This window comes from Cupriavidus sp. 96C5-1 (assembly GCF_057798855.1).
This window is the reverse complement of the sequence record NZ_JBYOJU010000050.1, coordinates 1-57,017: the sequence shown is the minus strand read 5'-3', so window position 1 is coordinate 57,017 and position 57,017 is coordinate 1. Positions and strand designations below refer to the sequence as shown.

General features: G+C 66.7%; 51 protein-coding genes and 1 pseudogene (1 of these 52 running past the window's edge). 22 read left to right on the top strand and 30 right to left on the bottom strand.

The features are described from left to right. The 4 genes from AC3FOF_RS37065 to tssH all read right to left on the bottom strand — a co-directional run. On the bottom strand, positions 1–104 hold the 5' end (the start) of the coding sequence (locus AC3FOF_RS37065; protein WP_488729422.1) for an STY0301 family protein. The gene continues 319 nt to the left of window position 1, outside the view; only the first 104 of its 423 coding nucleotides appear in the window; its start codon is at positions 102–104; its stop codon lies off the left edge, out of view. Between the two features lie 124 nt (positions 105–228). After that, positions 229–1,734: a type VI secretion system contractile sheath large subunit gene (gene tssC, locus AC3FOF_RS37060; RefSeq protein ID WP_488729421.1), complete on the bottom strand. Its 1,506-nt coding sequence runs from the start codon at positions 1,732–1,734 to the stop codon at positions 229–231. A 50-nt stretch (positions 1,735–1,784) separates the two neighbouring features. Then, entirely contained in the window at positions 1,785–2,318 is a 534-nt protein-coding gene (gene tssB, locus AC3FOF_RS37055) for a type VI secretion system contractile sheath small subunit (protein ID WP_017227310.1), read from the bottom strand. A gap of 16 nt (positions 2,319–2,334) precedes the next feature. Continuing rightward, a complete protein-coding gene (gene tssH / locus AC3FOF_RS37050) occupies positions 2,335–5,070 on the bottom strand; it encodes a type VI secretion system ATPase TssH (RefSeq protein ID WP_488729420.1) in 2,736 nt (911 codons plus the stop codon). Positions 5,071–5,562: 492 nt separating this feature from the next. Between tssH and AC3FOF_RS37045 the strand changes: the two genes are divergently transcribed. The 5 genes from AC3FOF_RS37045 to AC3FOF_RS37025 all read left to right on the top strand — a co-directional run bounded on the left by AC3FOF_RS37045 (position 5,563) and on the right by AC3FOF_RS37025 (position 10,866). Beyond that, on the top strand, positions 5,563–6,156 hold the full coding sequence (locus tag AC3FOF_RS37045; RefSeq protein ID WP_488729419.1) for a TagK domain-containing protein: 594 nt from the start codon (positions 5,563–5,565) through the stop codon (positions 6,154–6,156). A gap of 176 nt (positions 6,157–6,332) precedes the next feature. Then, entirely contained in the window at positions 6,333–6,854 is a 522-nt protein-coding gene (gene tssE, locus AC3FOF_RS37040) for a type VI secretion system baseplate subunit TssE (protein WP_488729418.1), read from the top strand. Between the two features lie 4 nt (positions 6,855–6,858). Continuing rightward, entirely contained in the window at positions 6,859–8,739 is a 1,881-nt protein-coding gene (gene tssF / locus AC3FOF_RS37035; protein ID WP_276267304.1) for a type VI secretion system baseplate subunit TssF, read from the top strand. A gap of 12 nt (positions 8,740–8,751) precedes the next feature. Further along, positions 8,752–9,792: a type VI secretion system baseplate subunit TssG gene (tssG, locus tag AC3FOF_RS37030; RefSeq protein WP_035812231.1), complete on the top strand. Its 1,041-nt coding sequence runs from the start codon at positions 8,752–8,754 to the stop codon at positions 9,790–9,792. Between the two features lie 3 nt (positions 9,793–9,795). Beyond that, positions 9,796–10,866 (top strand): type VI secretion system protein TssA, encoded by a 1,071-nt coding sequence (locus AC3FOF_RS37025; protein ID WP_488729417.1) that lies wholly within the window; start codon positions 9,796–9,798, stop codon positions 10,864–10,866. Between the two features lie 41 nt (positions 10,867–10,907). Here the strand turns inward: AC3FOF_RS37025 and AC3FOF_RS37020 are convergent, their stop codons facing one another. Together AC3FOF_RS37020 and AC3FOF_RS37015 are read right to left on the bottom strand one after the other, a co-directional pair. Further along, the gene (locus tag AC3FOF_RS37020; RefSeq protein ID WP_276267312.1) at positions 10,908–12,374 is read right to left on the bottom strand and encodes a heavy metal sensor histidine kinase; all 1,467 of its coding nucleotides are present in this window, start codon (positions 12,372–12,374) and stop codon (positions 10,908–10,910) included. A 67-nt stretch (positions 12,375–12,441) separates the two neighbouring features. Next, complete coding sequence (locus AC3FOF_RS37015) at positions 12,442–13,116, bottom strand: heavy metal response regulator transcription factor (protein WP_017224208.1); 675 nt, start codon at positions 13,114–13,116, stop codon at positions 12,442–12,444. A gap of 211 nt (positions 13,117–13,327) precedes the next feature. Here AC3FOF_RS37015 and AC3FOF_RS37010 point away from each other — a divergent pair, with 211 nt between their 5' ends. The 6 genes from AC3FOF_RS37010 to AC3FOF_RS36985 all read left to right on the top strand — a co-directional run bounded on the left by AC3FOF_RS37010 (position 13,328) and on the right by AC3FOF_RS36985 (position 17,980). Then, positions 13,328–13,822 carry a hypothetical protein gene (locus tag AC3FOF_RS37010; RefSeq protein ID WP_488729416.1) on the top strand — a complete coding sequence of 165 codons (495 nt, stop codon included), beginning with the start codon at positions 13,328–13,330 and terminating at the stop codon, positions 13,820–13,822. Positions 13,823–13,909: 87 nt separating this feature from the next. Then, complete coding sequence (locus AC3FOF_RS37005; RefSeq protein ID WP_488729415.1) at positions 13,910–14,251, top strand: hypothetical protein; 342 nt, start codon at positions 13,910–13,912, stop codon at positions 14,249–14,251. A 9-nt stretch (positions 14,252–14,260) separates the two neighbouring features. Then, complete coding sequence (locus tag AC3FOF_RS37000) at positions 14,261–15,742, top strand: TolC family protein (protein ID WP_488729414.1); 1,482 nt, start codon at positions 14,261–14,263, stop codon at positions 15,740–15,742. 2 nt (positions 15,743–15,744) lie between these two features. Then, positions 15,745–17,046, top strand: coding sequence for a multicopper oxidase family protein (locus AC3FOF_RS36995; protein ID WP_488729413.1), 1,302 nt, complete (start codon positions 15,745–15,747; stop codon positions 17,044–17,046). Positions 17,047–17,083: 37 nt separating this feature from the next. Beyond that, entirely contained in the window at positions 17,084–17,569 is a 486-nt protein-coding gene (locus AC3FOF_RS36990; protein ID WP_488729412.1) for a cupredoxin domain-containing protein, read from the top strand. A 48-nt stretch (positions 17,570–17,617) separates the two neighbouring features. Then, a complete protein-coding gene (locus AC3FOF_RS36985) occupies positions 17,618–17,980 on the top strand; it encodes a copper-binding protein (protein WP_276267311.1) in 363 nt (120 codons plus the stop codon). Between the two features lie 53 nt (positions 17,981–18,033). On the opposite strand, the gene AC3FOF_RS36980 is transcribed toward AC3FOF_RS36985, so the two are convergent. The 11 genes from AC3FOF_RS36980 to AC3FOF_RS36930 all read right to left on the bottom strand — a co-directional run bounded on the left by AC3FOF_RS36980 (position 18,034) and on the right by AC3FOF_RS36930 (position 28,444). After that, positions 18,034–18,333, bottom strand: a complete 300-nt coding sequence (locus tag AC3FOF_RS36980) for an H-NS family nucleoid-associated regulatory protein (protein ID WP_488729411.1) — start codon at positions 18,331–18,333, stop codon at positions 18,034–18,036. Positions 18,334–18,544: 211 nt separating this feature from the next. Beyond that, entirely contained in the window at positions 18,545–18,943 is a 399-nt protein-coding gene (locus AC3FOF_RS36975; protein WP_017226680.1) for a DUF350 domain-containing protein, read from the bottom strand. Between the two features lie 85 nt (positions 18,944–19,028). Then, complete coding sequence (locus tag AC3FOF_RS36970; protein WP_488729410.1) at positions 19,029–19,784, bottom strand: hypothetical protein; 756 nt, start codon at positions 19,782–19,784, stop codon at positions 19,029–19,031. 19 nt (positions 19,785–19,803) lie between these two features. Further along, positions 19,804–20,976, bottom strand: coding sequence for a glutathionylspermidine synthase family protein (locus AC3FOF_RS36965; protein WP_488729409.1), 1,173 nt, complete (start codon positions 20,974–20,976; stop codon positions 19,804–19,806). Further along, positions 20,973–22,370, bottom strand: a complete 1,398-nt coding sequence (locus AC3FOF_RS36960; RefSeq protein ID WP_488729408.1) for a saccharopine dehydrogenase C-terminal domain-containing protein — start codon at positions 22,368–22,370, stop codon at positions 20,973–20,975. Before AC3FOF_RS36960 ends, AC3FOF_RS36965 begins: the two co-directional genes overlap by 4 nt. Positions 22,371–22,529: 159 nt before the next feature. Then, positions 22,530–23,492: a phosphatidate cytidylyltransferase gene (locus AC3FOF_RS36955; protein ID WP_051078422.1), complete on the bottom strand. Its 963-nt coding sequence runs from the start codon at positions 23,490–23,492 to the stop codon at positions 22,530–22,532. Positions 23,493–23,498: 6 nt separating this feature from the next. After that, complete coding sequence (locus AC3FOF_RS36950) at positions 23,499–24,125, bottom strand: lysophospholipid acyltransferase family protein (RefSeq protein WP_276264147.1); 627 nt, start codon at positions 24,123–24,125, stop codon at positions 23,499–23,501. Between the two features lie 5 nt (positions 24,126–24,130). Continuing rightward, the gene (locus AC3FOF_RS36945) at positions 24,131–24,601 is read right to left on the bottom strand and encodes a hypothetical protein (RefSeq protein WP_276264148.1); all 471 of its coding nucleotides are present in this window, start codon (positions 24,599–24,601) and stop codon (positions 24,131–24,133) included. Continuing rightward, complete coding sequence (locus tag AC3FOF_RS36940) at positions 24,582–26,003, bottom strand: phosphatase PAP2/dual specificity phosphatase family protein (protein WP_488729429.1); 1,422 nt, start codon at positions 26,001–26,003, stop codon at positions 24,582–24,584. The genes AC3FOF_RS36945 and AC3FOF_RS36940 overlap by 20 nt, the downstream gene beginning before the upstream one ends. Continuing rightward, positions 26,003–27,781: a bifunctional alpha/beta hydrolase/class I SAM-dependent methyltransferase gene (locus tag AC3FOF_RS36935; RefSeq protein ID WP_488729407.1), complete on the bottom strand. Its 1,779-nt coding sequence runs from the start codon at positions 27,779–27,781 to the stop codon at positions 26,003–26,005. Before AC3FOF_RS36935 ends, AC3FOF_RS36940 begins: the two co-directional genes overlap by 1 nt. Before the next feature lie 6 nt (positions 27,782–27,787). After that, positions 27,788–28,444 (bottom strand): CDP-alcohol phosphatidyltransferase family protein, encoded by a 657-nt coding sequence (locus AC3FOF_RS36930; RefSeq protein WP_488729406.1) that lies wholly within the window; start codon positions 28,442–28,444, stop codon positions 27,788–27,790. Positions 28,445–29,061: 617 nt separating this feature from the next. Between AC3FOF_RS36930 and AC3FOF_RS36925 the strand changes: the two genes are divergently transcribed. Continuing rightward, positions 29,062–29,328, top strand: a complete 267-nt coding sequence (locus AC3FOF_RS36925) for a copper resistance protein CopQ (protein ID WP_276264150.1) — start codon at positions 29,062–29,064, stop codon at positions 29,326–29,328. Between the two features lie 35 nt (positions 29,329–29,363). On the opposite strand, the gene AC3FOF_RS36920 is transcribed toward AC3FOF_RS36925, so the two are convergent. Together AC3FOF_RS36920 and AC3FOF_RS36915 are read right to left on the bottom strand one after the other, a co-directional pair. Further along, positions 29,364–30,206 (bottom strand): beta-keto acid cleavage family enzyme, encoded by an 843-nt coding sequence (locus AC3FOF_RS36920; protein WP_488729405.1) that lies wholly within the window; start codon positions 30,204–30,206, stop codon positions 29,364–29,366. An 81-nt stretch (positions 30,207–30,287) separates the two neighbouring features. After that, positions 30,288–31,262, bottom strand: a complete 975-nt coding sequence (locus AC3FOF_RS36915) for a 3-hydroxyacyl-CoA dehydrogenase family protein (RefSeq protein ID WP_488729404.1) — start codon at positions 31,260–31,262, stop codon at positions 30,288–30,290. 195 nt (positions 31,263–31,457) lie between these two features. On the opposite strand from AC3FOF_RS36915, the gene AC3FOF_RS36910 reads away from it, so the two are divergent. Both AC3FOF_RS36910 and AC3FOF_RS36905 read left to right on the top strand, forming a co-directional pair. Continuing rightward, positions 31,458–32,384, top strand: coding sequence for a LysR family transcriptional regulator (locus AC3FOF_RS36910; RefSeq protein WP_488729403.1), 927 nt, complete (start codon positions 31,458–31,460; stop codon positions 32,382–32,384). Positions 32,385–32,572: 188 nt separating this feature from the next. Continuing rightward, a complete protein-coding gene (locus AC3FOF_RS36905; RefSeq protein ID WP_488729402.1) occupies positions 32,573–34,720 on the top strand; it encodes a cation:proton antiporter in 2,148 nt (715 codons plus the stop codon). 62 nt (positions 34,721–34,782) lie between these two features. On the opposite strand, the gene AC3FOF_RS36900 is transcribed toward AC3FOF_RS36905, so the two are convergent. The 3 genes from AC3FOF_RS36900 to AC3FOF_RS36890 form a co-directional block, all read right to left on the bottom strand. Beyond that, on the bottom strand, positions 34,783–36,354 hold the full coding sequence (locus tag AC3FOF_RS36900) for a sensor domain-containing diguanylate cyclase (protein WP_488729428.1): 1,572 nt from the start codon (positions 36,352–36,354) through the stop codon (positions 34,783–34,785). A gap of 142 nt (positions 36,355–36,496) precedes the next feature. Then, positions 36,497–37,138, bottom strand: coding sequence for a GntR family transcriptional regulator (locus AC3FOF_RS36895; RefSeq protein WP_276264163.1), 642 nt, complete (start codon positions 37,136–37,138; stop codon positions 36,497–36,499). Positions 37,139–37,238: 100 nt separating this feature from the next. Then, positions 37,239–39,038: an IlvD/Edd family dehydratase gene (locus tag AC3FOF_RS36890; RefSeq protein ID WP_488729401.1), complete on the bottom strand. Its 1,800-nt coding sequence runs from the start codon at positions 39,036–39,038 to the stop codon at positions 37,239–37,241. A gap of 242 nt (positions 39,039–39,280) precedes the next feature. Here AC3FOF_RS36890 and AC3FOF_RS36885 point away from each other — a divergent pair, with 242 nt between their 5' ends. Both AC3FOF_RS36885 and AC3FOF_RS36880 read left to right on the top strand, forming a co-directional pair. Beyond that, positions 39,281–40,300 carry a tripartite tricarboxylate transporter substrate binding protein gene (locus AC3FOF_RS36885; protein ID WP_017226988.1) on the top strand — a complete coding sequence of 340 codons (1,020 nt, stop codon included), beginning with the start codon at positions 39,281–39,283 and terminating at the stop codon, positions 40,298–40,300. Between the two features lie 184 nt (positions 40,301–40,484). Then, a complete protein-coding gene (locus AC3FOF_RS36880) occupies positions 40,485–41,018 on the top strand; it encodes a phasin family protein (protein WP_051078476.1) in 534 nt (177 codons plus the stop codon). 929 nt (positions 41,019–41,947) lie between these two features. Here AC3FOF_RS36880 and AC3FOF_RS36875 read toward each other — a convergent pair. The 3 genes and pseudogenes from AC3FOF_RS36875 to AC3FOF_RS36865 form a co-directional block, all read right to left on the bottom strand. Continuing rightward, positions 41,948–42,370: a YccF domain-containing protein gene (locus AC3FOF_RS36875; protein WP_017226990.1), complete on the bottom strand. Its 423-nt coding sequence runs from the start codon at positions 42,368–42,370 to the stop codon at positions 41,948–41,950. Between the two features lie 70 nt (positions 42,371–42,440). Next, positions 42,441–43,034 carry a class I SAM-dependent methyltransferase gene (locus AC3FOF_RS36870; protein WP_017226991.1) on the bottom strand — a complete coding sequence of 198 codons (594 nt, stop codon included), beginning with the start codon at positions 43,032–43,034 and terminating at the stop codon, positions 42,441–42,443. Between the two features lie 76 nt (positions 43,035–43,110). Further along, a pseudogene (locus AC3FOF_RS36865) lies at positions 43,111–43,926 on the bottom strand (GNAT family N-acetyltransferase); the annotation flags it as partial. Positions 43,927–44,221: 295 nt separating this feature from the next. Between AC3FOF_RS36865 and AC3FOF_RS36860 the strand changes: the two are divergent. The 4 genes from AC3FOF_RS36860 (at position 44,222) to AC3FOF_RS36845 (ending at position 48,314) form a co-directional block, all read left to right on the top strand. After that, positions 44,222–44,893, top strand: coding sequence for a response regulator transcription factor (locus tag AC3FOF_RS36860; RefSeq protein WP_488729400.1), 672 nt, complete (start codon positions 44,222–44,224; stop codon positions 44,891–44,893). Next, positions 44,890–46,257 carry an ATP-binding protein gene (locus AC3FOF_RS36855; RefSeq protein WP_488729399.1) on the top strand — a complete coding sequence of 456 codons (1,368 nt, stop codon included), beginning with the start codon at positions 44,890–44,892 and terminating at the stop codon, positions 46,255–46,257. Before AC3FOF_RS36860 ends, AC3FOF_RS36855 begins: the two co-directional genes overlap by 4 nt. Positions 46,258–46,464: 207 nt before the next feature. After that, complete coding sequence (locus AC3FOF_RS36850; protein WP_488729398.1) at positions 46,465–47,208, top strand: head GIN domain-containing protein; 744 nt, start codon at positions 46,465–46,467, stop codon at positions 47,206–47,208. 185 nt (positions 47,209–47,393) lie between these two features. Further along, entirely contained in the window at positions 47,394–48,314 is a 921-nt protein-coding gene (locus AC3FOF_RS36845; RefSeq protein ID WP_488729427.1) for an NAD(P)-dependent oxidoreductase, read from the top strand. 172 nt (positions 48,315–48,486) lie between these two features. On the opposite strand, the gene AC3FOF_RS36840 is transcribed toward AC3FOF_RS36845, so the two are convergent. From AC3FOF_RS36840 to AC3FOF_RS36825, 4 genes are all read right to left on the bottom strand, one after another. After that, on the bottom strand, positions 48,487–49,659 hold the full coding sequence (locus AC3FOF_RS36840) for an acyl-CoA dehydrogenase family protein (RefSeq protein WP_017224724.1): 1,173 nt from the start codon (positions 49,657–49,659) through the stop codon (positions 48,487–48,489). A 7-nt stretch (positions 49,660–49,666) separates the two neighbouring features. Further along, positions 49,667–50,644 carry a tripartite tricarboxylate transporter substrate binding protein gene (locus AC3FOF_RS36835; RefSeq protein ID WP_017224723.1) on the bottom strand — a complete coding sequence of 326 codons (978 nt, stop codon included), beginning with the start codon at positions 50,642–50,644 and terminating at the stop codon, positions 49,667–49,669. A 118-nt stretch (positions 50,645–50,762) separates the two neighbouring features. Continuing rightward, positions 50,763–51,740 (bottom strand): Bug family tripartite tricarboxylate transporter substrate binding protein, encoded by a 978-nt coding sequence (locus tag AC3FOF_RS36830; protein WP_276268496.1) that lies wholly within the window; start codon positions 51,738–51,740, stop codon positions 50,763–50,765. Between the two features lie 77 nt (positions 51,741–51,817). After that, positions 51,818–52,216, bottom strand: coding sequence for a cupin domain-containing protein (locus tag AC3FOF_RS36825; protein WP_017224721.1), 399 nt, complete (start codon positions 52,214–52,216; stop codon positions 51,818–51,820). Between the two features lie 230 nt (positions 52,217–52,446). On the opposite strand from AC3FOF_RS36825, the gene AC3FOF_RS36820 reads away from it, so the two are divergent. Then, entirely contained in the window at positions 52,447–54,234 is a 1,788-nt protein-coding gene (locus AC3FOF_RS36820; protein WP_017224720.1) for a putative bifunctional diguanylate cyclase/phosphodiesterase, read from the top strand. A gap of 8 nt (positions 54,235–54,242) precedes the next feature. Next, a complete protein-coding gene (locus AC3FOF_RS36815; RefSeq protein ID WP_035806805.1) occupies positions 54,243–55,676 on the top strand; it encodes an HDOD domain-containing protein in 1,434 nt (477 codons plus the stop codon). Between the two features lie 106 nt (positions 55,677–55,782). On the opposite strand, the gene gltA is transcribed toward AC3FOF_RS36815, so the two are convergent. Then, the coding region (gltA, locus tag AC3FOF_RS36810; protein WP_488729397.1) for a citrate synthase at positions 55,783–57,017 on the bottom strand (1,235 nt) is incomplete at its 5' end.

The window sequence follows — 57,017 nt, the reverse complement described above, 5'->3', positions numbered from 1 at the left end:
GCAGTGACCGACGCTGGACAGGCGAGCTCAAGCGCGTACGCGCTGGATAGACAGCCGCCCATCAGCAAGGTCCCCAACAAGGCTTGCGTCGAACAGCGCTTCATGACCGCGTCCTCTTATCTGATGACGGAGAATGCTTCGGCGTTGTTGCTGGCATCGGGATAGGTGCCGTCGCTCCTGGTTGCGCCGCCAACAGCCGCCGGCAAGACGCCGGCGCCCATCCCTGCATCAGGCCGCCTCCTTCACCGAAGGCAGCCGCGCCACCAGCCGCAACGACACCGTCAACCCCTCCAGCTGGAAATGAGGCCGCAGGAAGAACTTCGCGCCGTAGTAGCCGGGGTTGCCCTCGATCTCCTCGACCACCACTTCCGCCGCTGCCAGGGGCCGCCTTGCCTTGGTCTCCTGCGACGAGTTGGCGGGGTCGGCATCGACATAGTTCATGATCCATTCGTTAAGCCAGCGCTGCATGTCCTCGCGCTCCTTGAAGGCGCCGATCTTGTCGCGCACGATGCATTTCAGGTAGTGGGCGAAGCGGGAGCAGGCGAACAGGTATGGCAGGCGCGCAGAGAGATTGGCGTTGGCGGTAGCGTCCGCGTCGTAGTATTCGACAGGCTTCTGCAAGGACTGCGCGCCGATAAAGGCGGCATAGTCGGTGTTCTTCCGATGCACCAGCGGGATGAAGCCGTTCTTGGCGAGTTCGGCCTCGCGGCGATCGGAAATGGCGATCTCGGTGGGGCACTTCATGTCCAGGCCGCCATCGTCGGTCGGGAAGGTATGGCACGGCAGGTTCTCCACCACGCCGCCGCTTTCCACGCCGCGGATCAGCGTGCACCAGCCGTAGAGCTTGAACGAGCGGTTGATATTGACGGCCATGGCGTAGGCCGCGTTGCTCCATACGTATTTGCGGTGATCGGCACCGTCGGTGTCTTCCTCGAAATCGAATTCATCCACCGGGTTGGTCTTGATGCCGTAGGGCAGCCGCGACAGGAAGCGCGGCATGGCAAGCCCGACGTAGCGCGCGTCTTCGGAATTGCGCAGGCTGTTCCACGGCGCGTACTCCAGGTTCTGGAATATCTTGGACAGATCGCGCGGGTTGGCAAGCTCCTGCCAGGAATCCATCTGCAGCACGGACGGCGACGCGCCGGCGATGAACGGTGCGTGGGCCGCTGCCGAGATCTTGGCCAGCGAGCCGAGCAGTTCCACATCGGGCGGGGTGTGATCGAAGTAGTAGTCCGCCACCAGGCAACCGTAGGGTTCACCGCCAAGCTGGCCGTATTCTTCCTCGTAGATGCGCTTGAAGAAGGGGCTCTGGTCCCAGCCGATGCCCTTGTAGCGGCGCAGCGTGCGGCGCAGGTCGTCCTTGGACACATCCATCACGCGGATGCGCAGCTTGTCGTCGGTCTCCGTGTTCGAGACCAGGTGATGCAAGCCGCGCCAGCCGGCCTCCAGCTTCTGGAAGTCTTCGTGATGCAGGATCAGGTTGATCTGCTCGGTTAGCTGCCTGTCGATGGCGCCCTTGATGGACTCGATGCTCTTGTAGGCGTCGTCGCTGATCGTGACGCTGGCGGCGAGCGCCTGCTCGGCCAGCGTCTTGACGGCGAGATCGACTGCTTCGCGTGCCTGGTCGGTCTTGGGATTGAACTCGCGGCTGATCAGCGCGGCGAAATCGGACTGATCGGCCGCGGTGGCCGGCTGTGCTTGCTGTGCTTGCTCTTTCTGCTGTGCGGAAGCCATGGGATCCTCGATCGATTAAGGGAAGTCGGTGTTGCGCTTGACCGCATGGGTCAAGACCGCGTTTCCTCGTTGGACGCCGGATGCGATGCCGGCTTGGGCGCCTTTGCCAGTGCCTGCAGCAGCGCGGGGTCCTGAAGAAGCTGGTTCACCAGGGATTCCGCGCCCGCCTTGCCATCCATATAGGTCTGGAGGTTGGCCAGCTGGGTGCGCGCCTCGAGCAGCCGCCTGAGTGCGTCGACCTTGCCCGCCACGGCCGCGGGCGAGAAATCCTCGATGCTCTCGAAAGTCATATCGACCATGAGCTGCCCGCCGCCCGACAGCGTGTTGGGCACGGCGAAGGCCACCCGCGGCTTCATGGCCTTCATCCGTTCATCGAAGTTGTCGCTGTCGATTTCGAGGAACTTGCGGTCCGCCACCGGCGGCAGCGGCTCGGCCGGCTTGCCGGACAGATCGGCCACCACGCCCATGACGAAGGGCAACTCGATGCGCTTCTCCGAGCCGTAGACTTCGACGTCGTACTCGATCTGCACGCGCGGCGCGCGATTGCGGGCGATAAACTTCTGCGAATTGTTCACAATGGACATGGATGCCTCCAACGGTTTACAAGGATGTGCCGGACGGCGCGGCCGTGTCGGCGACGGAACGCCCCGGATCCACGGATGCGTGGCCGGACCGGTATTCGATGTCTAGGGACAGGACCGGCGCATTGCCTGCGCCCAGCCCGATGGCGACACGCGCCAGTTGCCGCTGGGTGGCCATGGCCTCCAGCCAGGCGCGCGCCAGCGGCGGCTGGATCTCCTGTTCGATGAAGCCGATCAATTGCCGCGCGCCGGTCTCGCCGATGGGGCAGCTGGCCGCGATGAAGGCTGCCACGGCATCGGTGTAGGTCAGCGCCGCGTCGTGCTGCTGCGCCATCCGCGCGACCAGCCGGTCCAGGTGCAGGCGGACGATGCGTTCCAGATCCGCCTGTGCCAGCGGCAGGTAGGGCAGCAAGACCGTGCGGCCAAGGAAGGCCGCCGGGAACACCTGGCGCAGGGCCGGCTGCAGCGCATCGCGCAGCGCGCCGGGCTCGGGGATCGAGGCGGGGTCTTCGCACAGGCGGCTCAATAATTCGGCCCCGGTGTTGCTGGTAAGCAGGATGATGGTGTGGCGGAAGTCGATGTAGCGTCCTTCGCCATCCTCCATATAGCCCTTGTCGAAGACCTGGTAGAACACTTCGTGCACGTCCGGGTGGGCCTTCTCCACCTCGTCGAGCAGGACCACGCTGTAGGGCCGGCGGCGCACGGCTTCGGTCAATACCCCGCCCTCGCCATAGCCCACGTAGCCCGGCGGCGCGCCCTTCAGGGTGGAGACCGTATGCGCTTCCTGGAACTCGGAGAGATTGATGGTGATGAGGTTGTGCTGGCCGCCATAGAGGGCGTCGGCCAACGCCAGTGCGGTTTCGGTCTTGCCGACACCCGACGGTCCGACCAGCAGGAACACGCCCAGCGGCTTGCCGGGGTCCGCCAGCTGCGCGCGGGCGGTCTGCACGCGCTGCCCGAGCTGGGCCAGGGCATGGTCCTGGCCGATCACACGCTGCGCCAGCGTCTGCGGCAATTGCATGATGGTGGTGATCTCATCCGCCACCATCCGGCCGACCGGAATGCCGGTCCAGTCGGCGACGATGGCGGCGACGACGGCTTCATTCACTTCCGTGTGGACCAGCGGCGCACCGTCCTGCGCTGCCAGCAGGGCGGCTTCGAGCTGCGCAAGCGACGGACTCGGCCCGCCGGAGGGCGGCGAGCCGTCTTCCGCAGCGCGCTCAAGCTGCCTGCGCCGCTCCAGTATCTGGCGGGCGAGTTCCCTCTCCTGCTCCCAGCGCGCCTCTGCCAGGGCCAGGTCCGCCTCGCATCGCGCGATATCCGACGTGACCACCGCCAGCCGCTCGCCGGTGCCCTTTCCGAGCCGGGCTTCCGTGGCCAGCAATGCCGCTTCCGTCCGGGCAGCGGCAAGCCGTTGCCGCGCGGCGTCGACTTCGGCCGGCGCCGCATGCAGCGACAGCGCCACGCGTGCGCACGCCGTGTCCAGCAGGCTGATTGCCTTGTCCGGCAACTGCCGCGCCGGAATATAGCGATGCGACAGCTTCACCGCTGCGCGGATGGCCTCGTCGCGCACCAATACCTGATGATGCTCGGCGAAGGTGCCTGCCAGGCCACGCACCATGGCCACTGCGCCGGCTTCCTCCGGCTCCATTACCTGCAGCACCTGGAAACGCCGTGTGAGCGCGGGGTCCTTCTCGATGTGCCGCTTGTATTCGGCCCAGGTGGTGGCGCCAATGGTGCGCAGGGTGCCGCGCGCCAGGGCTGGCTTGAGCAGGTTGGCGGCGTCGCCGGTGCCGGCCTGGCCGCCAGCGCCCACCAGCGTATGCACCTCGTCGACAAACAGGATGACCGGCTCGGCGGACTTCGCCGCGTCTTCGAGCACGCCTTTGAGCCGTGCCTCGAACTCCCCCTTCATGCTGGCGCCGGCCAGCAGTGCGCCCACGTCGAGGCTGAGCAGCCTGGCCCGCGCCAGGCTGGGGGGTACGGCGCCGGCAGCCATCGCCAACGCCAATCCTTCGATGACGGCGGTCTTGCCGACGCCGGCCTCCCCCGTCAGCAGCGGGTTGTTCTGGCGCCTGCGCAGCAGGATATCGGTCATGGTGCGGATTTCGTGCTCGCGCCCGATCACCGGATCGAGCCGGCCTGCACGCGCGTCCCCGGTGAGGTCGCGGCAAAACCGCGCCAGCGGCGAACGCTGGTCGGCGGCTTCGGGCAGCGCACCGCTGGCCTCGCCCGGGAGCGCGCGAGCCAGGCCGCTGCCGTCGTAGGCGTGGTCGCCGCTCTCGGGCGACTGCGCCACCAACGCCGGCAACGCGGCGATCAACCCCTCGGTGGGAATGGACTCGAACCGCGCTGAGATGCCCAGCAGCGTGCGGCGCAACTCCGGCGTCCTGAGAAGGGCCGTGAGGAGATGGGCACCCCTGATCCTGTCGTCGCGGAAGGACAAGGTGGCAAACAGCCAGGCGCGTTCGATCGCCTGTTCTATCTGGAACGAGAAATCGCTGATGGAGCTGGCACCAGTCCGGAGCTGGCCCAGCGCGCGCGCCAGATCCGCTTCCAGCGCCGTCACATCGACCTGATGATGACGCAGGATCCGCGGCCAATCGCCGTCTGGAACCTGGAGCAACTGATGCACCCAATGCGCCAGTTCCACATAGGGATTGCCGCGCAGCTTGCAGAAGGCTGTCGCGCTTTCCAGCGATTTGAACAGTGTGGCATTCAATCGACCGAACAGCGCCTGACGAGAAATATCCATCCTATTCCCTATCTCTTTTTATCCAGGACAGGGTTCCAATCGCCGTCGCAAAATCAACCGCACGACCACCCGCCTCGGAGGAAGTCGTAAACTACACCACCTTAATTCACATGTAAATTATGTCCATTTTTAAAAAAAATCAAAAAACCAGAATAATCCTATTACTTTAAGAAAACTCCCAATAAATAGCATCACGCCAGGAACATGGTCACGATAAATCCAAATAAAATTAAGATTTTTACAAAAAAATCAACAGGCAGACACGAATAATTTGTCGCAAACCGCAACAATTCACAAAAAATACGAAATTTCCCAACGGATAGATTCAAATCCAAAGCGAAATCTGATGTAAGAACAAATCACATCTGAATGCAACCCAATACATTTAGGAATATTCCTGCACTTTGCCTGCCATCCCATTTACCGATATGATTCGGCCGATTTCACCCACGTATTCCTAGCCTTTTAATCCGATGACAGAAGAGATGGCCCATGAATGAGATTGGATCCGGCCTTGCCCAGCGCTCTGCGGTCCATGACGATCCGGCGGCGTGGGCGGGAGAGCTGAAACCGGGCCGCGTATTGCCGGAAGACCCCTTCGCAATCCTCAGGACCGGAACAGGCGCGGCCGCGACCGGCAGGGCGCCGGCGGGACAGGCCGCGGAGGATGACATTCTTGCCCGGTTGATCGCGGAGAGCGAGGCCGTGCTGCGCAACCCTGGCCACGTCGGCGGGCACGCCGGTCCGGGCGGTGCGGTGCAGGCCAGTGCGGCAACGGCCAGGGCCGAAGCCGGCTCGCTGCACGCCCTCGCCGCGCAGGCCGGGCCTGGCTCCTTGCGCGACATGGTCGCCGCCGCGCTGACAATCGAAGCCTTGATCGGCCCGCCAGGCGAGCCTGATGCGCTCCAGTCCCTTGTCCAGCCCGCCCGGCAGGACGTGCTCCGGCTGTTCGCCGGGGACATCGCGCCCGCACAGGGGAGCGAGATCGCGACGCCATTGGTCCAGCGCGAGCACCACCTGCTGTCGATGAACAGCGCCTACCGTGCAGCGCAGGCCGTCATCCCACAGGCAGCCGATGAAACATAGGAACGTAGCTGGCCGCGCCTGCCCCGCCATGCGCCTGGACGTGGCATTGCGGCAAGCCGCAGGGGTGTTTGCCGCACTGTCGCCGCACGGCCCGACGAGGGGCTCGCCTACCATGCTTCTGGCTATCGGGAACGGCTCCGCGCCGCGACCATCGCCGCCTGAACCAGGAACCCCGGATGCCTGACCGCCGTGCGCCCCGCCGTCCGAATACGCAGTTGATGCCGACGTTGTTCGACCGCTTGCGCGACGACGCCCCTCACCGCGCGAGCGAAAGCGCGGCCGAATACACCGTCACGCGCGCGCAAATGCGCGAGATCATCCAGCGCGACCTGACCTATCTGCTCAATACCACCAACCGCGAAGACGAGATGAACCGCGACCGCCACGGCGCGGCGGCCGCCTCCACCATCAACTACGGTGTGCCGCCCGTGGCCGGCACCTACCTGTCCGAACGCAAATGGACCGACATCGTGCACATCGTGCGGCGCGCCATCCTGGATTTCGAGCCGAGGCTGATTCCCGGCTCCCTGGAGGTCGAGCCCCTGTGCAAGGAAGACGCGCCGCAGCGCTACAACACGCTGCTGTTCGAGATCAAGGGTCTGATCCATATGGACCCTTATCCGATGGCCTTCACGGCCCAAAGCACGCTCGACCTGGAAACCAGCAGGTTGAGCGTGCAATCCATCCACGCGAGCTGAGCCCATGGATCCACACCTCCTCGAGTACTACAACCGGGAGCTCGTCTACATGCGCGAGCTGGCCGGCGAGTTCGCCAGCCAGCACCCCAAGGTGGCCAAACGGCTGGGGATGCACGGCATCGAGGTAGCCGATCCCTATGTCGAGCGATTGATCGAAGCATTCTGCTTCCTTTCCGCCCGCACGCAAATCAAGCTGGACGCCGAGTTTCCGCGCTTTACCCAGCGCTTGCTGGAGGTGGTCTACCCGAACTACGTGGCCCCCACCCCGTCGATCGCGGTCGCGCAGTTCCGCCCGAGCATCGGGGAAGGCAACTTCGCGCACGGCGTTCCGATACCGCGCGATACCGAGCTGACCGCCGCCCTGGCGCCTGGCGAGCAGACCGCCTGCCAGTTCCGCACCACCCAGGCCGTGACATTGTGGCCGCTCACGATCACCGAGGCGCGCCTGACCGGCATTCCGCCCGATATCCGCAATCTCGAACGCTACCTGCCTGCGCATGTTGCGGTGCAAGGCGCGCTGCGGCTGCGCCTGTCCATTGGACTGGACATGACGTTCGAGCAACTGGAGGGCCTGGACTGCCTGCCGGTCTATCTGCGCGGCGACGACCAGATTGCCTCGCACCTGTTCGAGCTGCTGCACGGCGCGGGCGTGGCGTTGCTGATCGGGCCAGCCGGCGCCATGGGCGGCGCCTTGCACTCGGTGACGAAGGATGCCGTTGTGCATGTCGGCATGGCTCCAGGCGAAGGGGCCCTGCCGCAGGCGTGGAATACCTTTCATGGCCACCATCTGATCCATGAGTACTTCGCCTGTCCGGCGCGCTTTTATTTTTTTGGCCTGAACGGGCTTGCACCCGGCCTTCGGCGCATCGCCGCCAGGGAGGCCGAGGTCGTGGTGCTGCTGTCGAAGCCGCCCGGCCATCTCGCCGGCAAGGTGGACCGCGATCAGTTCGCACTGTATTGCGCACCGGTGGTCAACCTGTTTGCAAAGCGTACCGACCGGATCGAGATAGCGCCTGCACGAAACGAATTCCATCTCGTGCCCGATCGACGCCATCCGCTCGATTACGAGGCACACTCCGTGCAAACCCTGTCGGGGCAGGAGACGGAGCATAGCGCGGCGATGGCGTTCCGGCCGCTGTTTTCCACGCGCAACTGTGACGAGGGCAACCACGGCCGGTACTTTTCCATACGGCGCGAGCGGCGCCTGGTCTCGCAGCAGGCTCGCCGGTACGGTACCCGTACAGCCTATACCGGCACGGAGCTGTTCGTCGCGCTGGTGGACCAGCATGAGGCGCCCTACCCCGACATGCTGCGCTACCTATCGGTGGAAGCGCTGGTCACCAACCGGGACCTGGCCACGCTGGTCCCTCGCAACGGCCTGAACGACCTGACCACGTCGGCGTCGATCCCGGTGGACGGCATCGGCCTGATCCGGCCGCCCTCTTCGCCCTGGCCGCCCTATGCGGAGAATGAAACGGCGTGGCGCCTGATCCGGCTGCTGGGTTTCAACTATCTCTCGTTGATGGACGTGGATCACCGCAGCGGCGGCCAGGGGCTGCGCGACCTCCTCCGGCTGTTCGCGCCGAACGACGATCAGGCCCGGTTGCGCCAGATCGAAAGCCTGATCGGCTCGCAGATCCAGCCGGTCATGCGGCGGTTGCCCGGGGACGGCCCGCTCGTCTACGGGCGCGGCATACAGTGCCGGCTGACCGTGGACGAGGCCGGCTTTTCCGGTATCAGTCCGTATCTGTTCGGCGTGGTGCTCGAGCATTTCCTGGCGCGCCACGTCAGCGTCAACGCCTTCACGGAGACGGAACTGCACTCGATGCAGCGCGGACTCGTGCATCGCTGGCCGGCCCGCGCGGGCGGCCGCAGCGCGGCGTAGTCCATGCCAGCCATGCACAGCGACACAGAAGCGAACCGGCCGCCGGCTGGCTCCCACGCGGCAAGCGCCGGCTATGCCGGCCAGCCGGTATGGAAGCTCAGCTTCCTCGGGCTGCTGAGGCACTTGTACGCGCGCCGGCCCGAACTGCCGCAGGTGGGCCAGGCCAGCCGACCGCACCAGGAGCCCTTCCGCGTGGGCCAGGCGGCCTCGCTTTCGTTCGCGCCCCGGGAGATTGCGCAACTGGAGCAGAGCCCCGCCGGGCTGCAGGTCCAACTGTTCGGCCTGGGCATGCTCGGGCCCAACGGGCCGCTCCCGCTGCACTTTACGGAGATCGTGCGGGACCGGGCCGAATCCCGGCGGGACCGTACTACGGCGGCCTTCCTCGACATCTTTCATCACCGCGCCCTCACGCAGTTCTATCAGGCCTGGGCCGTGGGACAAGCAGCGGCCGGGCTGGATCGGCCCGACGACGAGGTCTTTTCGCGCTATGTCGGCTGGCTCGCGGGTCATGAGGCTGAAGAGATCGCGCATAGCCCGCTGCCGGCCCATGCTCGGCTGGCGGCCAGCGCGCATCATGTGCGTGAAGCCAGGAACCCGGATGGAATCGCCGACTCCCTGGCGCATTTCTTTGGCGTTCCTGTGCGACTCGAAGAGTATGTGCTGCACTGGATCGCCATCGACCCGGCCGACCTGACGTGCCTGGGCCATGCCGGACCATCGGGCCTGCTCGCGCATGGCGCGATGCTGGGCGACTCGGTGCCGGACCGCCAGCATAAGTTCCGCCTGGTAATCGGGCCGCTCGGCCTGCGCCAATACCTGCGATTCGCGCCGAATGGCCGCGACTTGCCCGTCCTGGTGGAGTGGGTCCGCTCGTTTGTGGGCTTTGAATTCGCGTGGGAGGCCGAGTTGCAGGTGGAACCCGCATCCGCGCCGCCAGCCATCCTGGGCGCGCAAGAACGACTGGGCTGGTCGACCTGGCTGGGCGAACCCGATCCGCGGCGCGCCGCCGTGACAGGCATGGTCTTTGAACCCGAACTTTACATGCGCGGCTAACCCATGAAGAACGCATCCAGGCCGATCAAGGCAACCACCACCGCCCCCCTGCGCTTCGCCGAGCTGGCCGAGCCCGTGGCAGGGAATGCGCCGTGCGGCGCGGACCTTGAATACGATCCGGAGTTTGTCGTACTGCTTGCCAAGGCTTCCCCGCGCGGCCAGGCACAATACGGCGACTTCGTCGCCAATGCCGAAACGGTGAACTGGCTGGAGCTGGAGCGGGATTGCAAGCGCCTGCTGCTGCGGACCAAGGATATCCGCCTGTTGATACTGTTCCTGCGATGCCGCGCGAGACTGGATGCAGCCGCGGGCGTGCGGGACGGACTGGCGCTGCTGCTCGCCCTGCTGCGGAGCCATCCCGTGGCGATCCACCCGCGCCTGGAAGTGGATGGCGAACACGACCCTGCCGTGCGCGCCAATGCGCTCGCAGGGCTTGCCGACCCCGCTGGCCTGCTTGCCGACATCCGGGAAATCACCTTCTCGGCCCAAAGCGCAACACGGCTGCAGGTGCGCGACATCGAGCGCGCCTTTGCCCTGCCGCGGCCCGTTGATGGCCTGGCCCCGGACGCGGTACATCGCCAGCTCGCGGCCCTGCGCGGCCAAGGCGACGCCACGCTGGCCGCGACGGAAGAGGCTGGCAAGCTGGTGGAGCAACTGAGCGCCTGGATGGAAGAGACGCTGGCGGCCGATGCCCCGGACTTATCGCCGCTGCTGCAGCTGCTGCGCCTGGGCGCCAGACCGCAAGGGGAAACGCCGGAAGACACCGCCACGCTGCCTTGCGCGGACGAACTTGTCATGCCCGGGCCGACGCCCGCCCCGCCTCCGCCCCTTCCCGCGCAAGCCTTGCTGCCGGAGGCACTGGTGGCGCCGGCCGGCAATGCGGCGCACAGCCGCGCGACCATGATCGCCACGATCCGCCTGGCAAGGCAATGGTTCGACGAGCACGAGCCGAGCAGTCCCGTATCCCTGCTGCTCAGGCAAGCCGAGCGGCTTGCGGGCAAGCGTTTCGACGAGGTCTTCCAGGCGATCCCGCAGGAACTGGTGCAGCGCTGGGCGGAGGACCTGCCGACCTGAGCCCGGATGAGCCGCTTCTTTGGGCGCTCGGCGCAATGGACTCATTGCGCCGCCTGTGACGACTGCGCGGCCGTCTGGGCCTGATGCTCCGAACGCAGGGCCGACGTACGCGGTATCAGCGGAAACGTCAGTTCCGCCACCGTTTCGCCGGGCCGGCTGTACAGGCTGACGCTGCCGCCATGCAAGCGCATGATGGTGTCGACGATGGCCAGCCCGAGGCCGGTGGAGCACGCCGAATTGCTGCGCGCCGGGTCGCCCCGGTAAAAGCGCCCGAACACGTGCGGTAGCGCCTCCGGTGCAATTCCGCCGCCGCCGTTGCCCACCCGTATCCTGGTGGCCTGCGTGTCTGTCGCCACGCGGATGTCCACGGCACTGCCGCCGGGCGCGTGGCGCAGGGCATTGTCGACCAGGTTGTTCACCGCCCGCCGCAGCAGGGTCTGGTCGGCATGCACGCTGCCCTGCCCCGCCAGTTGTACCGTGATATCCCGATCCGCCGCCACGGCTTCGTAGTACTCGGCCACCTTGTCGAGTTCGGCGCGCGCGTCCAGCTCGCGCACGTTCAGCGCTACCTGGGCGTGGTCGGCACGCGCGAGAAACAGCATGTTCTCGATCATGCGTGCCAGGCGCTCGTACTCCTCCAGGTTGGATTCCAGCAGGCTCTCGTACTCCTGCACCGGGCGGCTTTGGCCTAGCGTGACCTGGGTCTGGCCGATCAGGTTGCTGATGGGCGTGCGGAAATCGTGCGCCAGGTCGGCCGAGAATTCGGAGAGGCGGTGGAAACCATCCTCGAGACGCGCCAGCATATCGTTCAGCGCGGCCACCAGGGCGCGTACTTCCGTGGGCGCCTGGCCCGCGTCGAGGCGGGTGGCGAGCCGGCTCATGGTCACGGCCGACGCGTCCTGCGCCATGCGCGTCAGCGGCCGCAAGCCACGCCGGGCGATCAGGTAGCCCAGGCCGGCCGCGACCGCCGCGCCGCACATGGTCGCCCAGAACATCTGCTTCTGGTACGCCGTCATCAGCGCGGCGCGGTAGCCTGCATCGCGCAGCACCACGATCTCGACCGCGTGGTCGGAATCCCCGAGCTGCCCGAGCGCCGCGATGCCCCGCGAGGCAACGCCATTGCGCGGGTACCAGGTGTGCAGCAGCGACTTGTCCGGCGGCATGGCGGCGGGCAGCGCCGGCAACGCCGGCACCGGCTCGTGGCGCGGGTTGAGGGTGACCAGCGGCTCCCCCTGGCTGCCGCGCACCAGCAGGATCAGGCCTTCGTGACCCATTGCGAGATCGGCGAAGCGATGGGTGTCGGCGCGGACCTCGGCCTCGGACCTGACCTCGCGCAGCAGATGACGCACCAGCAATACTTCACTCACCAGTTCGCCTTCGTCGCGGTCCTGCAACTGCAAGGCAAGCGCGCTGGCCAGGTAAGTGCCGACGGCGATCAGGATGGCCACGGTGGCGATGCCATAGGCCAGCGCGAGCCTGGCGGTAAGCGACGCGGGCAGGGGCAGCATGGTGCGGATCATGACGCGCTCCCCCGCCCGCCCGATGCAAGGCGTCCTGAACCAGCCCCAATCCGGCTCACGGCGCCTCCTCCTCCAGCACGTAGCCCATCCCCCGGCGGGTATGGATCAGCTTGCGCGGAAAGGGATCGTCGACCTTGGCGCGCAGGCGGCGGATCGAGACATCCACCACATTGGTATTGCTGTCGAAGTTCATGTCCCAGACATGGGAGGCAATCAGGGAGCGCGACAGCACTTCGCCGCAGCGGCGCGCCAGCAGTTGCAGCAGCGCGAACTCCTTGGAGGTCAGGTCAAGCTTCTGCCCGTCGCGCGTGACGCGGCGCTTGACGGTATCGATCTGCAGGTCCGCCACTTCGATCAGCTCGCTCTCGCGCAGCGGTCCGCGCCGCAGGATGGTGCGGATGCGCATCACCAGTTCGGCGAAGGCGAAGGGCTTGACCATATAGTCATCGGCCCCGAGCTCCAGCCCTTTGAGCCGGTCGGAGAGTTCGTCGCGCGCGGTCAGGAACAGGACCGGCGTATCGCGTTCGCGCCGCAGTTCCTGCAGCACCTGCCAGCCGTCCATGCCGGGCAGCATGACGTCCAGCACGATCAGGTCGTACTCCTGCCCGCGTGCGTGGGCCAGGCCGTCGACGCCGTTGCGGGCCAGGTCCACCACGAATCCGGATTCGCTCAGGCCCTTGCGCAGGTAATCGCCTGCCTTGGGCTCGTCTTCGACAATCAATATGCGCATTTAAGTTCACTCCGGGCCATCAACCCGCCATCCTCCGCCATCAACCGGGCACCGGCCGCCCCTACGCCGCTGGAAAACCGGTCCTGCAAGACCGCTACGCTATACGAGGAATCCCCGGCCCGGCCAAAGATGTCAGCATTGTCATGTTGGCGTCACGCTAGCGCACCTTTCCATGCAGGTACAATACTGCCTGCTTATTCCACCTGCCCCGATGAAACGCGTCCTGAGCTGCTTCCTGCTATGTATCGCCATGATCGCGCTGCCCGCACAGGGTATCGCGGCGGCGGTCATGATGGTCTGCAGCGCGGCGCAGTCGGTGCAGGCGTCCGGCGGACTGTCGGCCGATTCCCCCGCCATCGAGTCGATGATGTTACGTCATGCGGCCATGAAATCGCAGGCGGAAGCCGTGCTCGGCAGCCATGCCAGCATGCATTGCCATGACGCGGCGGCCCCGGCGGACAAGTCGGCCGGCATGGCCGAGCCGCAAGGCCAGCCTGCTCCGCACGACCAGCAAGACCATCACACCCACCATGGCGCCGGCACCTGCAGCGCGTGTTCCGCCTGCGCGCTCGGCGCCGTGATCCCCACGGTGCTGCCCGAACTCGCCCTGGCCAGCCACGGCCACGCCGCGCCCCAGGCCGCCCTGGCGGCCTTCCTCGGCTTCCTCCCCGCTCCCTCCGACCGCCCGCCCGCCGCACGCTGCTGACACCCGAGGTGCGTCCATCGCACGCTCGCCCGACGTTCGTTTTACCCCGCGCCACCCTTCGCGCACCCCACGAACACTGAGGTTGTCATGCATTTCGTCCGCATTCTCGCGGCGGCGTGCTGGCTGCTCGGGCCGGCCTTGTCATTGGCCCAGCCCGGCGCACCCGCCGCCGATCCGCTCGACCCCGCCGCATCCGTGCCGCCGTTGCCGGCGCTGAATGTGCTCACCGGCTACGTGCCGTTCCAGGCCCAGCCGATCGCACCCTGGCGCCAGTCCAACGACCAGGTCGCACCGGCGGCCGGCAATCCGCCCATGGGCATGCCAATGTCCATGCCGGCGCCGGCCGGCACGCCCGATGCTTCCGGCAAGCCCGGCCAGGCAGGCGGCGCCCGGCCGGAAGCCGGCGCTGGCCACGCGCATCATCACTGAGGACGCCGCATGTCTCTACCACTGACTCTGCGGCCGGGACTGGCCGCGGCGGCCTGTGCCCTGCTGCTGGCGGGCTGCGCCGGCTTTACCGCCGACGGCGGCTTCGGCACCGCGGCCAGCGCCGCGCGCGAGCGCCTGGGCAAGGATGCCCTATGGGTGCGCTCCGACCAGGATCGCGCCGAGGTCTACCAGCGCACCCAGGCCTTGCTGGCGCAGCCGCTCGACGCCGACAGCGCCGTGCAGATCGCCCTGCTCAACAATGCCGGCCTGCAGGCGGCCTTCGCCGAGCTGGGCATCTCCGAAGCCGAGTATGTCCAGGCCACACGCCTGCCCAACCCGGGGTTTTCCTTCAGCCGCACCCGCCAGGGCGACGACCTGAAGATCGACCGCGCCATCTCGGTCGGCCTGATGAACCTGCTGGTGCTCCCGCTGGCGGCGCGCATCGAGCAGGACCGCTTTTCGCAAACGCGGCTGGCGGTGGCCGACACCCTGCTGCGGCACGCGCTGGAAACGCGCAAGGCCTTCGTCAATGCCGTGGCGGCGGAGCAATCCGCACGCTATGCCGAGCAGGTGAAGAACGCCGCCGAGACGGGTGCGCTCTTTGCCCGCGACCTGGCGCGGGCGGGCAATGTCAGCGCACTCGATCACGCACGCGAGCAGGCCTTTTATGCCGATGCCGCCAGCCAGCTCGCGCGGGCTCGCCAGCAGGCGCTGGCGGCGCGCGAGCAGCTCACGCGGCGTCTCGGCCTGTGGGGCACCGGCGCGCAGTACCGGCTCCCCGAGCGTCTGCCGGACCTGCCGACGACACGGCCCGCACTCGCCGATCTCGAAGGCTATGCGATTGCCAGCCGGCTCGACCTGCAGGCCGGCCGGCTCCAGCTGGACAGCCTGGCGCGTTCGCTCGGCCTGACGCGGGCAACACGCTTCGTCAGCGTGATCGATGTCGCCTACCTGCACAACACGGAAACCGCGAAGCCGCGTGAAACCGGCTACGGCATCAATATCGAGATCCCGCTGTTCGACTGGGGCGGGGCGCGCGTGGCACGCGCGGAAGCGGTCTACATGCAGGCGGCCAGCCGGCTGGCGGAGAGCGCCATCAACGCCCGCTCGGAGGTGCGCGAGACCTATGCCGGCTACCAGGCGCGCTATGACATTGCGCGGCACTACCGCGATGAAGTGGTGCCGCTGCGCAAGCGCATCGCCGACGAAAGCCTGCTCCGCTACAACGGCATGCTGGTCAGCGTATTCGAGCTGCTGACCGACGCGCGCGATCAGGTGGGCGCGGTCAACGGCTATCTGGACGCGCTGCGCGAATACTGGGTGGCCGAAACCGAGCTGCAAGGCGCGCTGGGTGGGCGCCTGCCCGATGCCGGCGCCGCGTCTTCGCCCGCATCTCCCACCGTGCCCGCCCGTGCTGGCGCCTCGCCCTCTCCGGCTTCCTCCGCGGCCGCCGCCGGCCCGGCATCCATCGCTGTGCCCAAAGGACAATGACCATGGTTACCCGAAGACAATTCCTGCACGGCTCCGGCGCCACCATGCTGGGCGCGGCGCTGGTATCGCGCGCCGGCGCCGCGGTGCTGCCCGAAGCCGCCCTGCAAGCCAGTCCCGCCACCCAGCCACCGCTGCCTCCGGCCAGCGGCAGGCCGTACAACCCGGTGGTGACGCTCAACGGCTGGACCCTGCCCTGGCGCATGCGGCAGGGCTGGAAGGAGTTCCACCTGTTAGCGGAGCCGGTCGAACGCGAGTTCGCCCCCGGCATGAAGGCCCACCTGTGGGGCTACAACGGCCAGAGCCCGGGACCCACCATCGAATGCGTGGAAGGCGACAAGGTCCGGATCTTCGTCACCAACAAGCTGCCGGAACACACCACGGTGCACTGGCACGGGATCATCCTGCCAGCCGGCATGGACGGCGTCGGCGGCCTGTCGCAGCCGCATATCCCGCCGGGCAAGACCTTTGTCTACGAGTTCGAGATGAAGCATGCAGGCACCTTCATGTACCACCCGCATTCGGACGAGATGGTCCAGATGGCGATGGGCATGATGGGCTTCCTGGTGGTGCATCCGAAAGATCCGGCGCAGATGCGGGTCGATCGCGATTTCGTCTTCCTGATCTCGGCCTACGACATCGATCCGGGTTCCTATACGCCGCGCGTGGCCGAGATGACGGATTTCAACATGTGGACCTGGAACAGCCGCGTGTTCCCGGGGATCGACAGCCTCCCGGCGCGGCTGGGCGACCGCGTGCGCATCCGCTTCGGCAACCTGACCATGACCAACCACCCGATCCACCTGCACGGCCATCGCTTTGAAGTCACCGGCACCGATGGCGGCTGGGTGCCGCCATCGGCACGCTGGCCCGAGGTCACCGCGGACGTAGCGGTCGGACAGATGCGCGCGATCGAGTTTGTCGCCGACAACCCGGGCGACTGGGCATTCCACTGCCACAAGTCGCATCACACCATGAACGCGATGGGCCATCAGATGCCGACCATGATCGGCGTGAAACAAAAGGACCTGGCCAGGCGGATGAATGCGCTGGTGCCGGATTACATGCCCATGGGCGAGGCGGGCATGGCCGATATGGGCGGCATGGAAATGCCGCTGCCCGACAACACGCTGCCGATGATGACCGGACAGGGGCCGTTCGGCCCGATCGAGATGGGCGGCATGTTCAGCGTGCTCAAGGTGCGCGCCGGCCTGGGCCGCAACGACTACCGCGATCCCGGCTGGTACCGCCACCCCAAGGGCACCGTCGCCTTCGAATACGCCGGCACGCCCGGCACCGACCAGTGAACGCAACCGAAGAACCGAGGCTACCGATATGAGCAGAATGAAACTGAAATCCCGCGCCGCGACCGTGCTGCTGGCCGCAGCGAGTGCACTCGCGTGCGGCGGCGCACTCGCTGCCGGCAGCCACGCCGGCGGCCATGCCGGCGACGCAGCCGATGCCATTGGCCAGGCCGGCGACGCCAGCCGCGTGAGCCGCACCATCCGGATCGACATGGGCGACGATATGCGCTTCAGCCCGCCCGATCTCACCGTGCGGGCCGGCGAAACCATCCGCTTCGTGGTCCGCAATGCCGGCCGGCTGCGCCATGAGATGGTGCTCGGCAGCGATGCCGATCTGAAGGCCCACTATGCCGAAATGCTGAAGATGCCGGAGATGGAACACGCCGATCCCAATGCCGTCACGCTGGACGCGGGGCAGAGCGGCGAACTGGTGTGGCGTTTTACGCGCAGCGGCCGGATTGCCTTTGCCTGCCTGCAACCCGGCCACTACGACGCCGGCATGCGTGGCCAGGTACGCGTGCGCTGAAGCCGCCGGCGCGGCCACTCAACCTCAGTCAACTACCAAGGACTCCATATGAACACCAATATCAGCAAGATCCTGCTCGCACTGATGCCGCTGCTGGCGGCCGCCGCAACCCTGCCGGCCCAGGCCGCCGCCGACGCGGCCGGCACGACTGCCGCGGCAGCCACGGCGCCGGCGGAATCCCCGATGACCGACGGCGAAATCCGCAAAGTGGATACCGCGGCAGGCAAGCTCACCATCAAGCATGGCCCTATCGTCAACCTGGATATGGGCGCAATGACCATGATCTTCCGGGTGCAGGATCCGGCCATGCTCGCCAAGGTCAAGGAGGGCGACCGGGTGAAGTTCAGCGTAGCGCGCATCAACGGTGCGCTGACCGTGACCGCACTGGTCGAGCCGCCGCCGGTGCAGTAAGGCATGCCCGGAAGCGCGCTGGCCAGGGCTACCAGGGGCGCGCCCGCCAGGCCTTAGCCGACCCGGAAGAAGTCAACCGACTGTCCCGCGTTGACCGCGCGCTGCAGCCATTCCGGGCGCTCGCCGGTGCCATCCCAGCTCTGTCCCAGGGCGTTGCGGTAGAGGGGCGGGGCCGGCTTGGGCGCCTCCGGGGCCGGGGCGGGGGCCGGGGCCTTGGCTGCGGCTGGAGCCGGCGCGGGGGGTGCGGCGAAACAACCTGCTTCAAGTAAATCGTCGAGCGTGAGGCCGTGGCGGTCCATCTGCTCACGGACCCACGTCGCCGCGGCTAGTTTGGCTTCATCAAACTCTGACATGACTCTCGTAATTAACTTTACCGGCAACGGATGGCCGGCAAAGCAGAGGAAGGGGGGGATCCGGCGGTTCAATCCGCCTGTCGGGGATCGATTTTACAGGGTCTTGCACTACTGCTGGCATAGACATTTCCCACCGGTGCATTGCCACCGCCGCGATGGCTCCGAGCCAGCCTGTTGCCCGCCCCGCCCACCCGCCCTGCCGGCTCGCCCGCTACGACAGACAGGCGGCATTGACGATGCCGGCGGCAAGGGACACCACGCCCATCAAGGCGCCCATGCCACGGTTATCCGCGGTGATCTGCTCGCTGACGCCGCGCAGCACCCACGCCACGATCAGATAGGCCAGCACTTGCACCACGAAGGCGCCAAAGCCCCACAATACGAACATCGAGAAAGCCGCATTGTGCTGGATACTGGCCGATAGCGTCAGCGAAAAACCGAGTACCGCGCCGCCCAGCGACAAGGCCGCCGCCACATTGCCTTGCCGGATCAGGTCGAACTCCCGGTGAGGAGTGATACGGGTATACACCAGCAAAAACAGGCCCAGCATGGCGAAACTGGACAGGATGTAGATCAGGTAGGCGTAAGCCGGCTGCAGTGGCAATGTCATATGGGCTCCTGGATGGTTGGGCTGTTCTTCTTGAGCGTTGAATATCGGGGATGGGAGTATGGGTTTCGCGTTTCCGGCCTCGGCCTCAACCGCCGCCGGAGCGCCCCGAACCGCCGAAGCGGCTGGTGAACCCGCCACGCGACGAAACCGGTGCACGGCTGACGGCGGCCGAGCGCATCGACATACCGGCGCTCGCGCCACGGCCGAGACTGCTGCGGCGCAGCGTAGCCTCCTCCACCATGGCCGCATGCGGTGTCCCGGACGCCTGGCCCATGCGGGCCATCTGGCCACTGCTGTCGTACACGCCCAGGGGACGCGGCGCGCCACTCGACATATCCCGCCGGGTCTGCGTGCCGTCGGGGTGGTAGACCGTACCCGATTCGGTGTAGTAGGGCCCGTACCAGCGGGCTATGGGACCGCCATGATAGCCCCCGTGATAGCCGCCTCCCCCTCCCCCGCCACTGCTTGTGCCACCGCCGCCGCCACTGGCGGTGTCAGCCAGGCTGGACGAGTAGAGACGATCGAGAGGCACCGCTTCGCAATCGTCGGGCGAATTCCAGTCGGCCTCGCAGTCGGCCTGCGAAGCGTAGCTGGCGCGCCGCACCGTCACGGCATCATCATCGCCGTCGCTGCTGCAGGAACCGATCACCGCCGCGCCGGTGGCCAGCGCGCACACGCCGATCAGCATCAACATGGGCCGCGACTTGCGGCCACTGGCGGCGCCAGCGGCCGGCCTGGCCTGGCCGGCCCATGCCGGCCGGCTGGAGCCGCTGGTCCGCGGCTGGTAGGGGCTGCCGTATTTCGACGGCTGGCCGCCCTTCTTGCTCTTCTTCCTGGCCATGCTTTGGTCTTTCTCCGGACTAGGCTTTCTGAAAATAATGCGGGACGAAGAAACTGGTGTTCTTGGCGATCGGCCCCAGTTCCTCGCGCACGCACAGACCGGTGGGCACGTCGTCGACGATCCACACACCGAGCGTGGTGTAACGCGCGTCGAAACGCTGCGCGGGTGCGTACGCCTGGTAGATAAAGCCTTCCTCGCCGTACTCGCCGGGATTCTCGAAACGGCCCTGCGGGGTCAGCAGCACCACGCTCTCGCCTTCGCGCGACAGGAACGGCTTCTTGGCATACGAGCGCCCGGCGAACGCGCCCTCGCGGAAGGACGCCTCCAGCAGGTTGGGGTGGCCGGGAAACAGATCCCACAGGATCGGCAGGATGGCCTTGTTGGAGAGCACGGCCTTCCATGGCGGCTCGACCCAGCGCACCGCGCTCCCCGCCAGTTCCGCGCGATAGTCGGAGCTCGCCATCCATTCCCACGGATAGAGCTTGAACACCAGTTCCATCGGCTCGTCGTCGCCATCGTAGAAGCCGCCGCGCCCGTCGGAGCCAACCTGCTCCAGGTCGGTCATCTTGACCGACCAGCCCGCCTGCAGCGCGGTATCCATCAGGTACTCCACATTGCAGACGTCTTCCTGGCTGTCGAACATGCACGCAAAATGCAATACCTTCGCATCGCGGTAATGGCGGCGCAGCCATTGCCAGCGCGCCACCAGCGCCTCGTGCAGGCTGTTGAACTGGTCGGCATCCGGCTGCACCGCCTCTTTCCAGAACCACTGCGCCAGGCTCGATTCGATCAGCGACGTTGGCGTATCGGCGTTGAATTCGTACATCTTGGGCACGCCGAGCGCGTCCATGGTCATATCGAAGCGGCCGAACAGCGTCGGCTCGTCGCGCTCCCAGGACGCGCGGATCAGCCCGGCAAAATCCGGGGCGATGGCGAGCCGCGCGAACAGATCGTGGTCGATCACGTGCTGCACGGCCTCCAGGCAGCGCTGGTTCAGCTCCAGCGCCGCGGCGTACAGCGCTTCGATCTCCTGCGCCTCGAATTCGTAGGCCACGTCTTCGCGCCAGTAGAAGAAGGTGTTGCGGTCCACCTGGCGCGGCAGGTTTTGCTCGTCCAGCGAGTGGAAATGAAAGCCGATGCGTTCCAGCTGTTGCGGCCAGTCGGCACGCGGGGTCTGCGCGATACGTTTCATGGCTGGGTGATTTCCGTGTCCCGCGGCGCGGGAGCGGTGAGGAGAAATTCGTCGAAGGACAGCGTGCGGCGGCCCGGTACGGGCGTCCAGTCGGTGAACCGCGTGACCATGGGCGCCCACCAGCCGGCGGCCTGCTCCAGCACCGGCTGGTAGTCCAGCGCATCGGACTCGGTCACGCCGCGCGCCGGGTTGGCCTGCGCCCAGCGCATGCCGGCGACAATGCTGGACGCCACCTGCAGGCTGGTGGCGGAGTTGTGCGGCGCCAGCCTGCGGGCGCGCTGCACGTCCAGTTGCGAGCCGTGCCATACCGCGCCATGGCATCCGCTCATCAGCAGCACGCCGAGTTCGTCCACGCCATCGTCGATCTCGTCCTTGAGGATGCGATGGCTGGCAATGCGGCTTGCCCCGCGCTCGTCCAGCCACTGCATCGAGGCCAGGGTCGCCCGGGTCGGCCGGTACGCGTAGTAGACCGTTGGCCGGTACAGGGGCTCGCCGGGCGTGGCGCAAGTCAGGTACTCGGCGAGCGAAATCGACTCGTTGTGCGTGATCAGCCAGGCCTCGAAGGGCCCATGCAACGCGGACCACGAGCGCACGCGCGTGCGATGGCCGGGCCGGTCCAGCGCGATGGCGGCATCGCTGCCATCGCCGTGGCGCCTGCCGCCCGGGGGCAGTCCGCGCTCATGGCTGCCCCACCCCAGTTCGGCGTCCTGCAGGCATTCGGTGATAAAGCCGTCGGCCGACCAGGTGTTGGCGAATTCGCCGGGGGCCGGGAAGCCTGGCGCGGACTGGCTGTCGTACTCCGCCACCTGGATCACCCGTACATCGAGCCGGCGCGCGAGCCCGGCCCAGGCGGCCTGGTCTTCGGGCTGGGAGTCGGGCAAGCCGGCATGCCGCGCCAGCTTCAGCAAGGCCGCCTTGGCCAGCAGGGAAACCAGGCCGGGATTGGCGCCGTGCGCCACCAGCGCGGTGGGCATGCGCTCGCGGCCGCGGGCAAAGGCCAGCATTTCGCTGCGCAGGGCGTAGTTGCTGAGATGGATCGAATCCATCCCGTCCTCGTAGTCCCAGGGTTCGATGCCGCTATCCAGGTAGAGCGACTGGTGCGCCTGCGCCAGCGCGATCAGGTCGCGGCTGCACACGGCAGGCGCCAGGTTGAGCAGGAAGCTCTGCGGCCCGAGCAAGGGGCCGAGCAACGCCGGATGGTTCCCGGCTGTGACGGTGGCGTGCAGCGGGGCCGCGCGATATTGCCGGGCCAGCGCAAGCCGGTGGGCGTCCATGGTCCGGTCCAGCACCGTGATGGCGGCGTCCGGGTAGGCATGCGACAACAACGGCAGGATGGCCTGGCCGATGCAGCCGAAGCCGACAATGAGAATATGCTCGATGCGCTTGCTTGACATGATGATGTTGCTGCCGGCCATGCACCCGTGGCGCCGGACGGCTGAATACCCCATCGGCCGTTAAGACGACAGGTTGAAAGGCCAGGTCGACTGGCAACGCGGAAGAGCGGCGCAGGCGGGCAACGCCGGGATGGCGCGAACCGCTCCGCCCCACTCCACTCAGGGCACCCACCAGTAGCGGGTGATGTGGAAGAAGATCGGCGCGGCGAACACCACCGAATCCAGCCGGTCCAGCATGCCGCCATGGCCCTGGATCATATGGCCCCAGTCCTTGATATCGCGATCGCGCTTGATGGCCGACATCACCAGTCCGCCAAGAAATCCCATCAGGGCAATCGCCAGCGCGATCAGGCCCGCCTTCCAGGGCGAGCCGTAGGGCGTGATCCACCACAGCGAGGCGCCCAGCGCGGTGGCGCTGGCCACGCCGCCGACAAAGCCTTCGACGGTCTTCGACGGCGACAGCAGCGGGGCGATCCTGGTCTTGCCGAGCAGCTTGCCCCACACGTACTGCAGCACGTCGCTGCCCTGCACCACGATCACCAGGAAGGCGATCAGCAGCAGGTTGCGATCCTCGAAGCCGGGAATCGGCAAGGTCAGCAAGGCCGGCACATGGGAGATGCAGAACACGCAGATCATCACCGCCCATTGCACCTCCGCGCAGCGTTCGAAGAAGCGCGTGGTTTCCGCCGACAACGCCGACAGGATCGGCAGGAACAGGAACGCGTAGACCGGGATAAAGATGGAGAACAGCCCGTACCAGCCGATATACACCAGCACATACTGCATGGGCAGGAAGACGAAGAAGGCGGCAACGATGGCGCGATGGTCGCCGCGCCGCGTGGTGGTGATGGTGATGAACTCGCGCAAGGCGAAGAACGACAGCAGGTAGAACAGCACGATGATGGCGGTCCGCCCCAGGGCGAAGGTCACCCCGAGCACGCCGATCATCCACCACCAGGCGGACACCCGTGCGCCCAGGTTGTCGATGACCGCATGCGGGCGGCCCCCGGCAACGCGCCAGCGCAGCAGCGCGGTCACGGCGGAGGCCAGCAACAGCACGCCGAAGACGCCGCCGAACAGCAGCCAGGTCTCGTGCATCATGGTCGGTCGAGGAATCGTCATGGTGTCTTAGTCCAGCTTCGGCGCAAGCGACAGCAAGCCTGCGCGGCAACGCGCCAGGAAATCGTCCTTGGCTTCTTCCGCGCCAAGCTTCAGCGGCTTGCCGAAGGTAACCGTGCATAGCAGCGGCACCGGCACGAACTCGCCCTTGGGCATCACACGGTTGAGGTTGTCGATCCACACGGGCACGAACTCCACCTCGGCGCAGGTACGCGCGAGATGATAGATGCCGCTCTTGAAGGGCAGCAGCCGCTCGTCGGTGGTATTGCGGGTGCCCTCGGGAAACAGGATCAGCGAATCGCCCTGCCGCACCGCGTGCTCCATCAGCGCCACCGGATCGCTGCCCGGCTCGCTACGGCTGCGATCGATCAGCAGGGCATTGAACACATCCCTGCCGATAAACCGGCGCAATGACGACTTGTTCCAGTAGTCCGCGCCCGCCACCGGCCGCGTGAGCGGGCGCAGGTCCGGCGGCAGGCAACCCCAGATCAGCACGAAGTCGCCGTGGCTGCTGTGGTTGGCGAAATAGATGCGCTGCACCGCGGCGGGCAGGCAGCCGTTCCAGCGAGCCTGCATGCCGGTCAGCAAACGTGCGAACAGGATGATGGCGCGCGCCACCAGTTTGGCAAACCACATTCGTGTTATCTCAGCAGCAACAGCAGCAAGGCTGCCAGCAATTGCAGGGCAGCCAGCGCGGCGGCCCAGTGGAGGAAACGCAGTGCGCCGCGAGCGCGCCGCGCCAGGGAGCGGCCGCCGGCCACCGGCCGGCCCCAGCCCAGCCCCGCCAGCGCCTGGTCGAGCGAGGCCAGGGATGCAGCCATGCCGGCAAGCGCCGAAGCCTCGGCGAGCGCGCCGAACAGGCGCCGGTCGATCGCCACGCGTATCAGCAGCCACAGCTGGACAGCGCCGAGCGCGGCCGCCACGATGCCGAGCACAAGATAGACGCGGCCCGCGGGCGACAGGGTGCCGGCCAGCAGCAGGTTGACCAATGCCAGCGCCAGCCCGGCCCAGACCAGGCGGGCTGCGGCGTCGAGCCCGCCCACCGCGGCCTGCGCCACCCAGTGCTCGGCGCCAGCCTCGAGCCGGTCGTCGTCATGCGTTGAGATCGGCATGGCCTGCTCCCCCGGAAACCTGCGCGGCCGCGCGCCGGCGGCCGATGAATTGCGATAGCGCGGCCACGCTGTCCGGGCCCAGCACCACGGCCGGGCGGTATTTGCGCAGCAGCGCCAGCGTCTCTCCAGCATCGTGCACGCCGGCATGCCCGGACAACCACGCGCCGGCCACCAGCGCGCTGCGCGAGTAGCCGAGCGCGCAGCAAACCAGTACCTTGCGCCCGTCGCGATGCCACGCGTCAAGCACGCCCACTGCTTCATCCAGCTGCGCGGGCGTGGGCACGGTCAGGTCCAGCACCGGCACGCAGCGATACCAGGCAGCGGGCGCCAGCCGGGGCAATTCGGCACTCAGGTCGAGTACGGCATCGGCGCCGAGCCGGCGCAGTTCCGCGCTGCCCGGCAAACGGCCAACCCACACCCCCGGCACGATCTCGCTGGCGCCGGGCTGGCGGCGCGTCCACCAGCGCGAATTGGCGAAGGCGCCAAGCAGATAGGGCGCCAGCACCCAGCGCGCGGCAAGCGGCATATGGCCGTCGTGCCGCTTCTGGAACAGGGTGGCCTGGCCTTGCCGATAGATCGCGGCAACGCATGCCAGGGCCAGCGCGAGCCAGCCCAGCAGCAACGCGGCAACGGCGGACGTCGACAACAGCGCCAGGGCGACCGCGCCAACGGCCAGGGCGGCCACCGCGTAACGCATAGCCAATTGCCGCGTGCGTCCCCCGGCAGCGGGCCCGGCAGCCGCCTGCCCGCGCTGGAAAGGAAACAGGAAAACGCAGAACCAGCCCACCAGCCAGCCGGTGGGCACATCGATGACATGGTGCTGGTAGGTGGTCAGCACGGACACCCCGATCAGCGCGAACCAGCCGTGCAGCAGCCAGCGCCAGCCGCCGCGCGCGTGCATGGCGTAGGCCACCCACAGGATCACCAGCAGGCCGATATGCAGGGACGGCGCCTGGTTGAACGGCTTGTCGAACCCGCCCAGCAGCGTGAACAGATGGCCTGGCAGGCCATCGGCCTGTGGCCGCTCGAAGGCGAAACGCAGCGGAAAGGCAATGAAGCAAGCCACCGATATCAGCTGCGCGGCCAGCAAGCGCCTGGCGTGGGTCAGCAGGTCGGCCCGCGTGCGCCACAGGAAGAAGGACAGGCCGTAGAGCAGGTCGATCGACCAGTACGGCACGATGCTCCACGGCACAAAGGGAATCTGCCGCTCCCACCCGAAAAAGAAGAACGGCACCGCCGCGCGCTGGCTCGCCAGCCAGTTGGCGAGTCCATACGAGGAGAAGAACAGCGCGCCCATGGCGGCCAGCAGGACCAGGGCGAGGCCCCACGGGCGAGCCCCGGTGGCGCCGGCCTGCCCTGCCGCCATGGCGGTATGCCCGTCTCGGGCGCGCTGGCGCAGCATCATGCAGTCCTGCGCGCCAGGCTGACCGTGAAGATGCCCCACGGGTCGATACGCTGGGCAATCTTCTCGAAACCGGCCTGCCGCACCAGTTCGTCCATCTCCGCCTGCGGGCGCCGCCGCATCACCCAGGCCGAACCGGCGCGGTGGCTGGTGAGCGCGCGCGCGATGAATTCGAGCTGCGGGTGCCAGGGCTGGCCCGTATACACGAGGTAGCCGCCCGGCGCCACCGCCCGTGCCAGCCCGCCCAGCGAGCGCGACACCATGGCGTTGTCGCCAAACAGTTCATACAGGCCGGAGACGATAGCCAGCGTGGGCGCCGGGTCGAGCGCGGCAAGGTCGTCGCCGTCGAACGCATCGCCCTTCTCGAAGCGGGCGATATCGGCGAGACCCTTGGCGCGGATCAGTGCGCGGCCCTGCGTGACGTTGATATCGCTATAGTCGCGCAGCAGGATGCTCTGCACCTGTTGCGCGGCGGCGCCATGGAAGCCGTTCGCCAGCGCCTCCAGCACGTAGCGGCCATGGCCCGCGGCGATGTCGACAATGCGCACCGGCGCGCCGGCAGCGCGCAGGCTGGCGATCGCATCGCCCAGCAACTCCTCGATATGCACCTTGCGCTGGCGGATGCCGCGCCAGCCGATGGCGTCCAGGTAATTGCGGTCGATCACCGGACCGATGCCGAAGCGCCCCCCCGCCTTGTTGCAATAGACGTAGTCCAGCGTGGAGCCGGAGTCGAAGCCGGTCTGGTGCCCCAGCCGCACGCCATCGGACAGCAAGCCGCCCAACTTCAGGCCGGCCCGCGCCAGGGCCCAGTACATGCCAGCCGGGCTGGCCGGAGACAGCGGCCGTGCGAGCCGGTCCGACTCCTCCTTGAATGCGCCGCTGCGGTCCGCGTTCAGCAGCGTGACCGGCGCCGACGGTGTCTCGAACTCGCGCACGATAAAGCGCCTTGCCGCCGCCACGGCCGGGGCACGATCGCGCTCGCCCAGGGTGTCATGGTAAAAGCCGTCCAGCACGATGCGTTCCTTGACGGCAGAGCCCAGCCGCTCGTAGAACGCGTCCTGCGGCGCGCGGTGAACCACCCAGTCGGCACCGGAAATCAGCAACTGCGTCGGCACGGTGATGGCCGCTGCATCGGCCACGATGCGCTCCGCCGTCTCATAGAGGTCCAGCAGGATATTGACGGCAATCGGGCGCGTGATCAGCGGGTCTTGCTGGTAGCTGGCGATGCGCCCGGGATCGTGCGTCAGGAACCTGGCCTTGACGTAGCTGTTGACGAAGAACTTGCCGCGCAGCCTGTGCATCAATTTCAGGCCCGGACGCGCCAGCGGCACGTAGAGCTTGACCTTGAAGGCCGGCGACGCCAGCACCAGGCTGCGGATCCGCGGCGCGTAATCGTGCACCCAGGTTGCGGCCAGGACCGCGCCCACGCTTTGCGCCACCACCGCGATGCGCTCCACCGGAATGCCGTGGACGGCGGCGATATGGTCGACGAAGGTCTGGATGTCGCGCACCGAGGTGGCCAGGCTGGGGCTGTAGCCCCGCTCCCCCGGCGAGCGTCCATGGCCGCGCGCATCCCACGCGAAGAAAGCGTGGCCGGGCAGGTCCAGTTCATCCACCAGGTGGGCGATACGGCCCGAATGCTCGTGCCCGCGATGAAACAGGACCACGGCGCCTAGCGGGCCGCTACCCGCGGCCGGCCAGTGGCGGTAGAACAGCGACTGGCCATCATGGGTCTTGAACTGTGCTTCGACGGGGGTACGACCGGTTTGACTATCCACGTAGTATCACTCCATGGGTTGGGAAGGCGGTTCGCGCGACGGCGCCGGTGTCCGGCGCGCCAGCTCTGCCTCGGCCACGCCGCGGCGCACCCGGTTGGCGATGGTCAGCAATGACAGCAGCGACAACAGCACCCACAGCCAGTGCGCAGCATAGGCCAGGCCCAGGCCAAGCCCGACCCACAAGCCAAGCGCACCCAGCAGCAGTGCCCGGTCGCTCTTGCCGAGCGGACCGTCATAGCGCCGGCTGGCGCCGGCCAGCGGCCCGATCAGGCCCGCGCATTCGACGATCACGGCCAGGACGGCGAACACCATGACCTCGCCGGCCCCGAAAGGCGGAACCAGCGCAAACGGCAGGATCAATGCAAGATCGGAGACGATGTCGCCGAGTTCATTGAGATAGGCGCCCAGTACGCTCTGCTGGCCATGCTCGCGCGCCAGCATGCCGTCGATGGCGTTGAGTGCCATGCGCACAAACAGCCAGAGGGGCATCAGGAGGAACACCATCGGCAGCCAGGCCAGCGCCGCGACCAGCGCTCCGACCACCAGCGACCCGCCAGCGGCGGCCAGCGTGACCTGGTTGGCAGTCACGCCTTGCGCGGCAAGGCGCTTCACCAGGGGCCGCAAGAGCGCCTGGAATTTTGGTTTGATCTGGTAAAGCGTCATGTTCCGTGGCTTGTCGAGGCCTTATGTTATTGCGGCCGCCGTGCCCGCACCCGCGCACACCGGCCAAATGCGATTTTGTATCTCTTTTCTATCCTCTTCCATCCCTTTTGCGTCTCTTCCGCACTCCGATTTCAGACCACGCCACCTATCGTCAATGACGGCCCATGGCCGCTCGCGGCATCGGTGCGGTGTGCCTCGCTCCCGACAATTCGGCAAGGATAGCGTGATATCAGGCGTTTACGCCATTCATTAAGAATTTATGAGATTTTTGGCACATTTCCGGCCTATTTTCGAACGATGCATCATCAGGATGCCTTCCACGGTGCCGCAGCATCATTGCGAAGAATTCGGAACGAATAGGAGGGATATGCGCGAACTTGCCGAAAAAAGGGCTGAGAAGCCCCCCACCACAGCATTGGAGACGTCGGCGCAGGCCAGGCAGGCGAACCAGGTCAGCGGGCAACTGCCTGCGGGAGCGGAAGGAAGGAAGGAAGGAAGGAAGGAAGGAAGGCGCATGACAGGATTGTCATGTACCAGTCATGTTGCCGTGGGTGCCGGATTCTTAGACTGGCGGCACGGTCGATCGATGGAGATCGCCGAACCCCAGGAGAAACACCATGCGTACGATCAAGCAAGCCCTGCTGGCCACCACCCTGGCCGCCACCTTGGCCGGCGTTGCCGGCCTCGCCAGCGCCGCGCCGCGCAGCGTCGATCCCTATCTCGATGGCGCAGCCGCTGGTCAGACCCGTGATATTTACTCGCAGGGCGCCAGCAAACTGGGGCCGCGCGACCCCTATACGGACGGTAACCGCCTCGGTCCGCGCGACCCGTACAGCGACGGCGCACGCATCGGCACCCGCGACACCTTCAGCGACGGCGCTTGAGCGCCATGGCGACGCCTGAGGCGCGCGCCGGGCGATCAGCGGATCTCGCTGTACATGCGGCGGGCCTGCTCGGCCGAGGCTAGCGGACGGCCCAGCGTCCGCGCGCCCTCGGCCGCCTGCCCGACCAGGGCCGCGTTGCCTGACGCGGTGCTGCCGTCGCGCAGCTTCAGGTTGTTCTCGAATCCGACCCGTACATGCCCCCCAAAGGCCGCGGCGGTGGTCACGCAGGCATTCTCCTCGCGCCCGAAGGCGCAGATTGCCCACGGCAGCGAGCCGTCGAAGACCTGCAGGAATGGCAGCAGGTCGTGCGGCGACGAGACCTGCCCGGCCGAATAGCGGCCCAGCACAAACAGCACCGACCACGCGCCCGGCGGCACCAGCCCGCGCGCCCGCAGGGCTTGCCAGCGCGCCACGTCGGCCGCGTCGTACAGGATAATCTGCGTCATGACCCGCTCCCGCGCCAGCCAGGCGAGGAAGCCGGCCAGTTCCGCCTCGGGGATGTCCGGCACTGCGATTTCACGCAGGCCGATCGAGACCGCTTCCGGCCGCAGCTCACGCACCATCGCAATCTGTTCGGCGGCACGGTAGATGCCAGCGGCCTCGCTGGTTACCTGGACCAGCAGCGCATCGCCCACCGCCTGCCTGACCGCGGCCAGGGCCTCTCGATAGATCCCGGCATCCAGGGAATGGCGCCCATCGGGCTGGCGCACGTGCATATGCATCATGGCGGCGCCGGCATCGAGGCAGGCACGTGCCTCGGCGGCCAGCGTCCGCGCGGTCAGCGGCACGGCCGGGTGATCCTTGGCGGTCTTGTAGGCACCGTTGGGCGCCACGGTAATGATCAGCGGGGAATCCGCCAGCAGGGTGTGTTCACTCATATTGCATTCGGTATCGGTAGGTCCGGCATTTCCGGGGCTGCATTCCGGCAAACATCGGTATTGCCATATTGCCTGGAATTCTCAGGGTTCGATCTTCGGCAACTCCGGCGCGATCAGGTCGAGCCCCGCGCGCAGCAGGCGATCATAACGCTCGCGCTCGGCGGCGATGGCCTCGGGTGTCCACTGGTAGAAACCTTCTCCGCTCTTCATGCCATGGCGGCCGTCCGCGGCCCGCTCGCTCAGGCAGCGGGCCGGCGTCGCGGCGTTGCAGAAGGTGGGATACATGGTAGCCCCGGCCGCCGCGTGCACGTCGATGCCGGCATGGTCGCGCTGCATCACCGGGCCGGCGGCCAGGAAGCGAAAGCCGAAGCCGAAACGCACCGCCGCATCCACATCCTCGGGCGAGGCGATGCCGCGGTCGATCAGGTCGAAGGCTTCGCGCGACAAGGCGTGCTGCAAGCGGTTGGCGAGAAATCCCGGCAGGTCTTTCTTCACCTTGACCGGCACCATGCCGCACCGGCGCATGAAGACGATCAAGGCGTCGGCGCCGGCCTCGGCGCTGCCGTTGCCCAGCACCACCTCCACCAGCGGCACCAGGTGGGCCGGCATGAAGAAATGCAGTCCGAGCATGCGCTCGCGGGTGGGCAGGCCCTCGCCGATGGCACTGATCGGGAAGCTCGAGCTATTGCTGGCCAGGATGGCATCCGGCCGCGCGCGCCGGGCCAGGTCGGCAAACAGGGCGCGCTTGATATCGAGCCGCTCGGGAATGCATTCGATCACCAGGTCGACCGTGTTCCAGTCGATGGCTTCGAGCGAGGCCGCCACCGCCAGGCCGGCCATGCCGGCCTCGGCTGCCGGCCCGATGGCCGCGAGATTGGCGGCAACCCTGGCCGGCACCGCGGCGGCGCGGTGCGCCTCGGGCTCGACCACGGTGGTGCGGCAAAGCGCGCGGGCCAGCACCACGGCTACGTCGGCGCCCATGGTGCCGCCGCCCACCACCACGGCGTGGGCGGTGCCGGGACCGGCTAGCGAAAAGGCGGCGGGGACATCGGGCATGGTGCTCCTCGGTACGGACTGGCGTGGTTGTATTGGGATGGCTGCCCACGAAGATATGGCGAAAACGGCGCCTGACAGTGCCCTGTCGTGCCTCGCGGCGTGGGTTCAGCACGATTGAGCGCCAGTGTAGACAAGCCACGTTGATTGATGAATCAGATTTTCCATATAGAATGATCTGAAAATCAGATCAATCCCATGAAAATCAACTTATCGATGCGCGACGTCGAGACCACGCTGGTGCTCGGCCGGACCCTGAACTTCCGTCAGGCGGCAGGCCAGTTGCACTTGTCGCAGTCCGCGCTGTCCACCCAGATCCTGCGCATCGAGGAATCGCTCGGCGTGCGGCTGTTCGACCGCACCACCCGCACGGTGCGCCTGACGGCGGCGGGCGAGGTCTTCATGCAGCAGGCGGCGATCCTGCAGGCCGCCTTCCGCGACGCCATCGATGCGGTCAGCGGCATCGCCAGTGCCGAACGCGGCCAGGTTGCGGTGGCCGCCCTGCCGTCTCTGGCGGCCCGCCTGCTGCCGCGCGTGCTGATGGCCTACCGGCGAGACCATCCACAGGTGGCGCTCAAGGTCTACGACACGCTTTCCGGCCCCGCCTTCGACCTGGTGCGCGCCGGCGAGGTGGACTTCGCGCTGACCGCGGCCGACCCGCAGCAGGCAGACCTGCACTACGACCCCATGATGTCCGACCGCTTCGTGCTGCTGATCCCCGCCGGGCACCCGCTGGCGCAAGGCAAGGGGCCGCTGCGCTGGGCCGACACCGTCGACGCGCCACACGTTTCCATGAACCACCCCAGCAGCGTGCGCCAGTACGCCGAATGGGCCTTCCTGCAGAATCGCATCCGCTTCCAGCCGGTGTTCGAGGCCGAGCACCTGGCCACCATCGCGGCCATGGTCGAATGCGGCTTCGGCGTGGCTGCGCTGCCGGAAATCGCGGCCGGCACGGTGCGCCAGGCCGGCATCGTCGAGCGCCTGCTCACCGCCCCGGTGACGGAACGCTCGATCGGGCTGGTGACGGCGCGCAACCGCAGCCTGTCGCCCGCGGCGGTGGCGCTGGTCGGCGCCTTGCGCGCCCACCTGGCTCAGGCTGGCGGCGGCGTGCCTGCCACCCCGTGAGCGATACTGGCGCCGTTGGCAAGCGCGCGATGCGCGAAGCAGTAAGCAAACCGTACAACGCTTGAAAGCGCGCCGGCATTCGCGGTATGTTCGACGCCGGCAGCCACATCGGAAATCAAGGAAGCAGGCGTGACACAGACACCAGCAGCACAACCCCGGCCCTCGCCCGTCCGGCCGCGGAGACCCGTTTGAATATCGTCGTCGACGTACTTATCCTGGCGGGCGCGCTGCTGGCCATTGTCGCGGTGGTGCAGGTCGCCGCAGCCAGGCTGACGCTGCCGGAATCCACGCTGCTCTCGGCGATCGGTATCGCCATCGGTGCCGGCTACGTGCTCATCGATGCCTCCGCCCCGCAGTTCGCCCGGCATTTCCTGCATCCGCTGATCGACCCGGCCCTGCCGCCCGAGGCCTACCTGTGGATCTTCCTGCCGCCATTGCTGTTCCATGCCGCGCTGACCGCCGACGTGCGCAATATGCTGCCGGACGCGGCACCGGTCCTGCTGCTGGCCATCGTAGCCGTGATCGTGGCCACCGGCGTGATCGGGCTGGTCACCTCCCTGGCCAGCGGTACCAGCGTGGTGGTCTGCCTGTTGCTGGGCGCGGTGGTGGCCACCACCGATCCGGCCGCGGTGATCGCGATCTTCCGCGACGTGGGCGCCCCGGCCCGGCTGATCCGGCTGGTCGAAGGCGAGAGCCTGCTTAACGACGCCGCCGCCATCGCCATTGCCGGTGTGCTGGTGGCCATGCTGACCGGGCACGGGACCGACGCCACGCTCGGCGCCGGATTGCGCGAGCTGGCCTGGTCCTTTGCCGGCGGCGTGCTGTGCGGCGCGATCGCGGGGCGGCTGGTGGCCGACCTGCTGCCTCGCCTGGCCGGGCTGGCCATGGCCGAAGGCGCGCTGACGCTGGCGCTGCCCTACCCGCTGTACCTGCTGGCCGACCAGTTGCTCGGTGTCTCGGGCGTGGTAGCCGTGGTATGCGCCGGGCTGATGGTGAGCGCGCTCGGTCCCACCCGGTTGCGCCCGCGCAACTGGCGTCACCTGCGCATGATCTGGGAACAGTTCGCAGGGATCGCGGGGGCCATCGTCTTCCTGCTGGCGGCAGTACGGGTGCCGTCGCTGCTGGCCGGGGTGACGCCGCACCATGGCCTGTGGCTGCTGGCGCTGGTGCTGGCCGCGCTGGCCGCGCGCCTGCTGACCTTGTTCGGCTTGCTGCCGCTGCTGTCGTGGCTGAAGCTGAGCGCGCCGATCAATGGGGCCTACAAGCTGGCGATTGCCTGGGGCGGCCTGCGCGGCGCGGTCACGCTGGTGCTGGCGCTGGGCATCGCCGAAAACGATGCCCTGCCTTATGAAGCACGCCATTTTGTCGCCATCCTGGCTACCGGCTTCGTGCTGGTGAGCCTGCTGCTCAACGGCACCACGCTGCGCTGGCTGATCCACCAGCTTGGCCTGGATCGGCTCTCGCCACAGGAACAGGCGCTGCAGCAGCAGGCCATCCGGCTCTCGACCGAGGAGGTCGAGACCATGCTGGAGCGCATCGCACAGACCTTCGACCTGCCCCCGGCCGCGGCACGCGAGGTGGCGGCGCATTACCGGCGCGAGATCGAGCTGGGCTCGATGGAGTTCGACTTCGATACCGCCCTGTCCGAGCGCGACCGCTTCACCATTGGCCTGGTCACGCTGGCCACGCGCGAGCGCGAACTGATCCCGGAGTATGGCGACGGCGTGATCTCGGTGGCCAACCTCGACGCCATGATGCGCAATACCGCGATGATGATCGATGCGGCGCGCGAGCATGGACGCCTGGGCTACAACCGCGCCGCCCGGCATATCCTGGACTACCAGCGCGGCTACCGCATAGCGCTGTTCCTGCATCGGCGCTTGTCGATCGACCGGCCGCTGGCCCGCGCGCTGGCCGACCGCTTCGAACTGCTGGTCTGCCGCCAGACCGTGCTGGAGCGGCTGCGCCAATACAACCGCTCACTGCTGACACCGGTGTTCGGGGCGCGGCTGACGACCGTGCTGGACGGCGTGCTCGAAGAGCGTGTCAGGTCGGCTAGCGGGGGCCTGGACGAAATGCGGGCACAGTTCGGCGGCTACACGGTAGCGCTGGAGAAGCGCCTGCTGATGCTGTTCGCCTTGCGCAAGGGCCAGCGCTCGCTGGAAGCCATGCGCGAGGAGAACGTGATTTCCAGGGAAGCCTATAACCAGATCGCGCAGGTGACCCAGCGCGCGTGGCAGGCCAACCTGGCGCGCCCGCCGCTGCGCAGCGCGCTGGCGCCAACGGCGGCGTCCGCCGGGATGCGCAGTCCACCGCAAGCAGGCGAGCCCGACTGAAGCCCGGCTGGCGGCGGAAAGCTGCCCTGGGGCGAGCGTGGCGAGAGCACCCCTTTGTCCCGCTAGTGCGGCGCCACTGCGCCGGCCGGTTCCTTGCGATAGGAAACGGTCTTGTTGCGTCCGCTGCGCTTGGCCTGATAGAGGGCGATATCGGACTGCTTGAGCACCTCGCCGACCGCCTCCGCCGACGAGGGGAAATGCGCCACACCCAGTGAAATCGTGATCACGCCGCCGGTCGGGTTCGGCGTTCTCTCCACCGCCTCGCGCAAACGCTCGGCGATATGGAAGGCGTTCTCCTGGCTGGAACCGGGCAGCAATATGACGAACTCCTCGCCACCGCTGCGGCTTGCCATATCGCCGCCCCGGGAGCCCGCGCGCATCAGGCCGGCGATATGCTTCAATACCTGGTCGCCGACATCGTGCCCGTAGCGGTCGTTGATTGCCTTGAAATGGTCCACGTCGAGCGTGATCGCCGCGAAGGATTGGCCTGCCTGCCGGTATAGGTCCAAGGCATTGGCCAGCCCGCGGCGGTTGCGCAAACCCGTCAGCGCATCGGTAATGGTTTGCTGATTGAGTTTATCCAGCTCGCTGCTGGTCAGGCTCATGCCGCGCAGCAGCGCTTTTTTCAGCCGGTCGGCCTCGAGGTACCAGCACAGGATCTTTTCTATTTTCCCCATGCCATCCGGGGTGGCCACCATTCTGGCGTTCTCGGCCAGTTGCCCCAGCGGCCTGGAAATCAACCGCGAGAACCACCAGATAAAGACCAGCGACAGCAGCAGGAACGGAATGCTGTTGCCGAAGGTCACGAGCGCGAGGTGGTTAAGGTTCGCCAGCGTGGTTTCCGTGGATTTCTGCACAACGATGCCCCAGCCGGTGGATTTGACGGGCGCGTAGCCGGCCAGCATGTCGACGCCATACAGGGTTTGCACGTCCTGCGACCCCGCCTCGCCGCCGGTCACCGCCCGGACGACCGCATTCTTGATGATCGATTTTCCGACGTGCGTATTGTCCGGATGAAAAATAATGGTGCCCTTGCGGTCCACCACATAGACGTACGAACTGTCCCGATAATAGTGCCTATCGAGAATCGTATGCAGCATGTTCTTGGCATTCAGATAAATCGTGCCCCCCAGATAACCGAGCAGCCGTCCCTCCGCGTCGATGATCGGATGGGAAATAAAGATGATGAGCCGGCCCGTTGACGATATGAATGGTTCGCTGATCGCAGGCGTGCGGGTCGTCAGCAGCGCATGTCCCCAGTCCGTCTTGACGCTGGTGCCGGCAACACGCAAGGTGGTCGGCGAAACAGCAACCAGCGTTCCGTCCCGGCGCACGATGGCGACCGAATTCAGGCTCCGGGTCTGCAGGCGGAGACGGTCGGCCTCCTCCGCCAGGCGCGCCGGCACATCCATGTTCGAGGCCAGCACCCTGGCGCTGTATGCCAGCTGCTGCATGGTGCTGTCGAGATGGGTCTCGGTGGACTCCGCCAGCTTGGCCGCATAGACGCGGTTGGCTTCCAGCGTATTCCTGATCAACAGGTCGCGTTGCACACGATAGCTGGAGTACAGCGTGTTGGCCATGGTCAGCAGTACCGATCCCAGGGCCAGAAGCAGGATCAAACCACCCAGCCCCATCTTGGGCGAGCGCTCCGGGGGCGTATTACGCGGTTGCGCGGACATCTATTTGCCGACTGACGATTTTCTTAGAAGGAACCGATATTAACAGGCATGATCGGCAAGCCATGTGGTAGCCCGCCCGGCACAGCGCTGACCCCGCCTATGCCGGCAGGGCGCCGCGTTCGCGTTCCGCCGCCAGGTAGGCGTCCCGCGAAGGGAGCAAATGATTGCGGCATAGCGCGATGAGCGCCTCGCGCCGCCCGTCGCGCAAGGCCTCGATCATGGCCCAGTGCTCCTGCCGGGCACGCTCGCGGTAGCCCGCCGCCGCCAGCGAACCGAAGCGGATGGGATGGGCGCGGCGCGCGTATTCCTCGATCGCCTGCCGCAGCACCGTGTTGTCGACCAGCGTGAACAGCTCGCGGTGAAAGCGCTGGTTGATGCGGAACACGGCCCGCGCGTCGCCCGCGGCCACGGCGGCATCGTGTGCCTGCTGGACGGATACCAGCGCCTGCAGGCGCGCCGCCGGCACCGGCAGCGCGATCAGGCTGGCGGCGTGCGTTTCCAGCACTTCGCGCAAGGCGTACAGCTCCATCACCTCGCGCGGCGCAAAGGCGCGCACCACCGCACCGACATTGCGCTTGCGCTCGACCACGCCCATGCCTTCGAGCGCGACGAGGAGCTGGCGCACCACATGGCGCTTCAGGCCGAAGCGCGCCATCAGATCGTCTTCGACCAGCCGCTCGCGCGGACTCAGCAAGCCGAACACGATGTCTTCCTCCAGTATCGCGGCGGCGGCCAGCATGGCATCCGCGCCACCGCCGGCGGCTTCATCCTGACTGTGGACGGCATCCACCGGCTGCGCGCGGGTACCTGCCCGGGTTCGACGATCCATGACCGGCACCTCAGGATTGACGGGGCACGGTTTCGCTGGTCTGCGCGGCCCGGAGAAAATCGAAATCCACGCCCTGGTCGGCCTGCGTCACCGTCGCCAGGAACAGCTTGCGGTAGCCGCGCTCGGCGGTCGGCCGCGTGACTTCGTGCCCGGCGGCGCGGCGCGCCAGTTCCGCGTCGTCGATCAGCAGCGAGAGCTCGCGCCGCGCCACCGACAGCCGGATGCGGTCGCCGCTGCGCACATGGGCCAGCGGCCCGCCGACGGCAGCTTCCGGCGTCACATGCAGCACGATGGTGCCGGCCGCAGTGCCGCTCATGCGGCCATCCGAGATGCGCACCATATCCTTGACGCCGGCGCGCGCCAGCTTCCGGGGAATCGGCATGTAGCCGGCCTCCGGCATGCCGGGCGCTCCGGTCGGGCCGATGCGCTTGAGCACCAGGATATCGTCGGCGCGCACATCGAGCGCATCGTCGTCGATGCGCAAGGCCATATCCTCGGCATCCTCGAAGACCACCGCGCGCCCCTCGTGCTCCATCAGCACGGGATCGGCGGCCGACTGCTTGATGATGGCGCCGCCGGGGGCCAGGTTGCCCCGCAGCACCGCCAGGCCGCCCACTGGGTAGATCGGATCGCCGAACGGCCGGATGACGTCCTGGGCGAATGGCGCGGGCGCCGCGTCCAGCTCCTCGCCCAGCGTGCGGCCCGACACCGTGAGCGCGTCCAGGTGCAGCAGCGGCCGCAGTTCGCGCAGCAGCGCGGGCATGCCACCGGCCTTGTGGAAGTCCTCCATATAGTGCTGGCCCGAGGGCTTGAGGTCCACCAGTACCGGCGTCTCGCGGCTCATGCGGTCCAGCCCGGCCAGGTCGATATCGATACCCAGCCGGCCGGCAATGGCCGTCAGGTGCACGATGCCATTGGTGGAGCCGCCGATCGCCAGCAGAACCCGCAAGGCATTCTCGATGGCGCGGCCGGTGAGGATGCGGTCCGGGGTCAATCCCGCGCGGGCCATTGCCACGGCGGTAGCGCCGGTACGCTCGGCCACGCGCACGCGGTCGGCCGTGACCGCTGGCGCCGAAGCGCCACCCGCCACCATCATGCCAAGCGCTTCGGCCAGGCAGGCCATGGTGCTTGCCGTGCCCATCACCGAACAGGTGCCCACGCTGGCGACCAGCTGATTGTTGACGTCGGCGATCTCGGCGGCGTCGATCTCGTCGGCGCGGTAGCGGCCCCAATAACGGCGGCAGTCAGTGCAGGCGCCCACGCGTTCGCCGCGATGCGAGCCGGTCAGCATGGACCCGGTCACCAGCTGGATGGCCGGGACGCCGGCCGAGGCCGCGCCCATCAGTTGCGCGGGCACGGTCTTGTCGCAGCCGCCGATCAGGACCACGGCGTCCATCGGCTGGGCGCGGATCATCTCCTCGGTGTCCATCGACATCAGGTTGCGCAGGTACATGCTGGTCGGCGCCGAAAAACTCTCGTGCACCGAGATGGTGGGAAAGTCCACCGGCAACCCGCCCGCCAGCATGACGCCGCGCTTGACCGCTTCCACCAGCTGCGGCGCGTTGCCATGGCAGGGGTTGTAGCTGCTGTTGGTGTTGACGATGCCGATCACCGGCCGGGACAACGCGTCGTCGGTGTAGCCGGCGCCCTTGATAAAGGCCTTGCGCAGGAAGAGCGAGAAGCCCTTGTCGCCGTAGTTGGTCAGTCCTTTACCCAGGCCGTCCGCGGCTTCCCGCGCTGGCTCGAAAGGATCCTGGCCGGCGGGCGCCGAGGCGGAAGGGTCTTTGGGCGCGTCGTGGGGTCCGGCCATGCACATCTCCAATAATATTATTGATAATCTGGCCTGGCATCATATGCCTCGGTCGCTCTCCCCTGCAAGAGATGAATGCGCCGTGCGGCTTTAATTGAATAAGCCGATCAGTCGATAGAAAAATTCGGATTCATCTATCAAGCAACGGCACCTACACTCTGCCGGAGCGACGAGCCGGGCGTCCCGCGCTGCACTGCAGCCGACCGCATTCCATTCATACCATCCCGGCATCAGGAGATTCCATGACCGGCATTCGACGCCCCGCCCGCCGCTGCGCTTCCACGCCCCGGCGCCAGCTTTTGCTTTCCGCCCTGGCCGCTGCCGGCGCTTTGCTGAGCGGCGCCGCCGCGGCAGCCACCGACTACCCGGCCAAGCCGATCCGGCTGGTGGTGCCCTACCCGCCTGGCGGCGCCACCGACGTGATCGGCCGCACCCTGGCCCAGCATCTCTCGACGGCTTTGGGCCAGCAGGTGGTGGTGGACAACCGCGCCGGGGCTGCGGGCAATATCGGTGCGGAAACGGTGGCCAAGGCACCGGCCGACGGCTACACCCTGCTGATGGGCGCGCTGACCAGCCACGCCATCAACGCGGCGCTCTACAAGAGCCGCGTCTCCTACGACATCGAAAAGAGCTTTGCCCCGGTCGCCATCGTCGGCACGGTGCCGCTGGTCTTCGTGGTCAATCCCTCGGTCAAGGCCAACAACCTGCCGCAGTTGATCGCGCTGGCGAAATCCTCTCCCGGGGCCATCACCTTCGGCTCCGCCGGCAACGGGTCGCCGCAGCACCTGGCCGGAGAAATGTTCAAGCGCATGGCCGGCGTGGACATGCTGCACGTGCCCTACAAGGGCAGCGGCCCGGCCATGACGGACCTGATCGGCGGGCAGGTGCTGAGCATGATCGAGACCGTGCCGGCGGCGCAGTCCTACGTCAAGGGCGGCAAGATCCGCGCCCTCGCCGTGACCACCACCGAACGCGTGGCGGCGCTACCCGATGTGCCCACCGCCGCCGAAGCCGGCCTCAAGGACTTCGAAGTCAATTCCCTGTTCGGCATCGTGGCGCCGGCCGGTACCCCGGCACCGGTAGTGGACCGGCTCAACGGCGAACTGAAGAAAATCCTGGCCGAGCCCGACGTCAAGGCATCCCTGCTGAGGCAGGGTGCCATCGCCGCATGGACCACCCCGGCGCAAACCCAGTCCCGCATCAAGGCGGAGCTGGCGAAATGGACCACGGTGATCCGGGAGGCCGGAGTCAAGCCGGAGTAGGCGGGCCTGGCCGGGCGGAAGGCGTCCGCATCACGCGCGCGACGGCATGGGCGCCGTCGCCGGCGCTGCTTGACACCGTTGCGATTGCGCCTATGATGACTAGCATTGCTGCGCCGCAGCAAGCAACGACGCTGCCCTCCGGAGCCGTTCCGGCGCACTGCGGCGTCCTTCATAGGAGACTCGCATGGCATCCCCCTCCCACGCTGGATACGCCGAGGCGTGCCAGGCCCAGTTGAGCATGGCGCTCGGCCTGGCCAGCACCTGGGCGCAGGTAGCGGAAAAGATCGGTGCGCTGAATCTGCAGGCGGCAAAAACCTTCATCGCCGAAAGCGCGGATTATTTTCGCGAAGCCAGCCTGGAGCCGATCAGTCTTGCCCTGTACCGGCCGGAACTGGCCGACGTCCTGGCGCAGCGGATTGCCTCCTACTCGAATAGCCTGAACGACATCCTGTTCGGCGCAAGCGGAGAGCTTTCCAGCGAGGTGCAACGCCAGCTTGCCGGGATGACGGGCCAGGACCCATTCCAATGGTGCCTGATGGGGCGGGATTTCCTGCCGGACTACGGCACCACCCTGCCGGCCATGAGCGTTGCGGTTTCCGGCTGGGTCTCCGCCTATCTGCCTGCCGTGAAGCCGCTGCCGGCGGAACCGGCCGATGTCGTGCAGGCGCCGCTGCTGCCGGCACCAGCCGATTCCACGCAAAAGACGGCAACGGAATAGTCCCGCGCCGCGGCTGCGCGAACCGGCGCGGCAAACGCGATATGCCGCATGTGCAATGGCTGTGTCCGGCCCGGCTGGTGATCGACGTCGGGCCGCGCGAGAAAAGCCGGGCCCGGCAGCAGGCCATCGAATATCTGCGGCAAAGCGCGAGCGGAGGCGGGCCCTGCTCCGCCCGCCGGAATCATATGGCCGGCAACAGCCGGCTCATTGGCACGCGGTGCCGGGAACGGGTTTCCCCGAGTTGGTCACGCCCTGGCAGGCATCGCCGATCGCAACGTCGGCGAGACGGTTGCCATATGGCCTTAGCCTGCCCACCACGGTGCAGCAGTAGCGCGGATCTGCCGAGACTTGCGGATTCCTGTTCATGCGTGCGGACGCTGGCGCTTGAGCTGGCGAGGCGGGAGGAACGGCTGCCGGACGGGGCGCCGGCGCCGTGGCGGGAGAGTCCGCAGCATCAGGCCCATCCTCGTCGGGGGAGACGCATTGCCCCTTCTGGCAGATCCGCTCCCCTTTGCACTGCATGTCGTATTGGCATCCTGCCGCGTTTGCATGCAGCGGTAACGCTATCGCCAGCGATGTGGCGAACAACAAACCCTGCGTTCTCATACCCCCTCCCACTCGACTGCCGGCGCGCAACGCGCGAATGTCCGCACCAGTTCCCCTTGCCTGCGTCGGCGCGACATTGGGCATACAAGCAAATCACAGCCGTGTGCTCCAGCCCTCTTCGTCGACCGCGGCGCCGGCCAAAGCGATCAACCACCATCCCATACTAGGATAGCGATCGGCGTAAAACGCTGTTACCCCGCCTTGCATCGGAGTGAGCGCCTTACCACCAAGAGCAACCAAGAGCGTGCCGACGGCATTGGTCAATGCCTTCCGGCTGTGTTAGATACGGGAGATCCTGCAGGGCTTCGACTTGAAGCGCAAAACTAATTGCGCCGCGCGGCCTCTGCCACTTCGTTCGTCACCACGGTCTGGCCGATCGGCGCCAGCGCGATCACGGCCAGCTTGAGATGCTGGATACCGAAGGGAATGCCGATGATGGTGACAAAGCAGGCCAAGGCCGACGCCAGATGGCCAATCGCAAGCCAGATGCCGGCAAAGACGAACCACAGCAGATTGCCGACCAGGCCGAGCATGCCGGTGCCAATGTCATCCTGCTGATGCAGTTCGCGGCGGCTGATGGCCTGCTTGCCGAACGGGAAAAAGGTGAACTGCCCGATCACGAAGCAGGCCTTGCCCCAGGGAATGCCCACGATGGAACAGAAGGCAATGAGTCCGGCCAGCCACCAGGCCAGGCCCATGAAAAAGCCGCCGAGAATAAACCAGAGGAAATTGCCGATCGCGCGCATGCGAGTCCTTTCAAAGGGAATGCCAAGAACGGATGATACGCAAGCCGGCGCGGATGCCGCCGACGGCCGCTCAGTCCGGCAAGCCGCCCGGCCCCGGCGCGCGCCGGCGCACGCGGTAGACAGAGGCCGGCGGCACGTTGGCTACCACATAGGCCACGCGTACCGCTTCCAGGCCTAGCCGGGCCATCAGCCTCTGCGGCACCGGGAATCGCGGCCCGTAGGTGAACTGGTAGAAGCGCCCGTCGGGCCGCAGGTGATGCCGGAAGGCGCCGTCGAGAATGGCCACGGCCTGGCGCATCGGCATGGCCACCAACGGCAGGCCGCTCACTACCGCGCCCGCACGCTCGTCCCCGAATACGCTCCCCAGTTGCCCGAGATGCACCGCGTCCATCCGCAACAGCCGCGCCTGCGGAAAGCGCTCGCCCAGGCTATCGGCAAAGGCAGGGTCGGATTCAACCAGTGCCAGCTGGTGTTGCGGTACGCCACGCGCGAGCAGGGCGCGGGTGAACGCACCGGTGCCGGGGCCAAGTTCGATCACCGGGCCATCCATTGGCAGGATGTCGTCCGTGATGCGCTCGGCGAGCGCACGCCCCGATGGCGCCACCGCGCCAACCCGGCGGGGATGACGGAACCAGGCACGGAGGAAAAGCAACAGGTCATGCATGGTGTCGATCCTCCTTTGCGCCTTCGTCCTCTTGCCTGGCGCAAGACATCAGCGCCGCGGCATCCTCGCCGGCGCCAAGGAAATGGCGCGCATAGCGGGTGTTCAGGTCGGCCAGGCGCAGCAGCGTGGGAAAATCCGCCACATTGAAATCCGGGTCCCACGCGGGTCCGCCGCAAATGCGCGCGCCCAGCCGCAGATAGCCTTTGAGCAGCGGCGGCGGCTGTACCGCCAGCGACTGCCGCAATTCTGTCACCGGCAGCGGCAGGCGTGCAAACACATGCAAGGCCGGAGGCGCCAAATGCCGTGCGCCGAGCAGCCGGCACAGGCTCGCAGCATAATGGCCGCCGTCGGCAATCGATACGCTGGTGCAGCCCAGCATGGTGTCTAGCCGGTGGCGCCGCAGATAAGCACCAAGCCCGGACCAGAGCGACATCACCACGCTGCCGCTGCGGTAGTCCCGGTGCACGCAGGCACGCCCCAGCTCCAGCAAGCGCGGGCGCAGATGATGCAGGCGGGCAAGATCGAATTCGGTCTCCGCATACAGGCCGCCGGCACGCCGGGCCTGGTGCGGCGGCAGCACGCGGTAGGTACCGACGACCGCCAGCGTGCGCGCGTCCCGTACCAGTAAGTGGTCGCAGTAAGCGTCGAAGCGGTCCGCGTCGAGGCCCGGCGCGCCAGGTCGCAGGCGGGCGCCGAGTTCCTCGCCGAACACGGCATGGCGCAGCCGTTGCGCCTGTTCCACTTCATCCTGATGGCGCGCCCAGCCCACCAGCAGCGGCCCCAGCGCGCGCGGCGCCTGCGGCGGCGGACAATGCAGCCACCGCCACGCATTGGCACCGAATTTCGGCAGGGCTTCAGCCAGAGGCTGGGTCGGCGCCGGTATCTCTTGCATCACTGTGTCTTCTCCTGTTGGCTAGCGCGGGTGCCACCTCGGCATGCACGCACTGCGGGGCAACTGTTGCACAATCTGTGCTTGATCCGCCGCACAAGGCGTAGTCCGCGTCACCGCGTTTAATCTCTTCTTAATGATGTGGCCGCACCATGCGGCCACATCACAGCCGAGGCCATCCCAGGCTTGCGCAGGGAAGCCGCCGGCCTCGGTAACTGGCATGCTAGGTGACCGGTTTTAAAAAATAATTAGTGGTACATGGCAAGCCCGCGCGCGCGGGCATCGGAAGGAGGCACCGATGCAGGTCCTGCTCGTGGAAGATGATGTCATGCTAGCCGAAGCGGTCCGTGCCGGGCTGCTACAAAACGGCTGGAGCGTGGATTGCGTCGACGACGCCTCCACGGCGCTGCTGGCGCTGGCTGGCAGCCGCTATGCGGCCGTGCTGCTCGATCTGCAGCTGGGACGCAGTTCGGGCCTGACGGTGCTGACCGGCATGCGCGCCCGCTACGATGCCACCCCGGTCCTGATCATCACCGCGCGCGACCGGCTCAGCGATCGCATTCGCGGTTTCGATGCCGGTGCCGATGACTACATCGTCAAGCCTTTCCAGCCCGACGAGCTTTACGCGCGCCTGCGCGCAGTGATCCGGCGCAGCCAGGGGCGCGTGCTGCCGGTGCTGCGGCATCTCGACCTCACGCTGGACCCCGCGCGGCGCGTGGTCGAGAAAAGCGGCAACCCGGTCGCGCTGAGCCTGCACGAATACCGGACCCTGCTGGTGCTGATGGAACGGCGCGGCCGGGTGGTCTCGCGCGATCAACTCGAAGACGGCGTCTACGGCGGCGAAGGCACCATCGAGAGCAACACGATCGCCGTCTATGTGCACCAGTTGCGCCGCAAGCTGGGCGAACAGCTGATCACCACCGTGCATGGCTTCGGGTACCGCCTGAGCGCGGGCGAGAGCGGAACATGAGATCGCTGCGCATGCGGCTGTTCGCCGCGTTGATGGTGATTCTGCTGGGATTCTGGATCGGCTGGCACCTGATTGCGGGCTTCCGGCTCTACGATACGGATACCGGCTGGTGGGATGTTTCCCTGAGCGACGCGGGCGGGCAGATCCTGCGCGCCCTGCCACCCGCGCTCGATCCGGCCACGCTGGCAACCCATGCGCCCCTGCTGCAGCCGTTCGACGACGCCGTGCTGAGCTATCAGGTCTGGGTGGACGGGCGCCGGGTGCTCCGCTCGCCGACCGCCCCGGAGGCGCCGCTCAGACCCAGCTTCACCGATGGCGCCGGCCGCGAGGACGTTGGCGGCGTCACCTGGTGGGTGCATGCCGTATCCGATCCCGCCCGGCACGTCCAGGTGCAGGTTGGCCGGCGCCAGGACGCGGTGGCGCACGATGTGCGCAGCCTGACTCTCTTCAGCCTGATCAATTCGGTATTGATCGTGGCCATATTGAGCGCCGCCACCTGGGCAGTGGTGCGCTGGTCGCTGGCACCGGTGCGCAGGATCCTCGCCACGCTGGCCGGGCGCTCCCCGCTCGACCTGACGCCGCTGCCGCTCACCGGCCTGCCGAAGGAAATCAGCCCGCTGGTGGGCGCCTTCAACCGTTTGCTATCGCGGACCGAGCGCGCGGTGCAAGGCGAGCGCCGCTTTATCGCCGACGCCGCGCACGAACTGCGCACGCCGCTGGCCGCGCTGTCCATCCATGCCCATGTCGCGTTGCATGCCAGCGACGACGCGCAGCGCGCATCCGCCCTGCGCCAGCTCGCCAGCGGGGTGGCACGCTGCGCCCGGCTGTCCGAGCAATTGCTGGACCTGGCACGCCTGGAGGCCATGCACAACGGCGACACGCACACGCCGCTGGATCTTGCCCAACTGGTCGCCATGGTGCTGGCGGACTTCGAGGTACTGGCGCGCCAGCGCGGGCAGTCGCTGGCACTGCGGCTGGAACCCTGCCTGGTGCGCGGCGACCTGGACGCGCTCGGCATCCTGCTGCGCAATCTCGTCGACAACGCCTTGCGCTTCAGCCCGGACGGCGGCCACGCCGCGGTTTCCTGCAGCCCGGAGCCCGCCGGCGCTGGCCCCGCGATGGTGCGCCTGACGGTTGCCGACAATGGTCCGGGCGTACCCGCCGCCGAGCAGGAGCGCATCTTCGACGCGTTCTATCGCGTGGCCGGCAGCGGCCAGCGCGGCAGTGGCATCGGCCTCTCCCTGGTAGCCAGGATCGCGCGCAACCACGGCGCGCGGATCGAGACCGGCCCCGGGCTGGATGGCGGCGGGCTGGCGGTGTCGGTCCTGCTGCCAGCCGCGGAGGAAGCGCCGGATCGGGCTTGACCGGAGTCACCCGCCCGCGTCGTGGTGACACGCTCGCCAAGGCTCTCAACAAAGCCGATGGTGCGCTCTATGATTTGACTCACAGAGGCAGAGGCGCCGACGCCGCCGCTCAAGGTTCAGGCGCCGGTGGCAAGCCATGCCGGCCACGCCCGGCGCCGCCATGCCTTCGCCGAAGGCCGGCGCGACAGCTGGCGCCAAAGGAACGCCATGAGCCGTTTTCACCTGCTACGCGCCGCCCGGCCGGCCGCCGGCTGCCTTGCCGGCCTGGCGATGGCCCAGCAAGGCGCCATCAGCGTCAACCAGGACACCATCGCCACCTCCGGCAACAGCGTGGTCATCGTCAACGGCCAAGTGGTCTCATCGCGCGGCGCCATCGAGGCCAGGGGCCCGGAAACCACCGAACTCCGAAAACTCGGGGCGTTTTCCGCGGTGCAACTCAATGCGCCCGTGGAAGCCGCATTCTCGGCCTCGCCCAGCGTCACGCTCTCCATCACCGGGCCGGCCGACATCCTGCCGCTGCTGCGGACCACCGTCGCGGACGGCAGGCTGTCGATCGACCTTGCGGCCCCGGTCGTGCTCACGGCGCCGCTGAAAGTCGCCATCACGGCCCCGTCGCTACAGGCCATCGGTATCGAAGGCGCGGGCATCATGCGGGCAACCGGGTTGCACCAGGCATCGCTGGACATACGCCTGTCAGGTTCCGGCTCGATCATGGCCGCCGGCCAGGCCGGCCATGTGCGCGCCACCAACTCCGGGTCGGGCGAAGTGGATGCCAGCCAGCTGCGCGCGCAAGACCTGGATGCAAGGCTGAGCGGCTCGGGGCTTATCCGCGGCTATGCGTCCGACGCCGCCAGCGTTGCATTGAATGGATCGGGCGATATCGTCGTCGCCGGGAACCCGCCCAAGCGCACCGTCAGCCGGACCGGCTCAGGCCAGGTGCGGTTCGAGTAGCCCGCCAAAGCCTGCTGCGGGCGCCTGCAGCCTCGGCCAGCGGCACCACCCGCAGGCGGGCGACCGGCGCGATGCCGGGCCAGGCACACGGTTGACGTTGCGGTGCAACAATGGCAGCATTCGCTGCTTCGGCGGACCAATCCGCCTGTCCCGGGCGCGAACGTCTCAGGCGGATTCACGCGTGAATTCGTTCGTGCACGTCAGACGCCAACGGTAACAATCACTGCCGGATTCGGAGCGTTTCAGTCATGCGTGTTGCATTTATCGGCCTGGGTGTCATGGGCTACCACATGGCGGGCCATCTCGCCGCCAAGGGTCACCAGGTCACCGTTTACAACCGCACGGCAAGCAAGGCCGGCCAGTGGGTCGCCGAATTCGGCGGCAAGTCGGCGGCAACGCCGGCCCTGGCCGCGCAAGATGCCGAAGTGGTCTGTTCCTGCGTGGGCAATGATGACGACCTGCGCTCGGTGCTCACCGGCGCCGAGGGCGCTTTCGCCAAGGCGCCGGCGGGTTGCGTGTTCGTCGATCACACCACCGCCAGCGCCAATGTGGCGCGCGAGCTGTATGCCGCCGCCAGCGAACGCGGGCTGCATTTCGTCGATGCCCCGGTCTCGGGCGGCGAAGTCGGTGCGCAAAAGGGCATCCTGACCATCATGTGCGGCGCCGACGAGGCCGTGTATGGCCAGGTCGAGCCGGTACTCGGCTCGTATGCCCGCGCCGTCACGCGGATCGGTGATGCCGGCGCGGGCCAGCTGGCCAAGATGGTCAACCAGATCTGCATCGCCGGGTTGCTGCAGGGCCTGTCCGAAGCCATCGCTTTCGGCGAACGCGCGGGACTGGACATGAAGGTCGTGCTGGATGTCATCAGCAAGGGCGCGGCCGGCTCCTGGCAACTGGAGAACCGTGGCCCGACGATGATCGAGGACAAGTTCGACTTCGGCTTCGCGGTGGACTGGATGCGCAAGGATCTCGGCCTTTGCCTGGACGAAGCCCGCCGCAACGGCGCCAGCCTGCCGGTCACGGCCGTGGTCGACCAGTTCTACGCGGACCTGCAGCGAGACGGCCTCGGCCGCGCCGATACCTCCTCGCTGATCAAGCGCTTGTGATAAGGGCGGACTGCCCCGCCCCCCGATGCCGATGGGCCGGGAACGGGCGGATGCAGCCAATCGCAGCGGCGCTGATTTTCATTATTTTCATCGCTGAAAGAATGCCGCTACGGACGGCCGGATTGCAGGCCAACGGCTCAAGAAAATACGCGCGCCGCCAACCCGCTCCGCGTCAATACGACTTCGGCAGGCCCAGCACGCGCTCGGCGATATGGCACATGATCAGCTGGGCGCTGACCGGCGCGATGCGGGGGATATACGACTCGCGCAGATAGCGCTCCACCTGGTACTCCTTCGCATAGCCCATGCCGCCCAGCGTCAGCACCGCGGTCTGGCACGCCTGGTGGGCGGCTTCCGCCGCCAGGTACTTGGCGGTATTGGCTTCGGCCCCGCACGGCTTGCCCTGGTCGTACAGCCATGCCGCCTTCCACACCATCATGTCGGCCGCTTCGAGCGCCATCCAGGCCTGCGCAAGCGGATGCTGGATGCCTTGGTTCTGCCCGATGGGCCGGCCAAATACCGTGCGCTCCCTGGCGTAGCGCGTTGCCGCCTCCAGGGCGGCGCGCCCCAGCCCGACGGCCTCGGCGGCAATCAGGATGCGCTCCGGGTTCAGTCCGTGCAGGATGTATTCGAACCCGCGCCCTTCCTCGCCGATGCGGTCTTGCAACGGCACGGTCAGCCCGTCGATAAAGAGCATGTTCGAGTCCACCGCGGCGCGCCCCATCTTGTGGATCTCGCGCACCTCGATATGCCTGCGGTCCAGCGCCGTGTAGAAGAGGCTCAGCCCCTGGGTCGGCTTGGCCACCTGCTCCAGCGGCGTGGTGCGGGCCAGCAGCAGCATGCGGTCGGCCACCTGCGCGGTGGAGATCCAGATCTTGCGGCCGTCCACGCGGTAGCTTTGCCCGTCGGCCGACAACACCGCCTGCGTTTTCAGATGGGTGGTGTCCAGCCCTGCGTCCGGCTCGGTCACGGCAAAGCAGGCTTTCTCGTCGCCGGCGATCAGGGGCGGCAGCGCGGCTTCCTTTTGCCGGTCATTGCCGAACACCACCACCGGGTTGAGGCCGAACACATTCATATGAATGGCCGACGCACCGGAGAAGCCGGCGCCGGATGCCGACACCGTCTGCATGATGAGCGCTGCCTCGGTGATGCCAAGCCCGGCGCCGCCGTAGGCCTCCGGCATCGCAATGCCGAGCCAGCCGGCCTTTGCCATGGCCTGGTGGAAGGCCTCGGGAAACTTGCCTTCGTCGTCCAGGCCCGACCAGTAGCCGGTACCGAAGTCGCTGCACAGCTGCGTCACCGCCTCGACGATGGCGCGTTGTTCTGGCGTTCTTTCAAAGTTCATGCCTGCCTCATTCCGGCTGGATGCCGGCGTCCTTGACCAGCTTGGTCCACTTGACCAGTTCGCCGGCCACAAAGCCGGAGAACTGCTTGGGCGATTGCCCGAATGCCTCGAAGCCCAACGCTTCGAAGCGCGGCGCCACCTCCTTGCTGGCCGCGATGCGGGACAGCTCGCGGTTGAGCCGCTCGACCACGTCGGCCGGCGCATGCGCGGGCGCGAACACGCCGTTCCAGGAGGTGATGTCGAACCCCTTCAGCGCTGGCGTATCCCCCAGCGGCGGCAGCTCCGGCAGCAGCCGGCTGCGCTGCGCCGTGGTCACCGCCAGCGCGCGCAGCTTGCCGGCCTTGACGTTGGCGATGCCGGCCGCCACGTCGACGAACATCATCGGCACCTGGCCGGCGATCACATCGGTCATGGCCGGCGGCGTGCTCTTGTAGGGCACGTGCAGCAGGTCGAGCCCGGCCATGCGGCCCAGGGTGGCGCCGGATACGATGCCCGTACTGTTGCCGCTGGCGTACGACATGCCCGGATGCGCGCGCGCGTAGGCGATCAGCTCCGGCACGGTCTTGACGGGCAGCTTGGGATTGACCACCAGCATGAACGGCAGGTTGCCCATGCGCGCCACCGGCGTGAAATCGCGGATCGGGTCATACGGCAGCGTCTTCATCAGCGAAGGGTTGGCCGAATGGGTGGTGTTGGTGGTCATGAACAGCGTATAGCCATCCGGCGCCGCCTTCGCGACCAGTTCGGCTGCGATCGCGCCATTCGCCCCGGGGCGATTGTCCACCATCACGTTTTGCTTGAGCGCCTCGCCCAGCTCCTTGGCGGTAATGCGGGCGACCGCGTCGGTGCCGCTGCCGGCAGCGAACGGTACCACCAGCCGGATCAGCTTGCTGGGGTAGGCATCGGCGGCGGCGGCGGCGTAAGGCGCGGCCGCCAGCGTCAGCAATGGCAGCGCCGCGCGCAGCAGCGTGATGAGGCTTGGCATGTCTGGTCTCCTGGGCTTTCCGGCCAGCCATCTCTTCTGGATGGATTGGCTTTGCGGTTGCGGTTGCGGTTGCGGTTGCTACTGGACTACATGACGCTCGGGCGAGCCGCTGCCCGTCTCAGGGCGCGGTCTTCTCCTTGTAGTTCGTATCCTTCACCAGCTTGGCCCAGCGGGCGGTGTCGTCGGCAATGATGGTGGCGAACTGCTCGGGCGTACTGCCAACCGCTTCATAGTCGATCGCGGCCAGGCGCTCCTTGATCTCAGGCAGGGCAACGATGCGGACGATCTCCCGGTTCAGCCGCGCGACGATATCCTTGGGAGTGCCTGCCGGCGCAAGCAGGCCAGCCCATGAACTGAAGGTCATGCCCTGGATGCCGGCCTCTTGCATGGTCGGGACATCGGGCAAGGCGGGCGAGCGCTTGGGCGACAGCACCGCGAGGGGCCGCAGCCTGCCGGCACGGATCATCGCCATCGAATTGAAGGGATCGATGGTCATATCGACCTCGCCCGCCACCACGGCCTGCATCTGCGGACCGGTGCCGCGATAGGACACGCTGACAACGTCCGGCGTGCCCGCGGTGGATTTGAAGGTTTCCCCGATCAGCTCGATCATGCTGCTGCCGGCCGACAAGCTCAGCGGGCGCGACTTGGAGCGGGCCAGCCCGATGAACTCCTGCACGGTCTTGGCCGGCACCGAAGGGTGGACCACCATGACGAAGCCGATCGTACTGATCAGGCTGATGGGCGCGAAGCTTTTCAGGGGCTCGTACCCGGCCTTGTAGAGCACGGGGCTGAGCGTCTGCGCGCCCGCGGTGTTGAGCAGCAGCGTGTAGCCGTCGGGCGCGGCACGCGCAACCACGTCGGTGCCGATGATGCCATTGGCGCCGGGGCGGTTTTCCACCACCACCGGCTGCTTCAGGGCCTCGGCCAGCTTTTGCGAAACCAGCCGCGCCACCACGTCGGAGGCACCGCCGGGCGCGTAAGGCACCACCATGCGGATCGGCTTGGCCGGATAGGTGCTGCTCCATGCCAGGGCGGGCATCCCGCTCCAGATCGCGGCGCACAGCATCAGGCTGCGTCGGGAAGACAGTTTCATATGGGTTTCCTTCCAGGCATCGACAACCAGCGTCGTATCGGGGCGGGGAGCCGCGCGCGCAATGGCCGCGGCAAGGCTCAGGCGGGACGGATCACGCGATCCGCGGATTCCTCGTAAGGCGGGGCGTAGATCACCAGCAGCTTGACGGGTTCGTCGCTGACCACCGTGAACACATGCATGGCGTCGGCGGGGAAGAAGCAGCAATCGCCGGGCCCAAGCTCGCAGGATTCACCGTTCACCTCGGCAAGCGCCCTGCCCTCCAGCACGTAGCAAACCTGTTCGATCCCCGGATGCGCGTGCGGCAACGCACCCTTGCCGCGCTCTATGGTGCCGTGGATCACTTCAAGCTGGGTGGCGCCAACGTTCTCGCGGCCGACGATGCGGCGGTTCAGGGTGCCCACATGGTTGGCCGGGTGATAGCCGGGCACCGCTTCGGCGCGCACGAAGTAGGTTGGCGAGAACGACGATGGCGTCATTGCAGTCTCCATGCCGGCCATGCCACCCCCCGCGGTTGGAAGCGGAGGCATGGCCTGGCCGGTTATTGTTTTCATATCTATGAATTCTATTTTATACCCATGAAAAATATAGTCAACTACCCGGCCTCCGATGTGCGCCTGCCACTTCAGCAGTGAATGAAACGGCGCCGTGACCGTTAACCGTTAAACTAGAACCGCAATCACGGCCAAGTGCCTATCAAGAAACATTCATGACCTCGTTTACGTTTGATGCTGTTCTGGCAAGCGAGCCCACCGAATTCGTGCCATCCGACCGGAACCCGAACGTAGCCGCGGACGTATCGGCACAAGACGCCTGGGCGCTGCTGGAGGCCTCGGGCGGACTCGCGCTGCGGGTTGATGCCAGTGGCAACATACTTCTGGCGACCCTGGCATCGGCGCAATTGCTGGCTTATCCCCGCGAGTACCTGCTTAAATCCTCGATACTGGACGTCGTCTCGGTGGAGCAGCGGGAACTGCTCTCCGACCTGCTGCGCGCCTGCGACAGCGATGGCAGCAGCAAACGGGCGCGGCTCCGGTTCTCCGGAGGCTTGAGCGAAGGCCGGTGGCTGGATCTCCGTATCTCTCCCGGCACAGGCCATGAAGGCGCCCCGCATCTGTGCGTGTTCGGCTACGACGTCACCCAGTGGGTCATCAATGAGAAAAAATTCATCGACGAATCCTTTCGCGATCCGCTGACCGGCGTGGGCAACCGTGCCCTGATGCGAAAACGCATCGCCGAGTATTGCTCCGAGGACGGGACCGGAACCGCTTCGTCTTCGTTTGCGGTGGCCCTGATGGACCTTGACGGGTTCAAGAAGGTGAACGACTCCTTGGGCCATGAATTTGGCGATGCCCTGCTGAAGCAGGTCAGTGTGCGATTGCAGGGCGCGATACGCCCCAAGGATGTCGTGGCGCGGCTCGGAGGCGATGAGTTTGTCCTGCTCCTGGACGGCGTCGCGTCGGAAACGGCGGCAACCGGCATACTGGAACGCATCATTCACGCGTGCCGGCAGCCTTTTCACCTGGCCGGCTGCCAGATCCGCGTCACCACCAGTATCGGGCTTGCCTTCGGGGCGGGCTCCCACCGGCTGGAATCCCAGTTGCTCAAATGCGCCGACCTGGCCATGTACGAAGCCAAGGCCAGGGGCAAGAATCGCTACTGCGTCTACTCGCCGGAACTGGAACATCGCCTGGACAGGCAGTTCCGCATCGAGCAGGAAATGTTCCAGGCCGTCCAGAACGGTGAGTTCCTTCTTCATTACCAGCCGATCGTGTGGCCCGACTCAGGCAAGGTCTGCGCGGTCGAGGCATTGATGCGATGGGAGCACCCGACCTTGTCCATCACGCCGGATGTATTCATTCCGGTAGCCGAGCACAACGGGCTGATCAATCACCTGGGAGCCTGGGCATTGCGTTGCGCCTGCGCACAGCTGGCGGCATGGGATGCGCAGGGAATACATATCGACTACGTGTCGGTCAATGTCTCGCCGGTCCAGTTCCTGCATCCCGGATTCGCCGACAGCGTCAGGAAAGCGATTGCGGACTCAGGCGTGAGCGCGAGCCGCCTGGTGCTCGAGATCACGGAAGGCGCGCTGATGACCGATCCCGAAGCGGCGCAGGAACTGCTGGTGGAACTGCGGGCACTGGGCGTCCGGTTTGCGGTCGACGACTTCGGCACCGGCTACTCCAGCCTGTCCTACCTCCGCCAGTTCCCGCTTTCGGCCTTGAAGATCGACCGCAGCTTTGTCACCGACATGATGAACTCGCCGCATGCAAAGACCATCGTGTTTGCCGTATTGTCCCTGGCCAGGGAACTAGGGTTGGTGGCCATTGCGGAAGGCGTGGAAACGCAGGCGCAGAACCAGTTGCTCGTCGAGCACGGCTGCGAACTGGTGCAGGGATGGTACTACTCGAAGGCATTGAGCCCGGCTCAGTTCGAGCATCAGGCTCAAACCGGTCAGTTATTGCTTGGCACCGCCCAAGTATTCTCGCAGTAGACGCCGCCATGCAGACAAACCCGTTCTTCGATGTGCTCTGGAGCAGAATGGCGCAGCGAGGGGATTTCCCCACCCTGCAGTTCAGTATCGACAACATCTTCAAGACGCTCACCAGCGACATCAGCGTCGGGGAAATGGCCGCCGGCGTGCTCTCCGACTTCAGCCTGTCGCAAAAGATCATCCGGCTGGCCAACTCCGCCATGTATCGCTCTTTCGGGGGCGAGGTCACCACGGTGTCGCGAGCCATCCTGGTGCTGGGCGTCGATGCGATCAGCCACCTGACCCTGGGCGTCCAGCTCCTGGATTACTTCACCGGGGTGGCCGCCAACCGCCCGCAGGCGTCCAAGGAACTGAAACAGGCTTTGATTGCCGGAGAATTCACCCGCGCGCTAAGCTGCGCGCAAGGCGTTGGCCAGGCGGAAGAGGCGGTGGTTTGCACCTTGATGCACCATATGAGCCGTCTCCTTCTGGTCTTCTACTTTCCCGAGGAATGGGAGCGGATCCAGGCCCTGTACGATGGGGATCCCGCCAGGGAAAGCGAAGCGTGCCAGCAAGTGCTGGGCGTGACCCTCGAGGAAATCGCCGCAGCCGCCGCCATCAAATGGCGGCTGCCGGCCCTGATCGCGAAGTCGATGGCCCGCAAGCGCCTCGATGCGGACGTGGCCCTGGAAACCCATGCCGACTGGCTGGGCGCGATAGCCGAGGTCTCGTCCCTGGCCGCGGCCCTGCTCTCCCGGGGAGAACCTGAGGATGTCGTCCAGGCCCTGCTGCTGAGTCATGCGGAGAAACTGGGCTTGCATACCGCGACCGTGGACGCCGCGATCGTGCAGGCACAGGTACTTAACGCTTCCATGACGCATGCCGAGTCCGAGGACCCCGCCGAGGCGAGCCCTCAGCAAAAGTCGGGCAAGCCGAAGGACGCCCTCCCGCGTCTTCGGCAAAGCCTGCTTGAAATACAACGCGAAGGACGCGAGCTGCCCGTGTCCGAACTGGCCCCGCTGGCGCTCGAATCGGCCATGCGGGCACTGAATTTCTCCCATTGTTTTCTCATGCTGCTGAACCCCGAGGCAAAGCGTTTCGGGGCCCGCATCGGATTTGGCGACGGCATGCGCGAGAAACTGGAGGCACTATCGTGCGAGGAGGGGTTCGTCCCGGATATCTTTCACTTCGCGGCCATCGCCGCCAAGCCGCTGCTGTTCGAGGACTCCTTCGACAAGGAGGTGGCCCATCGCGTGCCGCGCTGGTATCGTGAGCAGATGACCGACGCCAGGTCCATCCTGCTGGCGCCCGTGAAGATGCGGAATCGCTGCGTGGCGATTATTTGCGGCGACTGGGGCCAGACCGTATGCACCGACGGCCTGTCGGAAAGCGAACTGGAAGCGGTCAACCTCCTGGCCCAGGAGATTTCATTGAGTTTCCTCAGGTCCGCCGAACACCGATAAGCGTCCGATACCGCCTGGCCCGCACCTCTCCTGCCCGGTCAGGACAACGCCCCGGCAAGCCGGGGCGTCAGGTCCTGCCGGGCTGCGGCCGGGCCGCGCGCGACGCTCAGCGCTTGCCGATTTCCGGCACGTCGCGGCTTGCCGCGCCGTTGAACAACTGGCGCGGACGGCCGATCTTGTATTCCGGATCGGTGATCATCTCTTCCCACTGCGAGATCCAGCCCGGGGTGCGGGCCAGCGCGAAGATGCAGGTGAACAGCGAGGTCGGGATGCCCAGCGCGCGCTGCACGATGCCCGAGTAGAAGTCCACGTTCGGGTACAGCTTGCGGCTGACGAAGTACTCGTCTTCCAGCGCGATCTTTTCCAGTTCCATGGCGAGCTTGAACAGCGGGTCGTTGTGCAGGCCCAGTTCGTTCAGCACTTCATAGCAGGTCTCGCGCATCAGCTTGGCGCGCGGGTCGTAGTTCTTGTACACGCGGTGGCCAAAGCCCATCAGGCGCACGCCCGAGTTCTTGTCCTTGACCTGCTTGATGAACTCGGTGATGTTGTCGACGCTGCCGATCTCTTCCAGCATCTTGAGGGCGGCCTCGTTGGCGCCACCGTGGGCCGGGCCCCACAGGCAGGCCACGCCGGCGGCGATGGCGGCGAACGGGTTGGTGCCCGAGGAGCCCGCCAGGCGCACCGTGGAGGTCGAGGCGTTCTGCTCGTGATCGGCGTGCAGGATGAAGATGCGGTCGAGCGCGCGCTCGAGCACCGGGTTCACCTGGTACGGGGCGCACGGCGTGGCGAACATCATGCGCATGAAGTTGCCCGAGTAGGACAGGTCGTTCTGCGGATAGATGTACGGCTGGCCGATGTTGTACTTGTATGCCATCGCGACCAGGGTCGGCATCTTGGCGATCAGGCGGATCGCGGAGATTTCGCGCTGGTGCGGATCGTCGATGTCCATGGCGTCGTGGTAGAACGCGCTCATGGCGCCCACCAGGCCCGTCAGCACCGCCATCGGGTGCGCGTCGCGGCGGAAGCCCCGCAGGAAGAACTGCAACTGCTCGTGCACCATGGTGTGGTTCATCACGGCGCCAACGAACTCTTCCTTCTGCTTGGCGTTGGGCAGTTCGCCCTTGAGCAGCAGGTAGCAGGTTTCCAGGTGGTCGCACTTGGTCGCCAGCTGCTCGATCGGGTAGCCGCGGTACAGCAGCTCGCCCTTGTCCCCGTCGATATAGGTGATCTTCGAATTGCACGAAGCCGTCGACATGAAACCGGGATCATAGGTGAACTTGCCGGTTTGACCGTACAGCTTGCGAATATCGATCACATCGGGGCCGACCGTGCCCTTGTAAA

Coding starts and splice junctions, on each gene's coding strand:
- tssC (WP_488729421.1), bottom strand. CDS start 1,734: ATGGCTTCCGCACAGCAGAAAGAGCAAGCACAGCAAGCACAGCCGGCC.
- tssB (WP_017227310.1), bottom strand. CDS start 2,318: ATGTCCATTGTGAACAATTCGCAGAAGTTTATCGCCCGCAATCGCGCG.
- tssH (WP_488729420.1), bottom strand. CDS start 5,070: ATGGATATTTCTCGTCAGGCGCTGTTCGGTCGATTGAATGCCACACTG.
- AC3FOF_RS37045 (WP_488729419.1), top strand. CDS start 5,563: ATGAATGAGATTGGATCCGGCCTTGCCCAGCGCTCTGCGGTCCATGAC.
- tssE (WP_488729418.1), top strand. CDS start 6,333: ATGCCTGACCGCCGTGCGCCCCGCCGTCCGAATACGCAGTTGATGCCG.
- tssF (WP_276267304.1), top strand. CDS start 6,859: ATGGATCCACACCTCCTCGAGTACTACAACCGGGAGCTCGTCTACATG.
- tssG (WP_035812231.1), top strand. CDS start 8,752: ATGCACAGCGACACAGAAGCGAACCGGCCGCCGGCTGGCTCCCACGCG.
- AC3FOF_RS37025 (WP_488729417.1), top strand. CDS start 9,796: ATGAAGAACGCATCCAGGCCGATCAAGGCAACCACCACCGCCCCCCTG.
- AC3FOF_RS37020 (WP_276267312.1), bottom strand. CDS start 12,374: ATGCTGCCCCTGCCCGCGTCGCTTACCGCCAGGCTCGCGCTGGCCTAT.
- AC3FOF_RS37015 (WP_017224208.1), bottom strand. CDS start 13,116: ATGCGCATATTGATTGTCGAAGACGAGCCCAAGGCAGGCGATTACCTG.
- AC3FOF_RS37010 (WP_488729416.1), top strand. CDS start 13,328: ATGAAACGCGTCCTGAGCTGCTTCCTGCTATGTATCGCCATGATCGCG.
- AC3FOF_RS37005 (WP_488729415.1), top strand. CDS start 13,910: ATGCATTTCGTCCGCATTCTCGCGGCGGCGTGCTGGCTGCTCGGGCCG.
- AC3FOF_RS37000 (WP_488729414.1), top strand. CDS start 14,261: ATGTCTCTACCACTGACTCTGCGGCCGGGACTGGCCGCGGCGGCCTGT.
- AC3FOF_RS36995 (WP_488729413.1), top strand. CDS start 15,745: ATGGTTACCCGAAGACAATTCCTGCACGGCTCCGGCGCCACCATGCTG.
- AC3FOF_RS36990 (WP_488729412.1), top strand. CDS start 17,084: ATGAAACTGAAATCCCGCGCCGCGACCGTGCTGCTGGCCGCAGCGAGT.
- AC3FOF_RS36985 (WP_276267311.1), top strand. CDS start 17,618: ATGAACACCAATATCAGCAAGATCCTGCTCGCACTGATGCCGCTGCTG.
- AC3FOF_RS36980 (WP_488729411.1), bottom strand. CDS start 18,333: ATGTCAGAGTTTGATGAAGCCAAACTAGCCGCGGCGACGTGGGTCCGT.
- AC3FOF_RS36975 (WP_017226680.1), bottom strand. CDS start 18,943: ATGACATTGCCACTGCAGCCGGCTTACGCCTACCTGATCTACATCCTG.
- AC3FOF_RS36970 (WP_488729410.1), bottom strand. CDS start 19,784: ATGGCCAGGAAGAAGAGCAAGAAGGGCGGCCAGCCGTCGAAATACGGC.
- AC3FOF_RS36965 (WP_488729409.1), bottom strand. CDS start 20,976: ATGAAACGTATCGCGCAGACCCCGCGTGCCGACTGGCCGCAACAGCTG.
- AC3FOF_RS36960 (WP_488729408.1), bottom strand. CDS start 22,370: ATGTCAAGCAAGCGCATCGAGCATATTCTCATTGTCGGCTTCGGCTGC.
- AC3FOF_RS36955 (WP_051078422.1), bottom strand. CDS start 23,492: ATGACGATTCCTCGACCGACCATGATGCACGAGACCTGGCTGCTGTTC.
- AC3FOF_RS36950 (WP_276264147.1), bottom strand. CDS start 24,125: ATGTGGTTTGCCAAACTGGTGGCGCGCGCCATCATCCTGTTCGCACGT.
- AC3FOF_RS36945 (WP_276264148.1), bottom strand. CDS start 24,601: ATGCCGATCTCAACGCATGACGACGACCGGCTCGAGGCTGGCGCCGAG.
- AC3FOF_RS36940 (WP_488729429.1), bottom strand. CDS start 26,003: ATGCTGCGCCAGCGCGCCCGAGACGGGCATACCGCCATGGCGGCAGGG.
- AC3FOF_RS36930 (WP_488729406.1), bottom strand. CDS start 28,444: ATGACGCTTTACCAGATCAAACCAAAATTCCAGGCGCTCTTGCGGCCC.
- AC3FOF_RS36925 (WP_276264150.1), top strand. CDS start 29,062: ATGCGTACGATCAAGCAAGCCCTGCTGGCCACCACCCTGGCCGCCACC.
- AC3FOF_RS36920 (WP_488729405.1), bottom strand. CDS start 30,206: ATGAGTGAACACACCCTGCTGGCGGATTCCCCGCTGATCATTACCGTG.
- AC3FOF_RS36915 (WP_488729404.1), bottom strand. CDS start 31,262: ATGCCCGATGTCCCCGCCGCCTTTTCGCTAGCCGGTCCCGGCACCGCC.
- AC3FOF_RS36910 (WP_488729403.1), top strand. CDS start 31,458: ATGAAAATCAACTTATCGATGCGCGACGTCGAGACCACGCTGGTGCTC.
- AC3FOF_RS36900 (WP_488729428.1), bottom strand. CDS start 36,354: ATGGGGCTGGGTGGTTTGATCCTGCTTCTGGCCCTGGGATCGGTACTG.
- AC3FOF_RS36895 (WP_276264163.1), bottom strand. CDS start 37,138: ATGCTGGCCGCCGCCGCGATACTGGAGGAAGACATCGTGTTCGGCTTG.
- AC3FOF_RS36890 (WP_488729401.1), bottom strand. CDS start 39,038: ATGGCCGGACCCCACGACGCGCCCAAAGACCCTTCCGCCTCGGCGCCC.
- AC3FOF_RS36885 (WP_017226988.1), top strand. CDS start 39,281: ATGACCGGCATTCGACGCCCCGCCCGCCGCTGCGCTTCCACGCCCCGG.
- AC3FOF_RS36880 (WP_051078476.1), top strand. CDS start 40,485: ATGGCATCCCCCTCCCACGCTGGATACGCCGAGGCGTGCCAGGCCCAG.
- AC3FOF_RS36875 (WP_017226990.1), bottom strand. CDS start 42,370: ATGCGCGCGATCGGCAATTTCCTCTGGTTTATTCTCGGCGGCTTTTTC.
- AC3FOF_RS36870 (WP_017226991.1), bottom strand. CDS start 43,034: ATGCATGACCTGTTGCTTTTCCTCCGTGCCTGGTTCCGTCATCCCCGC.
- AC3FOF_RS36860 (WP_488729400.1), top strand. CDS start 44,222: ATGCAGGTCCTGCTCGTGGAAGATGATGTCATGCTAGCCGAAGCGGTC.
- AC3FOF_RS36855 (WP_488729399.1), top strand. CDS start 44,890: ATGAGATCGCTGCGCATGCGGCTGTTCGCCGCGTTGATGGTGATTCTG.
- AC3FOF_RS36850 (WP_488729398.1), top strand. CDS start 46,465: ATGAGCCGTTTTCACCTGCTACGCGCCGCCCGGCCGGCCGCCGGCTGC.
- AC3FOF_RS36840 (WP_017224724.1), bottom strand. CDS start 49,659: ATGAACTTTGAAAGAACGCCAGAACAACGCGCCATCGTCGAGGCGGTG.
- AC3FOF_RS36835 (WP_017224723.1), bottom strand. CDS start 50,644: ATGCCAAGCCTCATCACGCTGCTGCGCGCGGCGCTGCCATTGCTGACG.
- AC3FOF_RS36830 (WP_276268496.1), bottom strand. CDS start 51,740: ATGAAACTGTCTTCCCGACGCAGCCTGATGCTGTGCGCCGCGATCTGG.
- AC3FOF_RS36825 (WP_017224721.1), bottom strand. CDS start 52,216: ATGACGCCATCGTCGTTCTCGCCAACCTACTTCGTGCGCGCCGAAGCG.
- AC3FOF_RS36820 (WP_017224720.1), top strand. CDS start 52,447: ATGACCTCGTTTACGTTTGATGCTGTTCTGGCAAGCGAGCCCACCGAA.
- AC3FOF_RS36815 (WP_035806805.1), top strand. CDS start 54,243: ATGCAGACAAACCCGTTCTTCGATGTGCTCTGGAGCAGAATGGCGCAG.